This is a genomic window from Tepidicella xavieri (assembly GCF_004363315.1).
GTDB classification, from domain to species: domain Bacteria; phylum Pseudomonadota; class Gammaproteobacteria; order Burkholderiales; family Burkholderiaceae_C; genus Tepidicella; species Tepidicella xavieri.
Map to the genome: position 1 here is coordinate 56,645 of NZ_SNYL01000005.1, position 55,045 is coordinate 111,689.

Sequence of the window (55,045 nt, forward strand, 5' to 3'; positions counted from 1 at the left end):
GCTGCGCAGGCGGCAGGGCATCGGTTTTGTTGAACACCAGAATCTGCGGGATCTCGTCGGCACCGATTTCGCGCAGCACCTGCTGCACATCGTCCATCTGCTCCGGATAGGCCGGGTTGGACACATCGACCACGTGAAGCAGGAGGTCGGCATCGCGCGCCTCCTGCAAGGTGGCGGCAAAGGCATCGACCAGGGTGTGCGGCAAATCGCGGATGAAGCCCACGGTGTCAGACAGCGAGACGCTGCGGCCGACCTCGCCGAGATACATCTGGCGGGTGGTCGTGTCCAGCGTGGCAAAGAGCTGGTCGGCCGCATAGGCGCGCGCCTTGACCAAGGCGTTGAACAGCGAGGATTTGCCGGCGTTGGTATAGCCCACCAGCGAGATGTTGAAAGCCCCGCGCCGCTCGCGCTGGCGCCGTTGGGTGCCGCGCTGACGCTTGACCTTGTCGAGCCGCTCGCGGGTTCGCTTGATGGCGTCCCCAATCATGCGCCGGTCGAGTTCGATCTGCGTCTCGCCCGGACCGCCGCGCAAGCCGATGCCGCCCGTCTGGCGCTCCAAGTGCGACCAACGCCGCACCAGCCGGGTGGAGAGGTATTGCAGCCGGGCCAGCTCGACCTGCAGCTTGCCTTCGTGGCTGCGTGCGCGCTGGGCAAAGATTTCCAGGATCAGCAGGATGCGGTCGTTGACCGGCATGCCCATGTGCCGCTCGAGGTTGCGCTGCTGCGCCGGGCTGAGCGCCTGGTCGAACAGGATTTCGGTCGCCCCATGCGCCAGCGCCAACGCCTTGATCTCATCGGCTTTGCCACTGCCCACGTAAAGCGCAGCATCGGGCGCTTTACGCTTGCAGGTCACGCGGTCGAGCACGCGATAGCCGGCGGTTTCGGCAAGCTGCGCCAGCTCCTCGAGCGTGGCATCGAAATGGGGCAGACCCAAGTCCACCCCGACCAGCACCACGCCGGGGGGCTGGAGGGGTTTGTTGTCGGAACCCAATCTGCGGTCAGGCCACTTCGGCGGGCGGAGCGACCGAGAACTGCACCGGACGGCCCGGCACGATGGTGGAAATGGCGTGCTTGTACACCATCTGCGTGACGGTGTTGCGCAGCAGCACGACGTATTGGTCGAACGATTCGATCTGCCCCTGAAGCTTGATGCCGTTGACGAGGTAGATGGACACCGGCACGTGCTCGCGGCGGAGCTGGTTCAGAAACGGGTCCTGCAGAAGTTGGCCTTTATTGTTGCTCACGATATCTTCCGTGTTCAATTGAAGTTGGGGGACCAAGACCATACCACAAGCCGGGCAGGGTTTGTGCGGATGGCGGATCTAGTCCTTGTCATCGTAAGGGTTCGAGGAGGTCTTGAACTCGATGCGCAGGGGGGTACCCACGAGGTCGAACGCCTTGCGAAAGCGCCCTTCGAGGAAACGCCGGTAGGCGTCGGAGACGCCTTCGAGCGAATTGCCATGAATGACGATGACCGGCGGATTCATGCCCCCCTGGTGGGCGTAGCGCATTTTCGGGCGATACATGCCGCTGCGCTTGGGCGCCTGGAAAGCCACCGCCTCTTGCAACAACCGGGTCAGTACCGGGGTGGGCATTTTCTTGGTGGCCGAGGCATAAGCCTGGGCAATCGATTTCCACAACGGTCCGATGCCCTGGCGCTTTTTGGCCGAGATGGTGTGCATGGGGGCGAATTTGAGAAACGCCAGCCGGCTCTCGATCGAACGCTGAAGCTGCTCGCGCTGATAGGCGTCGATCGCGTCCCATTTGTTGATGGCCACCACGACGGCCCGCCCGCTGTCGAGGATGAAGCCGGCGATGTGGGCGTCCTGATCGGTCACCCCTTGGGTGGCGTCGATGAGCAGCAGCACCACATGGGCATTCTCGATGGCCTGCAGGGTCTTGACGACCGAAAACTTTTCGATGGCCTCGAACACCTTGCCCTTGCGCCTCAAGCCAGCCGTGTCGATGAGCTCGAATTTCTGGCCATTGCGCTCGAACGGCACGGCAATCGCATCCCGGGTGGTGCCTGGCAGATCGAAAGCGACCAGGCGCTCCTCCCCCAACCAGGCATTGATCAAGGTGGATTTGCCCACGTTGGGGCGCCCGGCCACGGCCAAGCGGATGACGGTTTCGTCGCCCGGTTCGGGCTCGGGGGCTTCCTCTGGCCACTGGAGGCGGTCCAGCGCGGCCTCGATCATCGAGCGCACACCCTGACCATGCGCGGCGGACACCGGAATCACCTCGCCCAGCCCGAGTTCATAAAACTCGGCCCACTGCGCGCCGGCTTTCATGCCCTCGGCCTTGTTGGCCACGAGCAGGCAGGGCTTGGCCAGCTTGCGCAGGTAGTTGGCGATGTCGTGGTCCTGGGCGCTGAGCCCGGCGCGCGCATCGAGCACGAACAGCACCACATCGGCTTCGGCGACGGCCTGCCGCGTCTGCTTGGCCATTTCCTTGTAGATGCCGCTGCCGGCATCGGGCTCGAAGCCGCCCGTGTCGATGACGATGAACTCGCGCTTGCCCAGCCGGGCGCTGCCGTAATGCCGGTCGCGCGTCAGGCCGGGAAAGTCCGCGACGATCGCGTCGCGGGTCTTGGTCAGGCGGTTGTAGAGGGTGGATTTGCCCACATTGGGGCGCCCGACCAGGGCAATGACCGGTTTCATTCGGGCCGCCAGCCAAACACCCCGCCATTGCGCGTGACGGCCACCAGCGTGTTGCCGGCAAGGAACGGCCCGCCGACGATGGCAGAGCCGTCGGTGTTGAGCCGGTTGAGCATGGCGCCGTTGTCGCGCGAGAGCAGATGCACGAAGCCCTGGGCATCGCCCACGATGATGGAGCGCCCGGCAGCCAGCGGGGCCGTGACGCCCCGGTGCAGCAGCGCATCGCTGGACCAGGCGCGTTCGCCGTTGCTGCGGCGCCAGGCGATCACGCGGCCGTTGCGCTCGGCCCCGTAGACCTGGTCGGCGTCGGCCGCCACGCCCACCGCACCGTCGGCGGGCTGGGTCCACAGAACCGTGCCCCGGTTGGCGTCCACGCAGCCCACGGCGGCCTGAAACGCCCGCACGCAGAGTTGATCATTCACGCGCCCCACTCGGCCCACCAGATCAACCAGGCGCTCGATTTCGTTGACGCCACGCGGCGTGGCAATGGGGGCCTCCCAGCGGACGCGACCGTTGAGGGGATCGAAGGCCACCAGTCGGCCGGAAACGCCTGCCAGCAGCGTGTCGCCCACCGCCGTGAGCACGCCGGCTTGCTGGAGCACCAGGGGGTCGGCGCCGCGAGCGGCCTGGGTCCACAGCCGGGCGCCGGTGCGGGCATCGAAGGCGGTGACGCTGCGGTCGCCACTGAGGACGAAGACGCGCTGCCCGGCCACCAGAGGCGCGGTGAAGGTGCGGGCCGGCAGCCGCGCCCGCCAACGCTCGCCGCTGGACTCCACGGCGACGAGCTCATTGTTGCGCGTCACGACCGCGGCCGTCTGCCCATCGGCACCGACGCCGGCAGACAGCGGCGTGCCCAGATCGACCCGCCATTGCACTTGGCCGCTGGCGCCGTCGAGCGCGAACACCGAGCCGGCCGCGTTCGCCAGAAAGACCTGCTGCCCGCGCACGGCAGGTGTCATCAGGGGATCGACCGGGCCGATCGCCGCCGTCCAGGCCCGCGAAGCCGGCACCAAGGCCGTGACAGGGGCCAACGGGGTGGGCTCGGGGCGCTTGCTGCCCGAAGAACACGCCGACAGCGCCGCGGCAGCCAGCAACACGAAGAACCACCGTGACGAGGTGCAGGCGCGGGCAAAAAGGTTCAGACTCACGGCAAACGCTCCCTTCATTCAGACGTTTTCGTCGGATCCACGCCCAGGGCGTTGAGTTTCGCTTCGATGATGCGGCGGTAATCCACTTCGGGGCCCATGCCACGCCAAGCCGTTTGATAAGCCTGCCGGGCGGCATCCGTCTGCCCTTGGGCCAGCAGCACGTCGCCGCGCCGGTCGGCCACCAGGGCGGCAAATTCCGGCGGCAGGCTGGCGTCGAGCCATTTCAGGGCGGCGGCGTGGTCGCCGGCCTGCAATTCGAGCGCAGACAAGCGCAGCCGGGCGGCCGCAGCCACGCCGGCGTCTTTGGATCGCTCCACCACGGCTTGCAGGGCTGCGCGGGCCTCCTGGACTTCACCGGCATCCTGCAGCACGCGGGCCACCAGCAGCCCCCCGTGCTGGGCCTGCGCGGAGCGGCCTGCCTGCTTCTGCAAGTCGGCCCAGACGCGACGCACCCGATCTACGTCATTGGCGCGAGCGGCACGATCCAGCTCGTCGTAGAGCGCGGCGGCCTCCAGCGCGGTCTTGCGCTGCCAGTACTGCCAGCCATTCCACACCGCAAACGCGCCCAGCACCGCAATGAGCAGCCAAGTGATGAGGTTGCCGTAGCGGGCCCAGAAGTGCTTGAGCTGAGCCAGTTGTTCCTGTTCTTGCAGGTCGTAGGGAGAAGCCATGAATGTGCTGTCGATGCGTGATGGGCTTGGATTGTAGGGGGTGCGCGTCTGGTGCGGCCGCCTCAACGCAAGCGCGCTGCCCACGCCTCGGCACCATCGAGGGGCAGCAGGCTCTGCTCGGTCAGGCCGCCCTGCGCATCGGCACGCAGCGGCTTGACCGCCACCTGGCCCGCGGCCAGTTCGCTTTCCCCAAAGATGAGGGCGTAGCGTGCGCCACTGGCGTCTGCTTTCTTGAACTGGGACTTCATGCTGCCCTGCCCGTCTGGCCCACCGGCATGCATCTGGACCGAAAGACCCGCGCGGCGCAAGGCACGCAGGGTTTGCATCACCCGCTCCTGGCCTTCGGTCTGCGGCACGATGGCGTAGCAATCGGGCACCGGCGGTTGAGGGAGCAACCCTTGGGCCTTGAGCAACTCCAGAATCCGCTCCACACCCAACGCCCACCCCACGGCAGGGGCCGGCTTGCCGCCGATCTGGGCGATGAGCCCGTCATAGCGGCCGCCCGCGCACACCGTGCCTTGGGCACCCAGCGACGTGGTGACGAACTCGAACACGGTGAGGTTGTAATAGTCCATCCCCCGCACCAGGCGCGGGTTGATGCGGTAGGCGATGCCTTGGGCATCCAGCAGGCGGCGCAAGCCCTCGAAATGCGCCAGCGACTCAGGCCCCAGATAGTCCATCAGCTTGGGAGCGGCCTCCACCAGCGCCTGCATCGCAGGGTTTTTGGTGTCCAGAATGCGCAGCGGGTTGCTGTAGAGGCGGCGTTTGGCGTCTTCATCGAGCTGGTCGGCGTGCTGCTCCAGGTAAGCGATCAGCGCCTGCCGATGCGCCAGCCGCTCCGCAGGCTGGCCCAGGCTGTTGATTTCCAGCGTCACGTCGCTCAAGCCCAGTTCGGCCCACAGGTCGGCCGCCATGACGATGAGTTCGGCATCCACGTCGGGCCCGGCAAAACCCAGTGCCTCGGCCCCCACCTGGTGAAACTGGCGATAGCGGCCCCGCTGCGGGCGCTCATGGCGAAACATGGGGCCCATGTAGTACAGGCGCTTGGGGCCATCGTAGAGTTGGTTGTGCTCGATGACCGCGCGCACCACGCCGGCCGTGGCCTCGGGGCGCAGGGTGAGTTGCTCGCCATTGAGGCGGTCTTCGAAGGAGTACATCTCCTTCTCGACGATGTCCGTCACCTCGCCCAGGCCGCGCACGAACAGGCCGGTGGGCTCCACGATGGGCGTGCGCACATTGCGATAGGCATAGCGCATCATCAGGTCGCGCACCTTGGCTTCGAGCCATTCCCAGTGCGCCGATTCCGGCGCGAAAATGTCATTCATGCCTTTGACGGCACAGAGTTTTTCAGCCATGTGTCAGTGGATGTAGGCAGCGCCCTCAGGCGGAGGCGCCGTATTTTTGGTGGATGTAGTTTTCGACGATCTGCTGGAACTCGGTGGCGATGGACTCGCCGCGCAGCGTCATGCGCTTTTCGCCATCGATGAACACGGGGGCGGCCGGCGCCTCGCCGGTGCCCGGCAGGCTGATGCCAATGTCGGCATGCTTGCTCTCGCCCGGCCCGTTGACGATGCAGCCCATCACCGCGACCTTGAGGTTTTCGACGCCGGGGTACCGCTCGCGCCACTGCGGCATGGAAGCACGCAGAAAATCGTCGATCTGCTTGGCCAGCTCCTGGAAGGTGGTGCTGGTGGTGCGCCCGCAACCCGGGCAGGCCGTGACGCTGGGCACGAAGCTGCGCAGCCCGAGCGCCTGCAAAATCTCCATGGCCACCACCACTTCCTGGGTGCGCGGCTCACCCGGCTGGGGCGTGAGCGAGACCCGAATCGTGTCGCCGATGCCCTGCTGCAGCAGGACGGACAGCGCGGCCGTCGATGCCACCGTGCCCTTGGTGCCCATGCCGGCTTCGGTCAGGCCCAGGTGCAGCGGGTAATCGCAACGGCGGTGCAGTTCCTGGTACACCGCAATCAGGTCCTGCACGCCACTGACCTTGCACGACAGCACGATGTCCTCGGGCTTCATGCCCATCTTCTCGGCTTGGGCAGCGGACTGCAGGGCGGACGTGATCAGGGCCTCATACATGACCTGCTTGGCGTCCCAGGGCTGGGCGCGCCGGGCGTTGTCGTCCATCATCGACGCGAGCAGATCCTGATCCAAACTGCCCCAGTTCACCCCGATGCGGATGTGCTTGTTCCAGCGCAGCGCGGCTTCGACCATCTGGGCAAACTGGCGGTCTTTCTTCTCGCCCCGCCCCACGTTGCCGGGGTTGATGCGGTACTTGGACAGGGCCTGCGCCATGTCGGGGTAGTCGGTGAGCAGGCGGTGGCCGTTGTAGTGGAAGTCGCCGATCAGGGGCACCGCAATGCCCATGCGGTCGAGTTGCTCGCGGATGTAGGGCACGGCCTTGGCCGCGTCGTCGTTGTTGACGGTGATGCGCACCAGTTCCGAACCGGCCTGCGCCAGCTCCTTGACCTGGATCGCGGTGGCCACCGCGTCGGCGGTATCGGTGTTGGTCATGGACTGGACGCGCACCGGCGCGCTGCCACCGAGCGTGACGCGATGGTCGCCCCAGACGACCACCCCCATGCGCGATTTGCGCCGGGGAAACGGACTGGCGACGGGGGCGCCAGGCTCCATGGAAGATGCGACCGTATTCATGGCACTCACTCAACGAACCTCGAAACGGGCCACGTTGTTGCGGGCATGAGGGGCCAGGGCAAAAGGCTGGCCACGCAGGGTGGCCTCGACCTCATCGGCGCGGCCGACGACCACGGCCAGCGGGAAGTCGCTGGAAAACGCCACCACCTCGCCCGGCTGCAAGCTGCGCTGCACCAACACCCGCCCAGAGGCCCCGGTGATCTGTACCCAAGCCGTCTCCCGTGCCCGCAAGCGGAACAGCCCTTCAGGCTCTGCGGCAGGGCTGGCCGCCGGTTCGGCGGAAGCCGCAGGCGTGGATGCCGCGGACGCAGTGGGCGGGACCATGGGGGCGGCTGCTGGCGGCTCGATGCGCCCGGCATCCGGCACGGCCGGCTCAACCGGCTCGGCGCCGGCCTGCGCGCCAGCCCCCAGGGCATCGCCTTCGGCCGTGACAGGCTCAGAAATCGCCGCTGCAGGCACCGGCGTGCTGACCACCCGCGCCGTGGGGGCCGATGGCGCCGCTGGCAACAAAAACCACAGCACCACGGCCACCACCAGCACCAGCAAGGCAAATGCCATCGGCCAGGACAACCGCCGCCCCACCAGCGGCGTGGCCACCGCAGCCGCTTTGGGCAAAGCGCCATGCCGGGCGGGCATCGGGGCGTTGAGGGAGCGATCGATATCGCCCAATCGCACTTCGGACGAAGCCGGCAGGTTGGCCAAGATGGGGGCGGGATCCACCTTGAGCACCCGGCACACGCTCTGCGCGAGGGCACGGGCAAACGTCATGTCGGGCAGTTCGTCGTAGCGGCCTGCCTCCAGCGCCTCCAGGCGCTTGACCGGCACCTTCAGCATGGCCGCCAGCGCCGCCAAATGCAGGCCCGAGCGCTCCCGGGCCTGCCGCAAGGTCAATGGGGGGGAGGCTTCTGTCTGCGGGCTTGACACATCGCGCTCGTTCACTGGCTCACTCATTGAAAGCCCCCCGTTCGTAGGCGTTGGCCTCGCGTGAATCCGGGAAGCGGCGCAACAACTGGGTGGCCAACTGCTGGGCGGCTTCGCGATTCTGCAGCCGGTTCTCGATCTTCACCCCCAGCCACAGCGATTCGGCATTGGCAAATTCAGAATTGTTCAGCCGCCGCAGATAGAAACGGGCCCGCTCGCTTTCGCCGCGCTTGTGCAGCAGCAAGGCCAGGTTGTAAATCGTGATGGGGTTGCCCGAATCGAGCTCGAAAGCGCGCAACAAACTTTGCTCGGCATCGGCCCGTTGATCGGCGCGTGCCTGACAAATGCCCTGAACCATCCAGGTGCGCGCGGCCGACCGATAGCCCGGCGCTTGCAGGGCTCTGGCAAAGGCTTGCCACGCGTCGGCATAGCGGTCGCTCTGGCAATAGAACCAGCCCAGGTTGTGCCAGGTGTCGCCGTCGCGCGGCGCCAGGCGTAGCGCCTGCTGGAAGCTGTCCTCGGCCAGGCGAGGCTCCTCCAGTTGCATGAAAATCAGCCCGCGCAAGTTGTAGGCTGCGGCGAAGCTGGGGTCCGTCTGGATGGCCTGCTTGACCTCGTCCAGCGCCACCGTGGTCTGCCCTTGCTCGAAATAGCCGGCCGCCAGTTCCAGCCGGATGCGGGCACGCCGCCGCGCTTCCGGCTCGTCGGACTCCGTGACCCAGACGCGCTGGTCGCCCTCCAGCCGTGGGGCCGCAGGGGCCGCGCAACCGAGGTGGAGCGTCAGCCACAGCAGGGCCAGCCCCAGCAGAGTCCATCGTCGCCAGCTCAGGGTCATGCAGAAGTCTCCTGTTTTTTGGGGGTCCAGATGACGGGCTGCCCTTCCTGTCGGCGGCGCTGCGCCAGACGCTGGGCCGCGTTGGTGCGGTCCAGCACGTCGCCGGCCAGCTGGCCGCAGGCGGCATCGATGTCGTCGCCCCGGGTCTTGCGCACCGTGGTGACGATGCCTGCCGCATGGAGCCGGTCGGCAAAGGCCTTGACCGTGGCCCGGGAAGAACAGCGCAGCCCAGAATCGGGGAAGGGATTGAAGGGGATCAGGTTGAGCTTGCAGGGCACGCCGGTACCGGCATGCCCCTGCAGCAAACCGATGAGCTGTTCGGCATGGTCGAGGCTGTCATTGACGCCATCGAGCATGCAGTATTCGAACGTGATGAAGTCGCGTGGCGCCGCCGGCAGATAGCGCAAGCAGGCATCCAGCAATTCGGCAATCGGGTATTTGCGGTTCAAGGGGACCAGATCGTCGCGCAACGCATCGGCGGGCGCGTGCAGCGACACCGCCAGCGCCACCGGGCAATCCTGCGCCAGGCGATCCATCATCGGCACCACGCCGGAGGTGGACACGGTCACGCGGCGGCGCGACAGGCCATAGCCATGGTCATCGAGCATGACGCGCAGCGCCGGCACCAGGGCATGGTAATTCTGCAGCGGCTCGCCCATGCCCATCATCACCACGTTGGAGATCACGCGTTCCGTGGTGTTGAAGCGCCGCCGGAGATGGTGTTCCGCATGCCAAAGCTGGGCCAGAATCTCGCCCGTGGTGAGGTTGCGGCTGAAGCCTTGGTGGCCGGTCGAGCAGAAACGGCAACCCACCGCGCAACCGGCTTGGGAAGACACGCACAGCGTGCCCCGATCATCTTCGGGGATGAACACCGACTCGACGGCGTTGCCATCGCCCACGTCGAACAGCCACTTGATCGTGCCGTCGGCCGAAGCCTGCTCGGCGAGCACCGGCAAGCCACGGACTTCACAGACGCCAGGGAGCTTTTCGCGCAGCGAGCGCGCCAGATCGGTCATGTCCTCGAAACGGGCCACGCCTTTCTGGTGGATCCAGCGGAACAGCTGGACGGCTCGGAAGCGCTTTTCTCCGAGCCGCTGGCAGAAAGCGGCCAACCCGTCGAGGTCGAAATCGAGCAAATTGGCCGTCATCGCATGATCAGCGTGCGTAAATGTTCATGCCGGGGAAGAAGAAGGCCACTTCCACGGCAGCGGTTTCGGGGGCGTCGGAGCCGTGCACGGCGTTGGCGTCGATGCTGTCGGCAAAGTCGGCGCGGATGGTGCCGGGGGCGGCCTTCTTCGGATCGGTGGCACCCATGAGCTCGCGGTTCTTGGCGATGGCGTTCTCGCCTTCGAGCACCTGCACCATGACCGGGCCGGAAATCATGAAGTCCACCAGATCCTTGAAGAAGGGGCGCTCTTTGTGCACGGCATAGAACTGCTCGGCTTCAGCGCGCGAGAGGTGCACCATCTTGGCCGCCGCGATCTTCAGGCCAGCGGCCTCGAAGCGGCTGTAAATCTGGCCGATGACGTTTTTGGCGACGGCGTCGGGCTTGATGATGGAAAGGGTGCGTTCGATGGCCATGAAATGATCCTGGTTTGTTGGAAAGTCAAAGGTTTAGCAAAGTTTTTGATTTTAACCCGTGAAACGGCGCCACGCCACGCCGTGCGGCTTGAGGGCTCAGCGACGCGGCCGTTTGCCACCACGCCCGGGTGCGGCCCGGCTGGGCGTGCGCGCGTCGGCGGCGATGTCGCCGTAGCGGGTGCGCATCGGATCGGGCGCGCCAACCCCCTTGCCGCCGCCTGCGCGGCCTCGCCCTGGCCGGGCACCGTCCACCTGAGCCATGCGGCGCGGCTTGGCCGGACCGTCCACCAGCTTGGGCGCGCTCGGCCGCGGTCCTTTGCCTTTGCCGCGCGACGGATCGCGCTTGGCCTGGGGTCGGCGGAATTCCCGCGCCCGGGATTCGAAGGAACGATCCATCCCCGCCGCCTCGGTGAGGCGAGCCACGTCGCGGCTGTCGAGTTCGACCCAGGCCCCGCGCCGCAAGCCACGCGGCAGCACCACCGCCCCGTAGCGAATGCGAATGAGGCGGCTGACGGCATGGCCGACCGCCTCGAACATGCGGCGCACCTCGCGGTTGCGTCCCTCGGCGATGGTGACGCGGTACCAGCAATTGGCTCCATCGCCGCCGCCGTCCTCCAGGCTGATGAACTGAGCCAAGCCATCGTCGAGCTGCACGCCGTCGAGCAGACGCTGCTTTTCTTCCTGGCTCAGCGCCCCGAGCACGCGCACCGCATATTCGCGCTGCAAGCCGAAGCGCGGATGCATGAGCTTGTTGGCCAATTCGCCGGAATTGGTGAACAGGAGCAACCCTTCGGTGTTCAGGTCGAGCCGGCCGACGGACTGCCACTTGCCCGTGTGCAACCGGGGCAGCCGCCGGAACACCGTGGGGCGGTTCTGGGGATCGTCGTGCGTCACCACCTCGCCCACCGGCTTGTGATAGGCCAGCACACGCGGCGGGGGGGGCGCGATGCGCACCTTCACCGGCTTGCCGTTGATCCGAATCGCATCCCCATACTGGATGCGCTGCCCCACATGCGCCGGTTCGCCATTGACGGTGATGCGCCCCTGCAGAATCATCTGCTCCATCTCCAGCCTGGACCCCAGGCCGGCCTGGGCCAGCACCTTGTGCAACTTGGGGGCATCGACCTGCGGGCGCAACACCCGCTTGCCCGTGGGCGCGGGCTCGGGCGCGCTTTGCGCCTCGTCAAAGCCCCCGGAGACGACATTTTCGAAATGCACATCGCCCTGGGCATCGGCGGATGCGGCGGCAGGGCGAGCGGAAGGCAAAGGCGCGGAAGTCATGAGGCGGAGGCGGAAGGTTCAGTGGGGGGCGCAGGCAACTCCTGGCCGTCGGCGGCGGCCCAGTCCAGACCGGGCAGCACATCGTCGCGCAGGGCGGCCTCTTCCAAGGGCGGCAAGGCATCCAGCGAGTCCAGGCCCAGGTCATCGAGAAACTGGCGCGTGGTGGCATACAGCGCCGGCCGGCCGACCGTCTCGCGGTGGCCAATGACTTCGATCCACCCCCGATCCTCCAACTGCTTGAGGATGCCAGAGTGGATGGTCACGCCGCGGATGTCTTCCATGTCGCCACGGGTCACGGGCTGCCGATAGGCAATGATGGCCAACGTCTCCAGCACGGCACGGCTGTATTTGGGCGGCTTTTCAGGGTGCAGGCGGTCGAGAAACGGGCGCATTTCGGGCCGACTCTGGAAACGCCAGCCGCTGGCCAGGCAGACGAGCTCCACGCCCCTGCCCGACCAGGCCAGTTGCAGGTCGGCCAGCAAGCGGCGCAGCGTATCGGCCGACAGCGCCCCTTCGAACAGGGCAGCCATGTCACGCAGCGACAAGGGCTCCGATGCGCAGATGAGGGCCGTCTCCAGGATGCGCCGAGCATCCGCCGTGTTCATGTTCTGAAGGTCCGTGCGTGAAAACGAGGGAAACCTGTGGCCCGCAGGGCTCACTGCGCCGGCCGTTGCGCCAGCGCCAGGGGTGATCAGATGGGCAATGCCGGCTCGTCCACGTCGAGCCGCCACAACTGCTCCAGATTGTACCGCAGGCCGGCGGCGTGGACCGCCTCGGCCATGTCGGCGGGCACAGGGCTGTGCAGATCCAATACGGCCTGAGTGACCGGATGACGGAAAGCCAGCCGATGGGCATGCAAGGCCTGCCGGGCCATGCCCCACTGCGGCCGGCCGCCGTAGAGCGCATCCCCCACCAAGGGATGCCCCAACCATGCCATGTGCACCCGAATCTGGTGGGTGCGCCCGGTGTGCAACTTGCAGCCAACCCAGCATGACTGGGGCTGCGCATCGAGCAAACGGATGCGCGTGAGCGCCGGCTTGGCGCCGGCCGCGTCTTCGGGCAGCACCGCCATGCGCAAACGCTGACGCGGATCGCGGCCGATGGCCTGGCGCACCGCCACCTCCGGCGCCTCGCGCCGCCAGCCGCCATGCGCCAAAGCCACGTACACCCGATGCACCTGCCGCGCGGCAATCAGGCGCGTCAACGCCTCGCAGCACGCCAGCGTCTTGCCCACCACCATCAGGCCGCTGGTGTCTTTGTCCAGCCGATGCACGATGCCCGCACGCGGCAGCCGCGCAGCGCCTTCGTGATGGGCCAGCAGCCCATTGAGCAGCGTACCCTGCCAGTTGCCGGCCGCCGGATGCACCACCAGCCCCGCCGGCTTGTCCACGACCAGCAGATGCTCGTCTTCATACACCACAGCCAGCGCCATGGGCTCGGCCACGAACGCACTGGCCTGCGCCGTGGGACGCAGTTCCACCCCAAGCTCGTCGCCCACGCGCACCTTGGCCGCCGCCTTGCCGGCCACCTGGCCGTTGATGCGCACCGCGCCCTGGGCCAGCAATTGCTGCAGCCAAGAACGGGAAAACGCCGGCAGCAGGGCCGACAGCACCTTGTCCACGCGCACGCCATGGTGCGCGGCATCCACCTGCAAGCGGCGCGTCTCGACAGATTCGGCCGCCTCGACCTCACTGGCCGTCTCGTCGTCGAGTGGCCAGTCGCCCGGCCAGCCGGCGGCATCGGCCTCATGCCCAGGGGCGGCCGAGGGCAACAAGGGCGTCGATATAATGGGTTTCGTCAATTTCCGTCCTGCTGTCGCAAAGGTGTGCATTCGATGTTTCTGAGCCGATTATCCGTTGTCACTCCTGCGCCACGCTGGTGGGCGGCGGTCAGCCTGGCCGTGCTGCTGAGCGCTTGCGCCAGCAAGTCGAGCGAGGATCCAACGGTCAACTGGAGCCCAAACCGCATCTACGCCGAAGCGATCGACGAACGCAACAGCGGCAACTTCGAGCGGGCCATCACCCTGTTCGAGCGGCTCGAAGGCCGCGCCGCCGGCACCCCGCTGGCCCAGCAGGCCCAACTCGAAAAAGCCTACGCCCACTACAAGGCCGGCGAGCAGGCCCAGGCCATCGCCACGCTGGACCGTTTCATGCGCCTGCACCCGGCCAGCCCGGCGCTGGACTATGCGCTGTACCTCAAGGGCCTGGTCAACTTCAACGACAACCTGGGGCTGTTCGGGTTCATCTCGCGACAAGATCTTTCCGAGCGCGACCAGAAAGCGGCCAAAGTGTCCTTCGAGGCTTTCCGCGAACTGGTGGAGCGCTTCCCGGATTCCCGTTATGCACCCGATGCCCGGCTGCGCATGACGTACATCGTCAACTCGCTGGCACAGTCTGAAGTGCATGTGGCGCGCTACTACTTCAACCGGGGCGCCTATGTCGCGGCCCTGAACCGGGCGCAGACCGCAGTCACCGACTATCAAGGCGTTCCCGCTGCCGAAGAGGCGCTCTACATCATGCTGCGCTCTTACGAAGCCCTGGGCATGACGGACCTGGCCGCCGATACGCGGCGCATTCTGGAAACCAACTTCCCCGACAGCGGCTTTCTGACGCGCGGCTTCCAGCGCGATCGCGGCCCGTGGTGGAAGCTGTGGTGATGCTGCGCTGAGAGCGCTGGCTCCAATGCCGGCCTCGCCCCAGCTTCAGCCTGCCCCTTCCCCAAAACCAGGCCGACCCACATAGGGTCGGCCCAGACGTGGGCAGAACCGATCTGCCCTTGACGCAACCCTTTTAGCGCATGCGGGCCAGACGGTCGCGGGCCGTCGCGCCAGCTTCCGTCTCGGGGTGCAGCTTCACCAATTCCTGCAACACGCTACGGGCGGCGCGCGCATCTTTCAGCTCCAGGTGGCAGTTGGCAATCGCGAGCATGGCCTCGGGCGTGCGCGGGTGCTGCGGCGCCTTGGCGATCAACCGTTGATAGCTGGCAATGGCCGCCTGGTAATTGCGGGCGGCGTAGTGGGCATTCCCCTGCCAATACAGGGCCACGGGCACGTAGCCGCTGTTGGGGAAACGGGCGATGAGGGTTTCGTAGAGCTGGGCAGCGCGAGCAAAGTCCGAGGCCCGCAGCGCGCTCATGGCGGCTTCGAACGCCTGGGTTTCTTCAGGCCGCGCCGTGAATTCCACGCCATCGACCTTCACCGTCACCGGCTCCAGCGGGCGCAGTCGCTCATCGACAGCGGCCAGCACGTCGCGCTGCTGGCGCTGCAATTCGGCCAGGTCGCGAGCCAGCCGCTCATTCTGCCCCCGGACTTCGGCCAGCTCGCGGCGCAAAGCCTCCATCTGGTTGATGAGGTCGAGCAAGCCGCGGCGAGCGGGGGTCAGCTCATTGTCCACGAGCTCTTTAATCTCACGGGCCAGCCGCTCGTTGGCTTGCTCTGCGGCCTGGCGGTTGTTCTCCACCCGGGCGCGCAGATCGATGATGGCGCGGCGTGCCTCGTCATCACCGCCAAACAACTGGGCCTGGGCGGGCTGCATCCAGGCCGCCAAGATCAAGGCCACCGCCGTCAACGGCGGGGCCACGAAAGTCGAACGGGGTCGCTGTTTCATCAGCGGTAGCTTAACTCAACGCGACGGTTCTGGCGGTGGGCCTCCTCGTCAGAGCCGGGGTTGGCTGGCTTTTCCTTGCCAAAGCTCACCGACTCCATTTGCTGCTCGGAGACGCCCAGCAATGCCAGCGAACGGCGCACGGCGTCGGCGCGGCGCTGGCCCAGCGCCAAGTTGTATTCACGCCCCCCACGCTCGTCGGTGTGGCCTTCGAGCACCACGCGGCGTTGGCGGTCGGCGTTGAGGAAACGGGCGTGCCCTTCGAGCAGGGGCATGAACTCCGGCTTGACGGTGTAGTCGTCGAAATCGAAATAGATCAGCCGCGACAGCCCCGCGGGTGCCTGGCCCACCTGCTCCGACTCGGCCTGCACGCTGGGGACGGCACGCTGATCGGCTCCAGAGCCGCTATCAGCCAAACCACCACCGGGCTGCACGGCCACGCCCGTGCGGTCCGACACGGGGGCTTCATCGAGCTTGACACTGGAGCCACAGCCCGCCAGGGCCAGGGCCGCGACGCAGGCGGCGGCCGCATGGCGCCAGTTGGGGGCACCGCCCAGCCAAGACCCGAACGGGAACCGGGAGGAAACCTGAGTGGAGGTGTCGAGGTGCTTCATGTTGTGCCTCTGTGGAAGTGTGGTTGAGTGTGAAAAGCTTGATGAGGAAAGACACAGGGGAAAAATCAACGCAAGAAGGGGCCCCAATCCGGCTCGCGCACGCTGCCGGGCACGCTGCCGAGGCGGGTCTTGATGCGGCCGTCCAGTGTGGTGGTCATCAGGGATTCACGCCCCTGCACCTTGGTGGCGTACATGATGAGGCGGCTGTTGGGCGCAAAGCTGGGACTCTCGTCGGCGGTGGTGTCGGTCAGCGTGGTCACGGTGCCGCTGGCCAGTTCCATGAGGCGCAGCTTGAAAGCGCCCGAGAGCCGCGACACGAAAGCCATCCACCGCCCGTCAGGGCTAATGGTCGGGGAGATGTTGTAGTTGCCGTCGAAGGTCACGCGGGTGACTTCGGCGCCGGTCGGGGTCATGCGGTAGATCTGTGGCGAGCCGCCACGGTCGCTGACGAAATAGACATGCCGACCATCGGGGGTGAAAGCCGGCTCGGTGTCGATGCCGCTGGTCTGGGTGATGCGTTGGGGTTGTCCGCCGTTGGCGTCGATCGCGTAAATCTGGGAAGAACCGCCCATGGTGAGCGTGGCCAGGAGCTGCCGGCCATCGGGTGACCAGGCCGGCGCGCTGTTGGAACCGCGGAAGCTGGCAAGCAGCCGGCGCCGCCCGGTGGCCACTTCGTGGGTGTAGATGACGGGCTTGCGCGACTCGAACGACACATAGGCCAGGAACTGGCCATTGGGCGACCAGGCCGGCGAAATGATGGGCTCCTGGCTGACCAGGGCGGCCTGGGCGTTTTCGCCGTCGGCATCGGCCACCCAAAGGTTGTGGCGCTCGGCATGCTTGGAGACGTAGGCAATCCGGGTGGAAAACACGCCGGGATGCCCGAGCAGTTTTTCGTACACGTAATCGGCCACGCGGTGCGCAGCCAGCCGCAAGTCGGCTTCGGAGACGGGAAAGCTCATGCCGCCCAGGTCCTGCGCGCGCACCACGTCCCACAGGCGAAAGCGCACGTCGTAGCGACCATCGGCCAGCCGCGTGACGCTGCCGGTGATCAGAGCATCGGCATTGCGCTCGCGCCAGGGCGCCAGGTCGGGGCGGGCCATTTCATCGATGACGGTGGTGCCGGCAGGCACGGACCGCAACTGGCCGCTGCGCTCCAGATCGGCGCGCACGATGGCGGGCACGTCTTGCGGCACGCCGGGAGCCACCCGAAACGGCGCGATGGCAAATGGAATTTGCTGCATGCCAATGCCCGTGACCTCGACGCGAAATTGCGCCAGGGCCTGTGCCGGCCAACCCAAGCCAGCGGCCACGCCACCGAGGCCGGCCAGCGCGGAGAATTGGCGACGACTGAGAAAAGAGGTGTGCAACATGGGGGGCATGACAGAGATGGATCGGTGAACGAACGATGACTTCAGCCCGAGGGCTGGGCATCGTCCGATAATACCGAACACGCTCCCTGCCACTGGGGCAGGATTTTGTAAAAAGTTCCTGGGCGACTTGTAACCACTTTTTTCATTCCTCGACGGCTTGCGCACCTTGACCGAAAACGCCTCCTCATCGCCTTTGGCCCGCCAACCCCTGCTTTTCCGCCTGCGCCGCCTGTGGCCCTATTTCCGGGGCGCCCAGGGCGGCATTGGGTTGGCATTCCTGGGGGCTTTGGTGGCTGCCGCCACCGAGCCGGCCATCCCCGCCTTGCTCAAGTTGCTGCTCGATGAAGGCTTCGTGGCCGATGCGTTTCCCATCTGGCTGGTGCCGGTGGCCTTGATGGGGCTGTTCGTGATCCGGGGGGTGGCCACTTTCGTGGCCAAGTACGCGCTGAACTACACCGCCGCCGGCGGCATGGTGGCGCTGCGACAGGCGATGTTTGCCCGGCTCAATGACGCGGACATGCGCTTGTTCGCCGACCAAAGCGCGAGCAAGCTGTCCAACACACTCGTCTATGAGGTGCAGACCGGCTCCACCCTGCTCGTCAACAGCCTGCTGACCCTGGTGCGCGACGTGCTGACCATCGTGGCGCTGTTGGGCTATCTGCTGTACCTGAACTGGCAGCTCACCCTGATCGTGCTGGCGCTGTTTCCGGCGCTGGCCTGGGTCATTCGGGAGCTGTCGCGGCGGCTGCACCGCATCACGCGCAGCAGCCAGCAGGCCACGGACGAGTTGGCCTATGTGGTGGAAGAAAACGTCCTGGCCCATCGCATGGTGCGGCTGCACGGCGCGCAAAGCCAGCAGGCGCGCCGTTTCGAGGGCCTCAGCCAGATGCTGCGGCGGCTGTCGCTCAAATCCACCATCGCCGCCGCCGCGATGACGCCGCTGACCCAATTGCTCGCCGCCGGTGCTCTGTCGGCCGTCATCAGCGTGGCGCTGTGGCAAAGCAGCACGAGCGGGGTGACGGTGGGCAGCTTTGTCGGCTTCGTCACCGCCATGCTGATGCTCATAACCCCGCTGCGGCAGCTTGCCGATCTGGCCGGCCCCATCACCCGCGGCGTGGCCGCGCTGGAGCGGGCCTTGGAACTGATCGAGCACACCCCTACCCAGACCGGCGGGAGCCATCGGGCCGAAGCCCGCGGCCATCTGCAGTGGCACAACGTCTGGGTGCGCTACGACGGGCAGGAGCAAGCGGCGCTGCGCGGCGTGACACTGGACATTGCGCCGGGCGAAGTGGTGGCGCTGGTGGGGCCGTCGGGGTCGGGGAAAACCACGCTGGCCAACCTGCTGCCGCGGTTCGTCGAGGCCAGCGACGGCGTGGTCTGCCTCGATGGCGTGCCCCTGCCCGAATGGGATCTGGCCTGCCTGCGGCGCCAGTTTGCCATGGTCAGCCAGGATGTGGTGATGTTCAACGACTCGCTGGCGGCCAACGTGGCCTTGGGCGCCGAACTCGACGCAGCCCGCGTGATGGCGGCCCTGCGTTCAGCGAATCTGGGCGAGCTGGTGGACAGTCTGCCCGATGGCATCCACACGCCGGTGGGGCACAACGCGGCGCAGCTCTCCGGCGGCCAACGGCAACGCCTGGCGATTGCCCGCGCGATCTACAAGGACGCGCCCATTCTCATCCTCGATGAAGCCACCTCGGCGCTGGACAACGAATCCGAGCGGCTGGTGCAAGACGCGCTGAACCGGCTCATGCGCGGCCGCACGACGCTGGTGATTGCGCACCGGCTGTCCACCATCGAACACGCCGACCGGGTGGTGGTGCTGGTGCAGGGGCAAATTGCCGAACAAGGCACCCATGCCGAACTGCTGGCCGCCCAAGGCGTGTATGCCCGCCTGCATGCCCAGAGTCAGGGGGGCGTGCTGGCCGAGTGATCACAGCAGCACGATGTCGTATTGCTCCTGCGTCATGGAGCTTTCGCTTTGCAGTGAAATCGGCTTGCCGATGAAGTCGCTCAACCCAGCCAGGTGGGCGCTTTCTTCGTCCAGGAACAGCTCGATGACTTGCGGGGCGGCCACCACGCGAAATTCGCGCGGATTGAAGGCCCGCGCCTCGCGCAAGATTTCGCGCAGGATGTCGTAACACACGCTGCGGGCCGTCTTCACATGCCCCTTGCCCCCACAGGACGGGCAAGGCTCGCTGAGCATCTGCATGAGCGACTCCCGCGTGCGCTTGCGCGTCATCTCCACCAGCCCCAGCTGCGAAAACCCGCCTACCATGGTCTTGACCCGGTCCCGGGCGAGTTGTTTGCGGAATTCGGCCAAGACCGCTTCGCGGTGGTCTTCGCGCACCATGTCGATGAAGTCCACGATGACGATGCCGCCCAGGTTGCGCAGCCGCAGTTGCCGGGCAATGGCCTGCGCCGCCTCCAGGTTGGTGCGAAAGACGGTGTCGTCGAAATTGCGCGCCCCCACATAGCCGCCGGTATTGACGTCGATGGTGGTCAAGGCCTCGGTCTGGTCGATCACCAGATAGCCGCCCGACTTCAAATCCACCCGCCGCCCCAAGGCGCGGGCAATGTCCTCGTCGATGTGGTAGAGGTCGAAAATCGGTCGCTCACCTTTGTAGTGGGCAATGCGATCGACCGTGCTGGGCATGTATTCACGCGCAAAACTTTGCAGCAAGGCAAATTGCTCGCGCGAATCGACCTGGATGGACTGGGTCTCGGCGCTGACCAGGTCCCGCAGCACGCGCTGCATGAGCGTGAGGTCCTGGTACAGCAGGGTGGCAGGCGGTTGGCGGGTGGCCGCCGCCTTGATATGGGCCCAGGTCTTGCGCAAGTAGGCGATGTCTTCGGCCAGTTCCTCGTCGCTGGCGTCTTCGGCGTTGGTGCGCAAAATGAAGCCGCCCCCGCCCTCGGCCGTCAGGGCCAGCAGGCGCTGGCGCAGCGCCTCGCGCTGGGCATGGGGAATTTTTTGCGACACGCCGATGTGCTTGTCCTGCGGCAAAAAGACCAACAGCCGCCCTGCGATGCTGATCTGCGCCGTCAGCCGCGCCCCCTTGGTGCCGATCGGGTCCTTGAGCACTTGGACCATCAGGGCCTGCCCCTCGAAGATTTGCCGCTCGATGGGCTGCACAGCCGCCGGAGCGCTGACGGCAGGCGCCCCATCGGCGGCAGGCTGGCCACTGGCCACCAACGGCGCTTTGTCTTTGCCGGCATGGCGGGCCGTGATGTTGGGCAACAAGTCGGCCACGTGCAAGAACGCGGCACGATCCAACCCAATGTCGATGAACGCTGACTGCATCCCGGGCAGCACCCGCGAAACTTTGCCCAGATAGATGTTGCCCACCAGCCCGCGCTCCAGCGTGCGCTCGATGTGGACTTCCTGAACCGCGCCCTGCTCGACCACCGCCACGCGGGTTTCCTGGGGGGCCCAGTTGATGAGGATGTCTTGTGCCATGGCTTGCATTACAACAGACCTAAAGCAGCCGCAGCCCCGCCGCGCGCAGCAGCTGCGCCGTCTCGTAGGCGGGCAGCCCGACGATGCCGCTGTGGCTGCCCCGGATGCGCTTGACGAACAGCCCCGCTGCGCCCTGGATGGCATAGGCGCCGGCCTTGCCCATGGGCTCGCCACTGTCCACATAGCGCCGGATGTCGGCGGCAGACCATGGGCCGAATTCGACTTCGGAGCGGCTCAATGCCTGCCACACCTGCCCCCGATGGGCCAGCGCCACCGCCGTCAGCACCTGATGCCGCTGGCCCGAGAGCGCTTGCAACATGCGCCGTGCATCGGCTTTGGAGGCGGGCTTGCCCAGAATCTGGCGCCCCAGCGCCACCGTGGTGTCGGCGCACAGCACCGGCCCGTCAGGCCAGCCCCGGCGCTGCAAACGGGCCAGGGCCGCGTCGAGCTTGTGGCGCGTGACGCGCTGCACATACCGCGATGGCCATTCCCGTGGCCGGACCGCCTCCAACGCTTCGGCGTCCTCGTCGGCGTCAGGCAACAGCAATTCGGCACGGATGCCCCATTGGGCCAAGAGCTCGCGCCGACGTGGGCTTTGCGAGGCGAGATACACCCAAGGCGAATCGGCGGACAGCGCAAGCATGCGTATTCATTCCCGGTGATAGGGGTGGTTGGCATTGATGGACCAAGCGCGATAGAGCTGCTCGATCAGCAGCACGCGGGCCAGCGCATGGGGCAAGGTCATGTCCGAGAGGCGAATGCGCTGGTGCGCCGCGGCCTTGAATCCCGCATCCAGCCCGTCCGGCCCCCCGATGACCAATGCCACATCATCACCGCCCTGTTGCCATTGCCGCAGGTGCTGCGCCAAAGCCATGGTGGTCAGCGCCGTGCCCCGCTCGTCCAAGGCCACGATCCTCGCCCCCTTCGGCACGGCGGCTTCGATGCGACCGCGCTCTGCCGCGAGCAAGGCATCCAGCGCCTTGCTGCCACGGGGCTCGGTTTTGACGGTGCGGGTCTCGACCCGGCAGTCGGGGGGAAAGCGCTTGGCGTAGTCGTCGTAAGCGGTTTGGGCCCAGTCAGGCATGCGCTGCCCGACTGCGACGATCACGAGCTTCATGCCTTGGGCTTGCGGGCGGGCGCCTTCTTGGCTGCGGCTTGGGAAGCGGCGGGCTTCTTGGCCGCCACCCCCACCTTGACCACCTTGACTGGCGCGCTGCGTGCCGCCCCAGTGGTTTTGCCCGCGGCCCGGCTCGCGGTCTGGCGGGCCGGTGCCTTGCGGGCCTCTGGCTTGGCGGCTTTGGCCGGCTTGGCTGAAGACGGTGGCGCCGCCTGCGACGCGGCGGCCGTCTTGCGGGCTTTTTTCGTCGCAACGGCCACCGCTTCGGTTTCGGCCTTGACGGCGCGGGGCTGGCGAGCCGGCTTGGCCACCGCCTCAGACGGCTGGGCCACCTTGGCCTTGCCCGCCTGCTTGATGCGCACGGGTTTCTCGCCCCAGATGTCCTCCAGCCGGTAGTACTGGCGGATGTTGGGCTGCATCACATGCACCACCGCCTGGCCGCAATCGACGATGATCCATTCGCCATTTTCCTCGCCTTCGGTGCGGGGCTTGTCGAAGCCGGCTTCACGCACGGCGTCACGCACGCTGGCGGCCAGCGCCTTGGTCTGCCGGTTGGAGGTGCCGCTGGCAATGATGACCCGCTCGAACAGTGGCGACAGCGCCTCGGTGTTGAACACCTGGATGTCCTGGGCCTTGACGTCTTCCAGGCCATCGACGATGGCGCGTTGGAGTTTCTGGATCTGCTTTTTGGCGGCGGTTTCGCTCATGTAGGCGTTTCGTAAAGGTGGTGTTCGGAAATATAACGCGCAACGCCCGCAGGCACCAGCACGTCCAGATCGGGGTGCCGGCGGCTGCGACCGTGCACATGGGCCCGGATGGCGGTCGAGCTGGTGGGATGCAAAGGCATGTGCAAGCGCTCGAAAGGAATGTCCACGGCGCTGAGGTCGAGTTCGACCGCTTGCGACGGGTCGGCATCGGCAGCCAGATGCATGGGCCGATTGGCCACGGCCAGGGTGGCGTGGCGCAGCACCTCCTCCCAGCGGCTCCAGGTCTTGAACGCCAGCAACTGATCGGCCCCCAGCACCAGATAGAGATGGGCGCCGGGATACTCGGCGGCGAGTTCCTTCAAGGTATCGGCCGTGTAGGAAGGACCGGCACGCTGAATTTCGCGTGGATCGATACACACCCGCGGCAAGTCACCAAAGGCGGCCTCGCACATGGCCAGCCGGTGCGCCGCCGGCGAAAGCACGCGCGATTTGTGCCACGCATGCCCGGTGGGCATGACATGCAGCGCGTGCAGATCGAGCTGCGCCAGGGCGGCCTCGGCCAGCGCCCGGTGCGCCCAGTGGGGCGGATCGAAAGCCCCGCCAAACATGCCCACGCGCGTGGTCATCGCACCGTTCACAGCCAGTCCCGACGGACCAGGAATTCGTGCACCAGCCGGTACTCGGGCGTGCCGGGTTGTGGACGCTCGTTGTAGGCCCAACGCACCAGCGGCGGCATGGACAGCAGAATGGACTCGGTGCGCCCGCCCGACTGCAGCCCGAAGTGCGTGCCCCGGTCCCACACCAGATTGAACTCCACATAGCGGCCGCGGCGGTACAGCTGGAACTGCCGTTCGCGCTCGCCATAGGGCATGTCCACACGGCGGCGCACGATGGGCAAATAGGCATGCAAGAAGGCATCGCCGACCGCCTGCGTCATGGCAAAGCCGCCGTCGAAGCCGAGTTCGGAAAAATCGTCGTAAAACACGCCGCCGATGCCCCGCTGCTCTTGCCGGTGGCGGTTGCAGAAGTAGTCGTCGCACCAGGCCTTGAAACGGGGGTATTTGTCGCTACCGAAGGGGGCCAGGGCTTCGGCGCAAGTGCGGTGGAAGTGGACCGCGTCCTCCTCGAAGCCGTAGTAAGGCGTCAGATCCATGCCACCGCCAAACCAGCTCACCGGGTCGCCACCACCGACGGGCGTGGCGGTGATCATGCGCACGTTCATGTGAACGGTGGGCACATAAGGGTTGCGCGGGTGAAACACCAGCGACACCCCCAGCGCCTCGAACGGCGCGCCGGCCAGTTCGGGGCGGTGCTGGGTGGCTGAAGGGGGCAGCTTCGGCCCGCTGACGTGCGAAAACCCGCAGCCTGCGCGCTCGAACACGGCGCCATCCTCCAGGATCTGGGTGATGCCGTTGCCTTGCAGCGCCTCCCCTGGGGCTTTTTCCCAGGCGTCAGACAGAAAAGCCTGACCGTCGATCTCGGAAATGGCCGACGTGATGCGCTGCTGCAAACCCAGCAGGTATTCACGCATGGCCAGAACGTGGGTGTGGATCATGGCTGGAGGGCCCGAAAGCCGATGTCGGTACGGTACTGCATGCCATCGAAAGCCACCTGGGCCACGGCGGCATACGCTTTGCGCCGGGCTTCGACCACGTCTGCCCCCAAGGCCGTGACACACAGCACCCGGCCACCGGCAGTGACGAGTTGCCCGCCCTGCATCGCGGTGCCGGCGTGGAACGTGATGACGTCGGCGCCGTCGGGCGGCAAGGCGGTGATGGCGTCGCCCTTGCGCGGCGTCAGCGGATAGCCCGGGGCGGCCACCACCACGCCCAGGGCGACACGTTCGTCCCACTGGAGCGTGATTTCATGCAGCCGCTGCTCGGTGGCGGCCAGCAGCACCTCGGCCAAATCGCTTTGCAGACGCATCAGGATGGGCTGGGTCTCCGGGTCGCCCATGCGGCAATTGAACTCCAGCGTCTTGACCGATCCGCCGGGCTCGATCATCAAGCCGGCGTACAGGAAACCGGTGTAGGGAACGCCGTCGGCCGCCATGCCGCGCACAGTGGGCAAAATGACTTCTTCCATCGCCCGGCGATGCACCTCAGCCGTGACCACGGGCGCCGGCGAATAAGCGCCCATGCCCCCGGTGTTGGGGCCACGGTCGCCGTCGAGCAGGCGTTTGTGGTCCTGGCTGGTGGCCAGGGCGGTCACGGTCTGGCCATCGCACAACACAATGAAGCTGGCTTCCTCGCCTTGCAGGAAAGACTCGATCACCACACGGGCGCCGCCTTCGTTGTGCGCCACGCCCAAGGTGTTGTCCACCAGCATGAAGTCGATGGCTTCGTGGGCTTCGGCCAGCGTCATGGCCACCACCACGCCTTTGCCCGCGGCCAGCCCGTCGGCCTTGACGACGATGGGCGCCCCGACCCGGTCCACGTAGGCATGCGCCTGGGCCGGATCGGAAAACGTCTCGTAGGCCGCGGTGGGAATGCCGTGGCGCTGCATGAAGGCCTTGGAGAAGGCCTTGGAGCTTTCCAGCTGAGCCGCCGCCTTCGTCGGGCCAAAAATGCGCAGCCCGTGGGCGCGGAACTCGTCCACCACGCCCGCGGCCAGCGGGGCTTCGGGGCCCACCACCGTCAGGCCAATGCCCTGGGCCTGGGCCCATTCGCGCAGCGCCCGCACGTCGGTGATGTCCACATTGGTCAGTTGCGGGTCGCGGGCCGTGCCGCCGTTGCCGGGCGCCACGAACACCTGCGCCACCCGGGGGGACTGCTTGAGCTTCCAGGCCAGCGCATGCTCGCGCCCGCCGCCGCCCACCACCAGCACCTTGATTGTGTCGGTCATTCGTTGATTTCCGCGTTATGGAAGACGTTTTGCACGTCGTCCAGGTCTTCCAGCACGTCCAGCAGCTTCTGCATGCGGGCCGCGTCTTCGCCGCTGAGGGCGATGGTGTTGTCGGCACGCATCGTCACCTCGGCCACTTCGGGCTTCAGGCCGGCGGCCTCCAGCGCGTTTTTCACGGCCTCGAAGTCGCCCGGGGCGGTGATGACTTCGATGGCGCCATCGTCATCGGTGATCACGTCTTGCGCGCCGGCCTCCAGGGCCACTTCCATGACGCGGTCTTCCGACGTGCCGGGGGCGAAAATCATCTGCCCGCAATGCTTGAATTGGAAAGCCACAGAGCCCTCGGTGCCCAGGTTGCCGCCGTGCTTGCTGAAGGCATGGCGCACTTCGGCCACGGTGCGCACGCGGTTGTCGGTCATGCAATCGACGATCACGGCCGCCCCGCCGATCCCATAGCCTTCGTAGCGCACTTCCTCGTAGTTCGCGCCTTCCAGGTTGCCCGTGGCCTTGTCGATGTTGCGCTTGATGGTGTCGGCCGGCATGTTGGCCGCCTTGGCCTTTTCAATGGCCAGGCGCAGCCGGGGGTTGGCGGCGGGTTCGCCACCGCCTTGACGCGCGGCCACCATGATTTCGCGCACCACGCGCGTCCAGATGCGCTGACGCTTTTCGTCCTGCCGCCCCTTGCGGTGCTGGATGTTGGCCCACTTGGAATGCCCTGCCATGTCTGCCCTCGAATTGTCCGGATGCGTTTCAAACGGTTGTCACAAAGCCGGAATTGTACGTTTTGGCCTTGCGAACCCGGCTTTCCGCCCACGCCGCGCCCTTTGCCGGGGTCCAGCCGTGCGTGTTCTAGGGAGTTTCCCCAGCCAGGGCCTGGGCAAGCCTTGGCTTCGTATACTGATGACCATATTACCGAAGCCAACACGGGACAGGAGACACGAATGTTCGACCCGCTGAGCGCCGCCGGGCTGCTGTTGGCCGTGATCGCCACGGGAGGCTGGTGGCACGAGCGGCGGCAGCGGCGGCGTGCCGAGGCGCGGATGCTGCCGGAGCGGCAACGTTTCTCCGAATTGCTGGAGCGCCTGGGTATCGGGCATTGGATCCGCGACCTGGAAACACAGGAAATGTGGTGGTCCAGCAGTTTCCGGCGCCAGCACGGCATGGCAGAGGACCTTCCGGCCCATCGGCGCCACATGCTCGATATCCTCCACCCCGATGACCGCGCCACCTTTGCCGAGCGGCTGGGCGCGGCCTACGCGCAGGGCGAAGGGGAAACCACCTACCGCTCCATCGCCGACGATGGTGCCGTGCGTCACCATGTGGTGCGGATTGCGGTGGCCACCGACCCGGAAACCGGCCATCGCCTGGCCTACGGTTTCAACCTGGACATCACCGAGCATGTACAGTTGCAGCGCACCCTGCAGGAGCGCACCGCCTATCTGGAGGCCATCGTCGGCCATCTGCCGATGGGGCTGAGCGTTTTCGACGATCAGCTGCGCCTGAAGGTATGGAACGCCGAATTCACCAAAGTGCTGGACTTGCCCGCCGATCTGGTGCGCGAAGGCGTGGACTTCAGCGAACTCATCCGCGTGCCCGCGCAACGCGGCGAATATGGCGAAGGCGATATCGAAGCCATGGTGCGCCAGCGCCGGGAACTGGCCTTGCGCTTTCAGGCCCACCGCTTCGAACGCACACGGCCCAACGGGCGCACCCACCTGGTGATTGGCGAACCCATTTTGCACGAGGGCCAGGTCACCGGCTTCGTCACCACCTACACCGACATCACTGAGCAGAAGCTCGAGCGCGAGCGACTGGAACAGACCTCCGACCGGCTGCGGACCCTCATCGAGCACATCCCGGCCGGGGTGACGATGGTGGATCGCCAGCTCCAAATCGTGGCCTGGAACGACCGGCTGCGCGAGTTGCTCGACATCCCGGAGGAACTGTTCCGCCAGCCCGTGGTGTCGCTGGAATCCATGTTCCGCTTCAACGTCATGCGTGGGGAATACGGCCCGTGCGAAGACCCCGAAGCGATGGTGCAGGCCTTGCTGGATCGCGCACGCGATTTTCAGCCCCACGCCTTCGAGCGCACCCGCCCCAACGGCCGCGTGCTCTACATCCAAGGACAACCACTGGCCACAGGCGGATTCGTCACGGTCTATACCGACGTCACCGAGCAAAAACACCACGAAGCCGAAGTGGAGCGCCTCGCCCGCACCGACCCGCTCACCGGCCTGGATCACCGGGGCGCTTTCACCATCGGCCTGCGCCAGGCGCTGGCCCAGGCCGAGCGGCATGGCGGCCAGATGGCGGTCCTGTTCATCGACATGGACCGTTTCAAGGCGATCAACGACTCACTCGGTCACGAAGTGGGCGACGTGGTGCTGATCGAGATGGCGCGTCGGCTGCGCGAACGGCTGCGGCAAAGCGACATCGTGGCCCGCATCGGTGGTGACGAATTCGTCGTTGCCCTCACCGGCATCGAAGCCGGCCTGGATGCGGCCCAAGTGGCCACGCAGTTGCTGCAAGCCCTCAGCGCGCCCTACGACACCCCACGCGGGCCCGTGCACCTGTCGCCCTCCATTGGCATTGCGCTCTATCCACAAGACGGCCTGGAGGAAAACGAATTGTTGCGTCTGGCCGATCTGGCCATGTACCACGTCAAAAATGAAGGGGGCGCGGGCTACCGCTTCTACGCCCCCGACATGAACGAGGCGGTCATCCGGCGCATCGAGTTCGAGCACCGGCTGCGCGCCGCGCTTCAAGCCCATCAGCTCGAACTGCACTACCAGCCCATTCACCGCCTCAGCGACGGCCTCCCTCTGCTGGGCTTCGAGGCGTTGCTGCGTTGGCCACAGGGCGATGGTCGTTACATCCCACCCGACCAGTTCATCCCCATCGCGGAAGAGTCGGACCTGATCGAACATCTGGGCCTTTGGGTCTGCCAGCAAGTGGCCCGGCAAAGCCGGCTCTGGCGCGAACAGGGGCTGCAGCCCACCACAGAGGCGTGGCGCATCGGCATCAACCTCTCGGCGCGGCAATTCGACCGCGCCGACCTGGTGGACCGACTGGCAAGCTGCTTTGCCCAGGAAGGGCTGGGGCTCGATGGCGTGACCTTCGAGATCACCGAAGGCGCGATGATGCGCGACCCGCAGCGCGCCGAACAGCAACTCCAGACCTTGCGCAGCCACGGCGCGCAATGCGCGGTCGATGACTTCGGCACCGGCTATTCCTCGCTGAGCTATCTGCGGCACTTCGCCATCGACCACCTGAAAATCGACAAATCGTTCGTGCATGCGCTCAGCCCCCATCCGGACGATCTGGCCATCATCAGCGCGGCCATCGGGCTGGCCCATCAACTGGGGCACCAGACCGTGGCCGAAGGGGTGGAAACCGTGGAACAACTCGCCTGTCTGCAGCGCTTGGGCTGCGACGCGGTTCAGGGCTACCTGCTCAGCCGGCCCATGCAGGCCGCCGAGGTGCCTGGCTACCTGGAGCGGGTCGCCCGCGGCGATCACCAGCCTTCGGTCAGGCTCTCGGCATAGTCGTACAGCGCCGACAGGATGGCCTCGGCGCGCTCATCGCCCCGGGCGGCGGCGTCTTCGGCCAAGGCATCGATGCGCTCGAACAAGCGCTGCACGGTCAACGCCCCGCCCTGCCCGCGCAGCAAACGGTCCTGGCAATGCGCCAACCACTGCTGGCGCTGCGCATCGCTGAGCGTTTCGGGGAAGTGGCGTGCGCGGTAGCGAAACACCAGAGTGGGCAGGCGGGGGTCGTCGAAGGTGGCCTTGTCCCATGCCGGATCGGCCGGCGCGGCGGCCCGCAGATGGTCCAGGCGACGACGATCCGCCTCCTGGAGGAAGCCGCCGTAGAGGTCCTGCTCCGGGTCATCGGCCTCGCGCGGAGACGAGCGCTCGAACACCTCCGCCCAGATGGCGCTCATGTCCGGCAGTGCCGCGGCATGGGCGGCGTGGCTGAGGCACTGCGCCATGTCGATGCCCCACCGCTCGGCCAGGGCGGGCCGCAAGGTGCGCAATTGACTCACCACCATGGGCGACTTGTTCAAGTGCACGCTCTTGATCGGCAAGCGTTGCACCCCGGCGGGCAAATCCTCCTGCCGGGTGAACAGGCGTTGCCGGATGGCGGCCGCGTCCAGATCGGCCAGTTCCCGGGGGTCGAAAGACAAATCCCAAGCCAGCAACTCGTTGCGGTTCATGGGATGGGTGGCCAGCGGCCACATCACGGCCAGGCAGCCGCGCTCGGGCGCGAACATGCCCGACACATGCAAAAACGGCCGGGCATCGCCCACGGTTACCGGCAACCCGAGTTCGGCAGCCACCCGCTCCTTGCGATGCAAGCTCAGCGCGAACTCGAACAGCCGGGGATGGTGCTGACGAATCAGCCGAGCCACCGCGATGGTGGCGCGAACGTCTGACAAGGCATCGTGCGCGGCTTCGTGCGCCAGCCCATTGGCGCGCGCCAGGTCTTCGAGGCGAAAGCTGGGGCGGCCATCGGCCTTTTTCGGCCACTCGATGCCCTCCGGCCGCAAGGCATAGGACAGCCGCACCACATCCAGCAAGTCCCAGCGCCCACAGCCGTTCTGCCACTCGCGGGCATACGGGTCCATCAGGTTGCGCCAGAAGAGAAAGCGGGTGAACTCGTCGTCGAAACGGATGGTGTTGTAACCGACGCCGATGGTGCCCGGACGGGCCAACTCGGCCTCGATCCGGGCGGCAAACGCCCGCTCAGGCACGCCATGCGCCATGCACCACTGGGGCGTGATGCCGGTGATCAGGCAGCTCTGCGGATCGGGTAAATAGTCGGCCGATGGTTGGCAATAGAGCATCACCGGCTCGCCCACCTCGTTGAGATCGGCATCGGTGCGGATGGCGGCGAACTGGGCCGGGCGGTCGAGCCGGGGATGGGCACCAAAGGTTTCGTAGTCGTGCCAAAGAAAGGTATGGGCGCTCATGCCCTCCATTACACCCCAATCGGCAGGGAAACCCATGCCGAGGGGCAGCCCGCAATGCTATGCTTTGACCATGAAAACCGCCCTGCCACTGACCTCCGCCCTGTTGCTGGCCGCCTGCCAGACCGCCACGCTGGAACCACTGCCCCCGCCGCCGCCCGGCATGCAGCCGGTACCGATGACGCGCGCCCTCTACAGCTGCGCCGACGGCCAGACCATCGAAATGCGTTTTTTCCCAGAACAAGGCGTCGGCGTGCTGATCCGGCACGGACAAAACCACGAGCTGCAACAACAACCCGCCGCTTCGGGCTTCCATTACACCAATGGCCCGATCGGCGTGCGCGGCCAAGGCGATGCGCTGACGCTCGAAATCGGGCGGATGGCGCCCATCGCCTGTCAGGTCAGGGTCAGGGGCTGACCCTCATCCGCCCCGCCACGTCGGCGCGGTGCTGCATCCATCGGGCATCAATCGGCCGTGGCTTCCTCGGGCTCGGCCGGCTCCGCCTTGGAGGGACGCTCCTTCTTGGCCAATGGCTGGATGTCCAGTTTGACTTCGGGCTTGTCTTCCACGGCGGTGTCGATGTCCACCGTCAAACGCCCACCTTCGGTCAGGCGGCCAAAGAGCAACTCGTCGGCCAGCGCGCGGCGGATCGTGTCCTGAATGAGCCGCTGCATGGGCCGCGCTCCCATGAGGGGATCGAAACCCTTCTTGGCCAGATAGCGCCGCAGCGCGTCGGTGAAGGTGACTTCCACCTTCTTCTCGGCGAGCTGCTGCTCCAGTTGCAGCAGGAATTTGTCCACCACGCGCAGGATGATCTGCTCATCCAGCGCCTTGAAGCTGACGATCGCATCGAGCCGGTTGCGGAACTCCGGCGTGAACAGGCGCTTGATGTCGGCCATCTCGTCGCCGGCCTGGCGTTCGGTGGTAAAGCCGATCGTGGCCTTGTTCATGGTCTCGGCGCCAGCGTTCGTCGTCATGATGATGATGACATTGCGGAAGTCGGCCTTGCGCCCGTTGTTGTCGGTCAGCGTGCCGTGGTCCATCACCTGCAGCAGCACGTTGAAGATGTCCGGGTGGGCCTTTTCGATCTCGTCGAGCAACAGCACGCAATGCGGCTTCTTGGTGACGGCCTCGGTCAGCAGGCCGCCCTGGTCGAAGCCGACATAGCCCGGCGGCGCGCCGATGAGGCGGCTGACGGCGTGGCGCTCCATGTACTCGGACATGTCGAAGCGGATCAGCTCGATGCCCAGGATGTAGGCCAACTGCCGTGCCGCCTCCGTCTTGCCCACGCCGGTGGGGCCGCTGAAGAGGAAGGCGCCGATCGGCTTGTCGGGCTTGCCCAGACCGGAGCGCGACATCTTCACCGCCGAGGCCAACACCTCCAGCGCTTTGTCCTGCCCAAACACCACGGCCTTCAAGTCGCGCTCCAGGGTTTGCAGCTTGCTGCGATCATCGCTGGAGACGCTGGCCGGCGGGATGCGGGCGATCTTGGCCACGATTTCTTCGATCTCGGCCTTGCCGATGGTCTTCTTGCGCTTGGACGGTACCTGGATGCGCTGGGCAGCGCCGGCTTCGTCGATCACGTCGATGGCCTTGTCGGGCAGGTGGCGGTCGTTGATGTACTTGGCACTCAACTCGGCGGCCGCCTGCAGGGCCGCGTGGGCGTATTTCACGCTGTGGTGCTCCTCGAAACGGCTCTTGAGCCCTTTGAGGATGTCCACCGTCTGTTCCACCGTGGGTTCGAGCACATCCACCTTCTGGAAGCGGCGGCTCAGCGCAGCATCTTTCTCGAAAATGCCGCGGTACTCGGTGAAGGTGGTGGCGCCAATGCACTTGAGCTGGCCGCTGGACAGCGCGGGCTTGAGCAGGTTGGAAGCGTCCAAGGTGCCACCGGAGGCCGCGCCTGCGCCGATGAGGGTGTGGATCTCGTCGATGAACAGGATGGCGTTGGGCTTGTCCTTGAGCGTCTTGAGCACCCCTTTCAAGCGTTGCTCGAAATCGCCCCGGTACTTGGTGCCGGCCAGCAAGGCACCCATGTCCAGCGAATACACCGTGGCATCGGCCAGGATCTCGGGCACGTCTTTCTGGACGATGCGCCAAGCCAGCCCTTCGGCAATCGCCGTCTTGCCGACGCCAGCCTCGCCCACCAGCAGCGGGTTGTTCTTGCGGCGGCGGCACAGGATCTGGATGACGCGCTCCACCTCATACTCGCGGCCGATGAGCGGATCGATCTTGCCGTCCTTGGCGGCCTGGTTCAGATTCAGGGTGAACTGCTCCAGCGGCGAAGCCTTCTCATGGCTGCCACGGGTTTCAGGCGCCTCCTCCTGGTCAGCGGCCCCGCCCTCGCTGGGCTTGGACGGCTCGGGCGGATCGCTCTTGCGGATGCCGTGCGCGATGTAGTTGACCACGTCCAAGCGCGTCACGCCCTGCTGGTGCAGGTAGTACACGGCGTGGGAGTCCTTTTCGCCGAAGATAGCCACCAGCACATTGGCGCCCGTGACTTCTTTCTTGCCATTGCCCGTGCTCTGCACGTGCATGATGGCGCGCTGGATGACGCGCTGAAAACCCAAGGTGGGCTGGGTGTCCACCTCCTCGGTGCCGGCGACCTGCGGCGTGTTGTCTTTGATGAAATTGGTCAACGATTTGCGCAAATCGTCGATGTTGGCGGAGCAGGCACGCAGCACCTCGGCGGCGCTGGGGTTGTCCAGCAAGGCGAGCAGCAGGTGCTCGACGGTGATGAATTCGTGCCGTTGTTGCCGGGCCTCCACAAAGGCCATGTGCAAGCTGACTTCAAGTTCCTGGGCAATCATGGGGCACTTCCTTAAAACGAGTCTCTAATTTACCGCGATTCCAGCCGCTGGTCTGTTGCAAATGGGGCAATTCCGGCCTTATTCAACGGGTTCACTGAGACATTGCAGCGGATGCCCGTGATGCCGCGCCGCCTGCAGCACCTGCTCCACCTTGGTGGTGGCCAGGTCGCGGGTGAACACGCCGCACACCCCTCGCCCTTCGATATGGATCTTGAGCATGATCTGGGTGGCGGTCTCGCGGTCCTTGTTGAAGTACTCCTGCAGCACCAGCACCACGAACTCCATGGGGGTGAAGTCGTCGTTGAGCAGGACGACCTGGTACATCTTGGGCGGCTCGACGCGCTGGCTTTGGCGTTCGAGCACGACCGCATCGTCCCCGGCGGGGACTTGGGGGGTCAGATCGGGTTGTCGAGGGGTCGTTGCCATGGTATTTCGATTCTAGCGATTGCGCCCTGTTCCTGCAGCAGCCCTTGCCCCGCGCCCACCATGAAAATGGCCACCTCGCCCCTCAGGGCGGGTGGCCAAACGTGGCTGAAGGGCCGGCACGATGTCGGCGCCTGACGCAGCCGCCCTGCCGGAGCGCAGACGGCGGCCTGGCGCGTCAGGCCGTCAGCGCCTCCAGCGCCTGGTTGAAGGTGGCGCTGGGCCGCATCACCTGGGCGAGCTTCTGCGGGTCGGGCATGTAGTAGCCGCCGATGTCCACCGGCCGCCCCTGCACGGCGTTGAGCTCCTCGACGATGCGCTGCTCGTTGGCCGCCAGCGTCTGTGCCAGGGGCGCAAACTTGGCGGCCAGCTCGGCGTCTTCGGTCTGGGCGGCCAGCGCCTCGGCCCAGTACAGGGCAAGGTAGAACTGGCTGCCGCGGTTGTCGAGCTGCCCGGTTTTGGGGCTGGGCGACTTGTTGTTGTCCAGCAGCTTGCCGGTGGCCGCATCGAGCGTCTTGGCCAGCAGCTTGGCGCGGGGATTGTTGTTCTTGATGCCCAGATCCTCCAGCGAGACGGCCAACGCCAGAAACTCGCCCAGCGAATCCCAGCGCAGATGGTTTTCCTCCACCAACTGCTGCACGTGCTTCGGCGCCGAGCCGCCGGCGCCCGTCTCGTACATGCCGCCGCCAGCCATCAGCGGCACGATGGACAGCATCTTGGCGCTGGTGCCCAGTTCCATGATGGGGAACAGGTCGGTCAGGTAGTCGCGCAGGATGTTGCCGGTGGCGCTGATGGTGTCCAGCCCGCGGATGACGCGCTCCAGCGTGTAGCGCATGGCACGCACCTGGCTCATGATCTGGATGTCCAGGCCGGTGGTGTCGTGCTCGTGCAGGTACATCTTGACCTTGGTGATGAGCTGGGCTTCGTGCGGGCGATAGGGGTCGAGCCAGAACACGACCGGCATGCCCGAGTGCCGCGCCCGGTTGACCGCCAGCTTGACCCAGTCGCGAATGGCGGCGTCCTTGACCTGGCACATGCGCCAGATGTCGCCTTGCTCCACGTTCTGGCTCATCAGCACTTCGCCGGTGTCCAGGTCGGTGATGTTGGCCACGCCGTCTTCCGGGATCTCGAAGGTTTTGTCGTGGCTGCCGTACTCCTCGGCCTGCTGGGCCATGAGGCCGACGTTGGGCACGGTGCCCATGGTGCGGGGATCGAACGCGCCGTGCCACTTGCAGAAGTTGATCATCTCCTGGTAGATGCGGGCGAAGGTGGATTCGGGCATGACGGCCTTGACGTCTTTCAGGCGCCCGTCGGCCCCGTACATCTTGCCGCCGTTGCGGATCATGGCTGGCATGGACGCGTCCACGATGATGTCGTTGGGCGAATGGAAGTTGGTGATGCCTTTGGCCGAATCCACCATCGCCAGCTCGGGGCGATGCTCGTGGCAGGCGTGCAGATCGCGCTTGATTTCTTCCTGCAAGCTCTGCGGCAAGGTGGCGATTTTGTTGTAGAGGTCCACCATGCCGTTGTTGACGTTGACGCCCAGCTCATCAAACAGCTTGCCGTGCTTGGCGAAGGCGTCTTTGTAGAAGATCTTGACGCAGTGGCCGAACACGATGGGGTGAGAGACCTTCATCATGGTGGCCTTGACGTGCAGCGAGAACATCACGCCGGTCTTGTAGGCGTCTTCGATCTGCTTTTCATAGAACTCCAGCAGCGCCTTCTTGCTCATGAACATGCTGTCGATGACCTCGCGGTCCTGCAGCTGCACCTCGGGCTTGAGCACGATGGCCTGGCCACTGCGGGTGATCAGCTCCATCTTGACGCGCCGCGGACGATCCAGCGTCATGGATTTTTCGCCGTGATAGAAGTCGCCATGGTGCATGTGCGAGACGTGCGTGCGCGACGCCTGACTCCATTCGCCCATGTGGTGGGGGTGCTTGCGGGCGTATTCCTTGACGGCCTTGGGCGCGCGGCGGTCGGAGTTGCCCTCGCGCAGCACCGGGTTGACGGCCGAGCCCAGGCACTTGCCGTAGCGGCGCTTGATCTCGCGCTCCTCGTCCGTCTTGGGGTTTTCCGGGTAATCGGGCACGGCATAGCCCTTGGCTTGCAGCTCTTTGATGGCCGCCACCAGTTGCGCCACGGATGCGCTGATGTTGGGCAGCTTGATGATGTTGGCATCGGGCTGCAGGGTCTTTTTGCCCAGCTCGGCCAAGGTGTTGGGCACGCGCTGGTCCTCGCGCAGGAAGTCGGGGAATTCGCCCAGGATTCGGGCGGCCACCGAGATGTCGGCTTCGCTGACGGCGATGCCGGCCGGCTCGGTGAAAGCGCGGACGATGGGCAGGAAAGACGCGGTGGCCAGACGGGGGGCTTCGTCGGTCAGCGTGTAGATGATGTTCGCTGGATGGGCAGACATGGGCCTTCCTTGTGAGAGGGGTTGCAACGATGAGTCGGCCTGCAGATGCGTCACGACGGCCATCGGACCCCTGAAAACGGGAAAGCGCCTTGCAGACTTTCACATAGCAAAAAATACTTTTGCACTGTGCTCGGCCGTTATTATGGGTCATATATAAGATATAGGAGCAGATACCCGACCAACGGACAAGAAAAAAGCCGAGGGCGCAGGCCGCTCGGCTGTTGGGAAAAGGCCCTGGGGCGAGGCCCGTCGGGTCACATGTGGTCGATCATCACCTGGCCAAAGCCCGAGCACGAGACCTGCTCCGCGCCCTCCATCAGGCGGGCAAAGTCGTAGGTCACCTTCTTCGACTGGATGGCGCGCTCCATCGACACGATGATGAGGTCGGCGGCCTCCTTCCAGCCCATGTGGCGCAGCATCATTTCGGCCGACAGGATTTCGGACCCGGGGTTGACGTAGTCCTTGCCGGCGTACTTGGGCGCGGTGCCGTGCGTGGCTTCGAAGCACGCCACCGAGTCGGACAGGTTGGCCCCGGGCGCGATGCCAATGCCGCCCACCTGCGCCGCCAACGCGTCGGAGATGTAGTCGCCGTTGAGGTTGAGCGTGGCGATCACCGAGTACTCGGCCGGACGCAGCAGGATCTGCTGCAGGAACGCGTCGGCGATCGAGTCTTTGATGATGATGTCTTTGCCCGTTTTGGGGTTGGTGAACTTGCACCACGGGCCGCCGTCGATCTCCACCGCGCCGAACTCACGCTTGGCCAGCGCGTAGCCCCAGTCACGGAAGGCGCCTTCGGTGTACTTCATGATGTTGCCCTTGTGCACAAGCGTCACGCTGGGCTTGTCGTTGTCGATCGCGTACTGGATGGCTTTGCGCACCAGGCGCTCGGTGCCTTCCTGGCTGACCGGCTTGATGCCGATGCCCGACGTCTCGGGGAAGCGGATCTTCGTCACGCCCAGCTCCTCTTGCAGGAACTTGATCAGCTTTTTGGCCTTGTCGCTCTGGGCGGGGTATTCGATGCCAGCGTAGATATCTTCGGAGTTTTCGCGGAAGATGACCATGTCGGTCTTTTCCGGCTCCTTCAGCGGGCTGGGCACGCCCTTGAAATACTGCACCGGGCGCAGACAGACGTAGAGGTCCAGTTCCTGGCGCAGCGCCACGTTGAGCGAGCGGATGCCGCCGCCGACCGGCGTGGTCAGCGGGCCTTTGATGGAGACGACATACTCCTTCAAGGCGGCGAGGGTTTCCTCGGGCAGCCAGACGTCGGGGCCATAGACGCGGGTGGATTTCTCGCCCGCGTACACCTCCATCCAGTGGATCTTGCGCTTGCCGCCGTAGGCTTTGGCCACGGCGGCATCGACCACCTTCAGCATCACGGGGGTGATGTCCACGCCGGTGCCATCGCCTTCGATATAGGGGATGATGGGCTCGTCCGGCACGTTGAGCGACATGTCGGGGTTGACGGTGATTTTTTGGCCTTGGGCAGGCACGCGGATGTGCTGGTACATAGGGAACCGGTCTCCTGGTGATGGCATGAAATCGGAAACTAGGCGGGGTGGTTTAGCATCTGCCTGTCAAGGCATCCCCGTTCGGAAAATTCTAGCCACAAAACATGCACCGACCTGACACGCACATGGCGCCACGGCGCCGCCTTTGGCTCGCACGGCTCGGCGCCGCCCTGGGTCTGGCGCTGACCCTGGGATGGCTGACGCCCGCGCTGTCCCAGCAGCCACAGCTCCATCTGCCGCGGGTGCAATTGCAAGCCGGCATGCATCTGATCAACGCGCAAGTGGCCAGCACGCACCAGCAGCGGGCCATCGGCTTGATGTGGCGGCGGGACATGGCTCCCAACGAAGGCATGCTGTTCATCTTCGAAGAGCCGCAGCGGCAGTGCTTCTGGATGATGAACACCTATCTACCCCTGACGGCAGCCTTCATCGAGGATGACGGCACCATCGTGAACCTGGCCGACATGCAGCCGCTGACGACCGATTCGCATTGCTCGGCCAAGCCCGTGCGTTTCGTGCTGGAAATGCATCAGGGCTGGTTTGCCCGGCGCGGCATTCAGCCAGGGGACCGCTTGCGCGGCGAGGTGTTCAGGCCGCGATGAGGGGCCGGGGCCACGGGGCAGGGCTCAAGCCACCACCACGATCGGGAAGCGGGCCCGCACGTCCGGCCCGTCGGCCACGAAAGGTACGGTCAGGGCGCGCCGGCCCTCGGGGCTGAGACGGCGCCAGAGCAAGTCGCGCTCATTGCCGGGGTCGCCCTCGACGTAGAGCTGGGTGGTCAGCAGTTCGTGGGGCCCGCGGCGAACCTTGAAGTGGATGTGCGGCGTGCGGCCACTGTAGCGCGCCGGGCGGATGGTGCGAAAGCGGTAAGCGCCATCGCGCCCCACCTGCATGCGGCCAAAGCCCTGAAACGCCGGGTCTGCCCGAGCGCCATCGCCCGGGTGGTGGTAGCGCCCGTCCTCGTCGCATTGCCAGATTTCCACCACGGCACCGGAGATGGGTTGCCCATCGACGTCCACCACCGTGCCTTCCACCCAGGCGGGTTGGCCACGGCGATACACCAGGGAACCGTTGCGCAGCAGGTCGGCGTCGTGGTCATCGGGCAAGCGCACGGGATAGAACGGCCCTTCGGTCTGGCTGGGGGTGGGGACAAGCGGCCGGGCGGCACGGACGGGTCGCACGCCCAACGGCGTGGCCAGCGCCACAGCCGCCGCCGCGGCACCCGTGATCAGGAGATGTCGGCGAGCAGGCTGGATCATGAGAACTCCTTCATTCGTGACGCAGCGCTTCGATCGGGTCCAGCCGGGCGGCGCGGCGGGCCGGAAAATACCCGAACACCACGCCAATGCCGGCCGAGAACGCAAAAGCCAGCGCGTTCACGCCGGGGTTGAACACGAAAGGCACGTTCATGAGCGCCGCCAGCCCGATGCTGGCCCCCACGGCCAGCAGCATGCCAATCACGCCGCCCAACGTCGCCAGCACCACCGCCTCGATCAGGAACTGCAGTAACACCTCGCGCTCCAGCGCGCCGATGGCCAGCCGCAAGCCGATCTCTCGGGTGCGCTCGGTCACGCTCACGAGCATGATGTTCATGATGCCGATGCCGCCGACGATCAGGCTGACGGCGGCGACGGCGCCGAGCAACATCGTCATGACGCGGGTGGTGCCCGACAACGTTTCGCCGAGTTGCCGGGTATCGAGCACGTTGAAGTTGTCTTCATCGGTATCGGCCAGCTTGCGGCGCTCACGCATGAGTTCGACGATGCCTTCGCGCACGAGTTCCGCATCCACGCCGTCGAGCATGGACACCTGCAGCGTGCCGACCCGGGTATGGCCCACGATGCGACGCTGGAAGGTATTCAGCGGCATGTAGACGAGGTCGTCCTGGTCGTTGCCGAAGGCCCCCTGCCCTTTGGCGCCGAGCACGCCCACCACCTCGCAAGGCACCTGCCGCACGCGCAGCATCGCCCCGATGGCGGGCGTGGGACCGAACAATTCGCGCCGTACCGTCTCGCCGATGATGCACACCGCCGCGCCGGCGCGCTGTTCGTCCTCGGTGAAAGGCCGCCCGTCGGACAGGCTCCAGTTGCCGGTGACGAGCCAGTCATTGGTGCTGCCCACGATGCTGCTGGACCAGTTGCGACCGTTGGCCACCACCACCGAGCCGGTGCGGGCTTCCGGGGCGGCGGTGAGCACGCCGGGCACCTGTTGGGCGATGGCGGTGGCGTCTGCGGCCACGAAAGCCTGCGCCCCGCCGGAGCCCCCGCCCGGGCCGATCCGCTGCCCCGGGCGCACCAGCAGCAGGTTGGTGCCCAGCCCGGCGATCTGGGTCTGGATGGCCAGCGTCGCGCCATTGCCCACGGTGACCATGGTGATGACGGCAGCCACCCCGATGACGATGCCCAGCACGGTGAGGAAAGAGCGCAGCAGGTTGCGCCGGATGGAGCGCAGCGCCAGCACCAGCGTGTTGAACCACATCAGGCGGCCTCCTGCGCGGGGGCTTGCGCGGGATGGGGGTTGGGCTCGTCGCTGGCCACGGTGCCATCGACGAAACGGACGATGCGCGACGCATAGGCGGCGATGTCGGCCTCGTGCGTGACCATGAGCACCGTGATGCCCTGCTCCCGGTTCAGACGCTGGATGAGTGCCATGATCTCGTGACTGCGCTGGGTGTCCAGGTTACCGGTGGGCTCGTCGGCCAGCAGCACTTGCGGCCCGGTTACGATGGCGCGCGCAATCGCCACGCGCTGCTGCTGGCCGCCAGACAGTTCGGCCGGCGTGTGATGCGCCCATCCCGCCAGCCCCACGTCGGCCAGCGCCTGTAGGGCTGCCTCGCGCCGACGCTGCCGCTTCATCCCCCGGTAGATCAAGGGCAGCTCGACGTTTTCCAGCGCGGTGGTGCGGGGCAGCAGGTGAAAGCCCTGGAACACGAAGCCAAAGAATTGGCGCCGCAGACGGGCCAGGCCGTCCCGGTCCAGCCCCTGCAGGGGCACGCCGTGAAACCGGTATTCGCCGCCAGTGGGCCGGTCCAGACAGCCCAGGGTATTCATGGCGGTGGACTTGCCGGAGCCGCTGGGCCCCATGATGGCCACGAACTCCCCGGGATGGATGTCCAGATCCACGCCCTTGAGCGCCAGAAAGGCGGTGGCGCCCTGGCCGTACACCTTGGTGACGCCACGCAGCGAGATGAGCGCTTCAGCGCGGTCTGCGGTCATCGCCCGGCTCCCGCGCGTCGCTGCTCGATGATGACGGCCATGCCCTCGGCCAGCCCCTCCCCCGAGACTTCGGTGAATCGCCCATCGCTGATGCCGGTGACGACGCTGACGGCCACGGGCTGGCCGTCTTGCAACACCCAGATCTGGCGTGGACCGCCTCGGCGATCGACCCGCACCGACTTGGGCGCGGCCGCTGGCGGGCGCGGCATCATGCGCGCCAGCACGCTGGTGGGTTGGGCCGAGGCGTCGTCCACCTGGGGCATGAAGCGCAGCGCCGTGTTGGGCACCAGCAGCACGCCCGTGCGCTCCACTGCCACGATGCTGGCCGTTGCCGTCATGCCGGGGCGCAGGCTCAGGTCGCTGTTGTCCACGTCCAGCGTGGTGGTGTAGGTCACGACGTTGTCGGTTTTCGTGGAGCCGAAAGCCACGCGCTGGACCTGCCCGGGGTAGCGCCGGGCGGGATGGCTGCTCACCGTGAAGGTGGCTTTCTGCCCTTCCTTGACCACGCCGATATCGGCCTCGTCCACGTTGACATCGAGCTTGAGCTCTCGCAAATCCTGGGCGATGGTAAAGAGCGTGACCGCCTGCAAGGAGGCCGCCACGGCATTGCCCGGATCCACCGCGCGCGACAGCACCACGCCATCGATGGGGGAACGGATGGAGGCTTTGGACAGATTGGTCTCGTGGGTGGCGAGGTTGGCGCGCGCTTGCTCCACCGCGGCCTCGGCGCTGACCACGCTGGCGCGGGCGCGCTGCAAGGCGGCGTCGGCCCGGTCGGCGCTGGCTTGGGCGGCATCGAGCTCAGCGCCTGAGGGCACTTGGCCGCCAGAGAGGCGATGCACCTCTTGCAGCCGCGCCAGTTGGGCGGTGGCCTCCCGGGCCGCGGCTTCGCTCTCGCGCACGTTGGCTTCGGCCTGGGCGACCTGGGCGCGCGCGGCGGCCAGCGCGGCCCGGGCATTGAGGACCTGGTCTTCCAGCTTGGCGGTGTCCAGCACCACCAGCACCTGGCCGCGACGGACCCGGTCGTTCACATCCACCAGCACCTCTCTCACCGTTCCCGACAGCTCGCTGCCGATATTGACGGCACGCACGGGCTGCAAGGTGCCGCTGGCGGTGACGGTGAGGGTGAGGTTGCCGCGGGTCAGCGGCTCGGTGACGAACACAGGCGCGGCCTGGCGGGCCTGGGTCTGCTGCCAGGCCCACCAGCCTGCGCCCAGCCCGATCAGCAGCAGCGCGAGCCACCCCAGCCAAGCACGCCGGTACCAGGGGGGCCGGCGTTCGCTGCCCAGCAGGCGGTCGAGCGCGGCAGAGGAGGAAGATTCAACGTGGGTCATGGGCAATCGCTTCCAGATCGGTGGTCAGGGTGTCGAGGCGCCAGCCGCCGCCCAGCGCTTTGTACAAGCGCACGTGATCGGTGCTCCAGGCGGCCAGCGCGGTGACGCGCTCGCTTTCGGCGCTGAGCCGGGTGCGCTGGGCATCGAGCAGGGCGCGGTAGTCGATGAGGCCGCTGGCGTAACGGTGCCGGGCCAGCGCCTCGGCGCTCGCGGCGGCCTCGGCGGCTTGCTGCAAATGGGTCAACCGTTGCCGGCTGGCGTGCAAAGACAGCAATGCGCTTTCCACCTCTTGCAGGGCCTGCAACCATGCCGCTTCCAGCGCGATACGGGCCTGCTCGGCGGCGGCCTGCTGCGCCCGCACCTGGGCTTGGTTGGCGCCTCCGTCGAACACACTGGCGCTGATGCTGGCCAGCAGCGCACGGCTCAGGGAGGCGGGATCGAACAGGTCGCTCAGGCGCGGCGATCTCCAGTCCAGCGACCCGCCCACGCTCAAGCTGGGCCAGCCGGCCGCCCGGGCCTGCCCCACACGCGCCACAGCCGCCTGAAGGCGGGCTTCGGCGGCCTGCACGTCAGGGCGCTGGCGCAAGGTATCGGCAGGAATGGCCACCGCCAGCGTATCGGCCGCCACCGGCACCGCGCCCTCTGGGGGCAGCGCCAAATCGGCCTGGGGCGGCAGGCCGGCCAGCACCGCCAGGGCTTGGCGCGACTGGGCCACGGCGGCCTCCAGCGGCGCCACGCTGGAGCGGGTCTGCGCCACGGCGGCACGGGCCTGGTCCCGGTCCAGTTGCGAGGCCAGGCCCGCCTGGGCGCGCCACTCGGTCAGTTGCAAGGCCGCTTCCTGGGCCGCCAGGTTATCACGGGCCACCTGCAAACGGTGCTGTTGGGCCCGCCATTCCAGATAGGTCAGCGCCACCTCGGCCGCCAGGGTCACGCGCGTCTGACCGAGCTGGGCAGCGCTGGCTCGCGCATCGGCCTCGCTGGCCTCCAGGGCGTGGCCTCGCGCGCCAAACACATCCACCTCCCAACTCGCATCCAGCCCGGCGCGGAAGCTGCTGCTGGTGGTCTGCGCCGTGGCGCCTCGCTGCGCGCTGGCCGCAGCCCGCAGCCCCGGCAAAGTGGCCGCCGCCGTCAGATCGCGTTGGGCGCGCGCTTGTACCAAAGCGGCCTGGGCGGCGCGCACGCTGGTGTGCGCCTGCAAGGCACGCTCGATGATCTGGCTCAGCCCCTCATCCCCAAACACCCGCCACCAGGCGGCCAGATCGGATGCCTGCGATGGCGGCGCAACGGCAGCCGGTGGCAAGGGTGCCTGCCAAGCCACGACGGCCGCCACCGAAGCAGGTGGCTGCGCATCGGGCACGGCCGGTGGCGCAGACGCGCATCCGAGCAAGCCCAGCACGGTGGCCGGCGCGGCCCAGCGCCCCCAGCGGCGCACGATTGACTCGATCGACAAAGACATGATGCAGTGGCGTGTTGACCCGCATAGTGTGCGACAGGCCCATGCCAGTTCCGCAAGCCTTGTGTGAAGCCTGGGTAAAGCTACGGGTTAAGCGCGCCGGCCTCAGACGCCGGACTGACGCGCCCGGCCCAAGCGCTGGCCAGGCCGCCCGCCCGGCCACTCAAAGGCGGGGCTGGGCCTCGGCGGCCAGGCAGACGCGTTCGACCACCCTGTCGTCGCCCAGCACGATGAGCGCGAACAGCGCTTCCTCCAGGGAATCGGCCTGGGCCCATTTGCGGGCCAGCAGCGGCTTGGCCTGCGGGTTGAGCACGACGAAGTCGGCCTCGCAGCCGGGGGCCAGATTGCCCACCACGCCCGCCAGCCCCATGGCCTCGGCCGCGCCGGCGGTGTGCTGCCACCACAGGTGGCTGGGCGGCAGGCTGACCCCCTGCTTGGGCAGGCCCCCACCCGTGACGCCGGCACGGCCCACGCAATACGCGGCCAGCATGGTGTGGAACGGGCAGAAGCTGGTGCCCCCGCCCACATCGCTGGCCAGGCCGTAGCGAAAGCCGATGCGCTCGGCGCTGGCGTAATCGAAAAAGCCGCTGCCCAGAAACAGATTGCTGGTCGGGCTGACGGCGGCAGCCGCGCCGGTTTCACGCATCAGTGCGCGGTCGGCATCGTCGATATGAATGCAGTGGGCGTAAACCGCACGCTCGCGCAGCAAGCCGAAGTCGCCGTACACCGCTAGATAGCTGCGTGCGCCCGGGTACAGTTGCGCGGCCCAGCGCACCTCGTCCACGTTCTCGGCCACGTGCGACTGTATCCACACATCCGGGTAGCGGGCCGCCAACTCTGCCGCGCCCCGCATCTGGGCGTCGGAACAGCTCGGCGCAAACCGCGGGGTGATGGCATACCCCAGCCGGCCCCGGCCATGCCATCGCTGGATAAGCGCTTCGGTGTCGAGGAGGCTGCGCTGCGTCTCGTCGCGCACGCCATCGGGCGAATGCCTATCCTGCAACACCTTGCCGGCGATGAGCTTGAGGCCCCGTTGGCTGGCCGCCGTCATCAGCGCATCCACCGATGCGGGGTGAGAGGTGGCAAAGGTCAGCGCCGTGGTCACGCCGTGGCGCAGCAATTCATCCAGAAACACCTCAGCCACGCTGGCGGCATAGGCCGGTTCGTGAAACCGGGCCTCGTGCGGAAAGGTGTAACGCTCCAGCCAAGGCAGCAACCCGTCGGCAGGCGAGCCGATCACATCCGTCTGCGGGTAATGGATGTGCATGTCCACGAAACCCGGCGCGATGAGCCGCTGCGGCCAATGGGTGAGCGGCACGGCGGCATAGCGCGGCGCCAACGTGGCCCAGGGGCCCACGTCCACCACCCGCCGTGGCGCATCCGGGCCGTCCCCCGGCCCCGTCACCAGCAGCCCATCGGGCTCGTAACGAACAGACGGCCCCGGCACATGAGGATCGAACCACAGCAGCGCTGCGCGAAAAGCTTGCATCATGCCCCTGAGCTTACCGCGACGGGCGCACGCTTTCATAAGCCAGCTCGCATAACTGTCATCGGTCTGAACGCCGTTATGATGGCGGAACTTTCGCAACTGAGTTGCATCAAGCGGTCATGACCCACCTCGATGAAACCCTGCCCGGGGATTGGGCCGAGCGCCTGCACCGCGCCGGCCTGCGCATCACCCCCGCCACCCGCGCGGTGCTGCGCCTGTTTGCCCAGGACCCGGGCTGGGGCCCTTCGCACGCCGAAGTGCTGAGCCGGCTGCATGCCGAAGGCGTGCGCATCAACCGCGTCACGCTCTACCGCATGCTGGACCGGCTGGCCGCCTGCGGCTTGCTGGAACGCCACGCCGACCCGGCCGAGCGTCTGTGGCGCTTTGCCTGGGCACCGGCGCTCCAGGCCGGGGAACTGCTGCCCCGCTTCGAATGCGACGCCTGCCACCGCCTCGTGCCGCTGCCGCCCGCCCAGGCCGACGCCGCCCACATCGCCCAGACGCTGCGCGACGCCCTGGCCGCCATGGGCCACCGCGCCCAGCGGCTGGACCTGACCGTTCACGGCACCTGCGCCGGCTGCGCCACCGCCACCCCATGATCGAAAGCCGCGGACTGCTCATCACCTGGCCGGGCGGCGTCACGCTGCGCTATCCGGACCTGCAACTCGGCCCAGGCCAAACCCTGCTGCTGCGTGGCCCGTCTGGCAGCGGCAAATCGACCTGGCTGGCCTTGATGGCCGGCTTGCTCACACCCACCCAGGGCATGTTGGTCGTCAATGGGGCACAGCCGGGTCAATTGACCCAGGCCGCCCGCGATGCCTGGCGCAGTCGCACCATCGGCTTTTTGCCCCAAGGCGCCCGGCTCAGCCCGGCCCTGAGCGTGGCCGACAATCTGCGCTTGGCCGCGTTTGCCAGCGGCCATGCACCCGAGCCCGCCCACCAGCAAGCCCTGATCAAGCGGCTGGGCCTTCTGCCCCTGCTGCGGCACCGCACACACCAATTGTCGGGCGGACAAGCGCTGCGCGTGGCACTGGCACGCGCGCTGCTGCTGCGACCGGCCATTTTGCTGGCCGACGAACCCACCGCGAGCCTGGACGACGACCATGCCCAGGCCGCCATGCAACTCCTGCGCGAACAGGCCGAGCGCCACGGCACCACCCTGATCGTGGCCACCCATGACCAACGCGCCGTTGCCGCCCTGCCCGACGCCCGCCACCTGCATCTGGGGGCGGCGGCATGAATACCCTGACCCTGGCCTGGCGCTACCTCTGGTCGCGGCCGCTGACCACCGCGCTCAATGCCCTCATGCTCGTGCTGGGCTTGACCGCCATGGCCTTCGTGTTCAGCGCACGCGATCAGCTCGACCGGGCTTTCGAGCGAGACTTGGCTGGCATCGACGCCGTCATCGGCGCCAAAGGCAGTCCGCTGCAACTCATCCTAGCCGGCGTGTTTCATCTCGACGTTCCCCCGGGCAACATCCCCCTCGACGAGGTGGAGCGACTGCGGCAGCACCCGCACGTGGCGCAGCTCATCCCCCTGAGCCTGGGCGACAACCTCGCTGGCTACCGGATCGTCGGCACCAGCCCCGATTACATCACCCACTACGGCGCGCGCACCGCGCAAGGGCGGCTGTGGGAAGCCCCGATGGAAGCCGTGCTGGGCGCTCAGGTGGCCCACGCCACGCGCCTGGGTGTCGGTCAGACCTTTGTCGGCGTCCACGGCCTGGGGGCTGGCGGCGAAGCGCACGACGACACCCCCTACACCGTCAGCGGCATTCTGGCCCCTTGCGGGTGCGTGCTGGACCGCCTGGTGCTCACCGCCACCGAGTCGGTCTGGCAGGTCCATGACGAGTTGCACGGCTACGAGGACATGACCCCGCAAGAGCGAGCCGCCTTGCAAGACGATCGAGAAATCACACTGGCCCTGGTGCGCTACCGCACGCCGCTGGCGGCCGTCACCTTCCCGCGCTTCGTCAATGGCAGCACCTCCATGCAGGCGGCGGCCCCGGCCAGCGAAATCACTCGGCTGCTGGCCATGCTCGGCGCAGGCACCCAAGTGCTGCAAGGCTTTGGCCTGACCCTGTTGCTGATGGCCGGGCTGTCGGTGTTCGTGGCCCTGTGGTCTGCGGTGCGTGAACGCGAGGCCGACCTGGCCATGCTGCGCATGCTGGGCGCCCGGCCCGCGCGCGTGGTCGGTCTGCTGTTTGCCGAAGCCTGGTGCCTGGCCCTGCCAGCCGCGCTGGCTGGCCTGGCCCTTTCCCAATGGCTGCTGTGGGCACTCGGGGCATGGCTGCCCCCGGGGGCCGACAGCCTGCTGCAACCCTGGCGCTGGACGCCCGCCCTCGGGTGGGTGCCCGCCAGCGCGATGGTACTGGCCACCCTCGCCGCCCTGCTGCCGGCCTGGCGAGCCTGGAGGCTGGATGTCTTGACCCTACTCAACCGGAGCTGACCCATGAAAAAACCCTTCCTCACCCTGCTTGCTGCCGGCTTTCTCGGCTTGCCCGCCTGGGCCCAGCACACGCAAAAACAGATCGAAGAAGACATCAAGCGCCACCGTGCCATGGCCGCCGCGCACGAGGCCGCCGCGCAGTGCCTGGAATCCGGCCGCGGCGAAAAGGTCTGCCTGCAAGAGCTTCAAGCGGCCTGCCGTGGCCTGGCCATCGGCAAGTACTGCGGCATGCGCCATGTCCACTGAGCGCACGCCGCCCACGCGCCGCCGATGCCTGCGCTGGGCCTCGGCGCTAGGCGTGTCGCCCCTGCTGGCGGCTGCCGGCCTGCCGGGTTGGGCCTGGGCACAGGCCAGCCCGGCCTCCGGCGCTGGCACCGGCGCCAATGACGGGGCCAACCCCCTGGCGGGCGGCCACGGCGAGGGCTACCACAGCCCGCTGAGTCCATTTGCGCCGCTGCCGCGGCGCGACGATGTGGTGCCCTGGTCCACGCTGGCCCAGGTGGAGCAGCGAGTGGAAAAATCCCGCATGGTGCAGGTGTACGCCCCGGCCATCCTGGCATTGAACCAGAAAACCGTGCGGCTGCAAGGGTTCATGGCGCCGCTCGACCCGGGCGAGCGCCAAACCCACTTTCTGCTGACCTCCGTGCCGCTGACCTGTGCGTTCTGCACGCCGGGTGGCGCGGAAAGCATCGTCCAGGTGCGCACACGCGCCCCCATCCGCTACACGATGGAAGGGCTCGTCGTGGAGGGGCGTTTCCACGTCCTACAGAACGACCCCTTCGGCTTTTACTACCGGCTCACCGACGCGGTGGCCGTCCGCTGAGGGGCCGCGGCCTGGCGGGCGTTCAGCGTTCAAGCGCCCCGGATGGTCTCGCGGCGCTTGGCGTCGCGCTCGCGGCCGATGGCCGTATCCAGCGCGCTGAGCAGTTTGTCGCAGGCCCCGGTCAGGGCATCGGCCACCTTGCTGGCCACGTGCGTCACCGCCATCGGCTGCCGCCCAGCCAGCCGCACCTCCAGCACGCAACGCTTGTCCATCTCGCCGCCCTTGGCGCCGTTGATGTCGCTCAGATGCACCTCGACACGGGTGATGTGATCGCGAAACCGCGCCAGGCGATCGGTCAATTCACGCTGCGCCCACTCGGCCATGGAGTCGGAGCCTTGCACGCTGGTGTCGGTGTTGAGTTGAATCTGCATGGATGTTTCCCTTCAATGAAAGCCTGCCGGTGTGAGCCGAGGCAGACGAAACCGCTCATGGAAACAGTCTAGCGCCGAAAAGCCATGCGCTCAGGAAAAACCGCGCCTCGAAAAAACAAAAGCCCCGGCATTCGGGGCTTGGGGCTGGGCTTGACGCGCTCGGCGCGCCAGCCCATGCAAGGCGGAACGGGGGGTCAGGCGGTTTCGCCGAGCACCGAGACGTTCACGTCCACCACCACATCGGTGTGCAGGCCGACCTGGACGGTGTAGTCGCCCACGTTCTTGAGCAGGCCGTTGGGCATGCGCACCTGGGCCTTGGTGACGGGAAAGCCCTGCTTGGCCAGTTCTTCGGCAATGTCGTGGTTGGTCACGGAACCGAACAGGCGCCCGTCCACACCGGCTTTCTGGGAAATCTTGATGGTGTGGCCGTTGAGCTTCTCGCCCAGGGCTTTGGCTTCGGCCAGCTTGGCGGCAGCGGCTTTTTCCAGTTCGGCGCGGCGGGCCTCGAACTCGGCCACGGCGGCTTGCGTGGCGCGACGGGCACGACCGGTCGGGATCAGGAAGTTGCGGGCATAGCCATCCTTGACCTTGACGATATCGCCCAGGTTACCGAGGTTGACAACTTTGTCGAGCAGAATGATTTGCATGGTATGTGCTCCTTCCGATCAGACGCGGTGCTGGTCGGTGTACGGCAACAGGGCCAGGAAGCGGGCGCGCTTGATGGCGGTGGTCACCTGGCGCTGGTAGATGGCGCGGGTGCCGGTCAGGCGGGCCGGGATGATCTTGCCGTTCTCGGCGATGAAGTCGCGCAGAGTGTCCACGTCTTTGTAGTCCACCTCTTCCACACCGGCGACGGTGAAGCGGCAGAACTTCTTGCGCTTGAACAGCAGGGACTGGGTGTTGCGCTTGGGGCGCTTGTCTTTGTTGGTGCGCTTGGGGGCAGCCATGATGGTGCTTCCTTAAATCGGCTTGAAATCTTGAACGTGAAGGACGACGCCTTTGCCGTTGCGGGTGTTGGTGAGAAAGCCCTGGATATCGAGGTCGACGCCCAGGGGCTGGCGACCGAGTGACTCTGCGACCGTGCCAAAAGCCACGGCTTTGAGCTGCAGGGCGACTTGGCGGACCTGGCCGGCTTCGACCTGCGCGGACCGATGGCTCAACAGCACATCGATGGCAGGGACACCGGCCGGGGTGAACCGCAGCGCCCCAACTTCGAGCAGCGCGGCGGTGATGGCCAGCCGGTTGGCCGCAGCAGACTCCACACCCACGAACGGTGGATTTAGGCGGCGGCCTCCTGCTGCTGGGCCTTGCGGGTTTCTTCGCGCTCGACGGCCTTCATCATGGCAGAGGGCGCGGTTTCGGCCTTCTTCTTCTGGATGACCAGATGACGCAGCACCGCGTCATTGAAGCGGAAGGCGTGCTCCAGCTCAGACATCACGGCCTGATCGGCCTCGATGTTCAGGCACAGGTAATGCGCCTTGGAGAGCTTGTTGATCTGGTAAGCCAGCTGGCGGCGGCCCCAGTCTTCGACACGGTGGATTTGACCACCGCCAGCGGTGATCATGCCCTTGTAGCGCTCCAGCATGGCTGGAACCTGTTCGCTCTGATCCGGATGGATCAGCATCACGATTTCGTAGTGACGCATGCAGACTCCTTGTGGATGAAAGCCGCCCCCGGCGTCAACTGGGGTACGGCAAGGTGAGCCCGACATTCTATCATGTTTGGCGCACGCCTGCCCGCACCCGCTCCACCAGCGCTTGCACCTGATCCGGCGGGCGCGGCGTCACGAGGCTGACGAGCACCATCACGGCAAAGCCCACCGGCACGCCAAACACCCCGGCCGAGACTGGCTGTATGCCCCACCACAGGTCCACGGGACTGGTGATGCCGAAGGCCGATCGCAACCACGGCTGATTCATGACCATGTAGTAAAACGTGACCCCCAGGCCGCTGAGCATGCCCATGACGGCGGCCATGCCGGTGGTCCTCTTCCAGAAGATGCCCAACACCAGCGCCGGGAAAAAAGCGGCTGCCGCGATGGAGAAGGCCGAGGACACCAGAAACAGGATATCGGCCGGCTTCTGGGCCGCCACATAGGCCGCCGCCAGCGCCACGACGAGCAGCAGCACCTTGGAGATCGTCACCCGCCGGGCTGTCGCCGCATGGGGGTCAATCATCTTGTAGTACAGGTCGTGGCTGAGGGCATTGGCAATGGTCAGCAACAACCCGTCGGCCGTAGACAGGGCAGCCGCCAGCCCGCCGGCGGCCACCAGCGCGGCGATCACGTAGGGCAGACCGGCAATCTCGGCCGTGGCCAGCACGATGATGTCGGCGCCGATGGAGATTTCGTTGAGCTGCAAGATGCCGTCGCGGTTGACGTCCTGCACCCGCAGCAGGTCGGCATCCACCCGGCTCCAGGCGGCCACCCAGGCGGGCAGTTGGTCGAACGGCGTGCCCACGAGCACGTGGAACACCTCGTACTTGACCAGCACCGCCAGCGCCGGTGCCGTGAAATACAGCAGGCTGATGAACAGCAAGGACCAGGTCACCGACTGCCGGGCCTGACGCACGTCGGGCACGGTGTAGTAGCGCATCAGGATGTGCGGCAGCGCGGCGGTGCCCAGCATCAGGCAGAACACCAGCGCCAGAAAGTTGCGCCGCGACTCGGTGAAAGCCTGCCGTTCCTCGGGCGTGCCCTGCGGGTCGCCGGCAAAGGGCTGCGCGTGGGGCGGCATGCCGTTGAGGGGCTTGGATTTGGTTTGAGCTTCGGCCAGTTGGCGGCTCCAGAGCTCGCGTGCGCTGCCTTCATCCCGCGGCAGGCGCGACAGGGCTTTTTCCGCTTCGGCGATTTCGGCCGCCGGGGCGTTCATGTCGCGCAGATTGTCCAGGTGCTTCTCGGCGAGGAAGCGGTCATGCAGCAGGGCCGCGCCCGGGTCTTGGAGCTTGTCTTCCAGAATGCCAGCCTGATGCCGGTAGATCATGCGCACCTGGATTTCGGCCGCGTCCTCGCTCAGTTCGCGCTCACGCTCGGTGATTTTTTGTAGCTGCTGGCCATAGATGAGCTGCGGAATGGGGAAATCGGTCTGCTTGATCGACAACCACACCACCGGCAGCATGTAGGCGATGATGAGGACGATGTACTGGGCCACCTGCGTCCAGGTCACGGCCCGCATCCCGCCCAGGAAAGAGCACACCAGGATGCCACCCAGCCCGAGGAACACCCCCACCTCGAAGGCCACGCCGGTCAGGCGCGAGGTGATCAGCCCCACGCCGTAAATCTGCGCCACCACATAGATGAACGAGCACAAAATGGCCGCGGCGATGCCGATCAGGCGCGGCCAGTGTCCGCCGTAGCGTTCGCCCAGAAAGTCGGGGATGGTGAACTGTCCGAAGCGGCGCAAGTAAGGGGCCAGCAACAGGGCGACGAGGCAGTAGCCCCCTGTCCAGCCGAGCACGAAGGCCAGGCCACTGTAACCGTGTACGTACAGGGTGCCGGCCAGCCCGATGAAGGAAGCCGCCGACATCCAGTCGGCCGCCGTGGCCATGCCGTTGTAAACCGCCGGCACGCGGCGGCCGGCCACGTAGTACTCCACCGGATCGATGGTGCGGCTCATGATGCCAATGGCGGCATACACACCGATGGTGGCCAGCAGGAACACCATGCCAATCCATTCCCGCGGCAACCCGATCTGCTCCAGCACGGCCAAGGCGCCGACGAACAGGAAAAAGGCGCCCGTGAACCAGAGGTACACCCGATCGAGCTGGCGGCGGAAGACGCGCTGCGCCTGGGGCGTCCAGTCACGGGCCATGCGCGTCCTCCGCATCGGGCGGGTCCGCCACGCCATAGCGGTCATCCAGCCGGTTCACGCTCCAGGCATATACCGCGATGATGAGCCCATACACGATCAGCGCCCCCTGGGCCGCCATCCAGTAGCTGAACGGCCAGCCCAGGAGCGTGAAGTCCAGTTCGCGGGCGAAATAAGTGAACCCGAAAGACACCACCGACCACACCAGCAGGAGCGCGGCCGTGACCAGCTTGACGCGCCGCCAATACCCCTGCACACCGCCCTTCATGCCACGGCCTCCCGGCCCGCCGCCGTCTCGCCGAGGCATGCGGCCTCGATCCGTGCGGCCGCGCGCGGGTCGAAGCCTTCGAGGCGGCGCACCAGCGCCACCGCGGCATCCTTCCGCCCGGCTTCGGCATGGATGCGGGCCATCGCCTCGTATGCCGCAGGGCTCCACGGCTGCAAGGTCGCGCAACGCTCCAAGGCTTGCAGGGCTTCATCGGCACGCCCCAGCCGCCACAGCACGCGCCCCAAGCCATACCAGGCCCTGTCCAACCCAGGCCGCAACGCCACCGCGGCGCCAAACGCTTCCGCCGCGGCCAAGGGTTGCTGCAACTCGGCCAGGATGAAACCCAGATTGAACTGGGCGTCGGCACAAGCGGGCGTCAGGCGCACGCGGCGGCGTTGCCACGCCAGCGCGCCCCGATAGCGTCCGGCCTGGCCCCGCAAAAAGGCCAGCGTGGCTAGGGCCACAGGATCCTGCGGGCTCAGCCGCCACACCCGCAGCCAGGCCGCCAGGGCCAGGCGCTGGCCTGCGGTCAGGGTCGCCGCATGGGCCAACCAGCGCCAGAGAAGCGCACGCCAGCGCTGTCTCATCGGCACTGCTCCATGCCCAGCTCGACACACAACCCGATCTTGCCCAGCAGCGCCGCCAGCCACACCACTGCCAGCAAGCCAAACGCCACCAGAGGCAGATGCGCGCGGGGAATCCAGCGCGGCGTCACCCAGCCAGCGACCACCACGAAGGGGCGCGTCAGCGTGTCCAGCACCCACAGGAACACATTCTCCTGCCCTGCCCCGGCCGGGCCGAGCCGCCGCAGCCAGGCACCCAACACCCAGCGCCCCAGCAGCGACAGCAGCGCAATTTCGGCAATCAGTTTGACGGCGATGACGAAAAACCACATGACTATGACCTATATCAATAGCTTACCTTGTCAAAGTGCGGTATCGCGCGCCGAGCGTGTACCATGCCTGCATACCGGGAACTTTGCACGACCATGCCTGAGCAGCCGCAACCCCGCAGTGCCGACAACTACGTCAACCTGATCACCACGCCGGTCAAGGCGCTGATCAAGCGGCCAGCCGTGACGCTGCCGCCGCACACCCCGATCATGGAAGCCGCGCAAATCATGCGCGACCAGCGGGTGTCGTCGGTGCTGATCGTGCAAGACGGTGTGCTGTTTGGCCTCATCACCGACCGCGATCTGCGCAACCGGGTGGTGGCCGCCGGCCTGGAGACGAGCCGGCCGATCGTGGAAATTGCCACGCTGGCCCCGATGACCATCGACATCCACCGGCATGCCTTCGACGCGCTGCTCATGATGGCGCGGCACAACATCCACCATGTGCCGGTGATGGACGGCGCCCAGGTCGCCGGCATGATCACCAGCACCGACCTGACCGAGCAGCAGAGCAATTCGGCGGTGTACTTGGCCGGCGCCATTTACAAGCAGACCTCGGTGGCAGGTCTGGTGGAAGTCAGCGCCCGCATCAAGCGGCTGCAACAGAACCTGGCCGCCGCAGAGGCCAGCGCCTACAGCACGGGGCACATCGTGTCGGCCATCACCGACGCGCTGACTTCGCGGCTGCTGCAGCTCGGCGAACTTCAGTTCGGTCCCCCGCCGGTGGACTATGCCTGGGTGGCCGCCGGCTCGCAGGGGCGCAACGAACAAACGGCCAAGTCCGATCAGGACAACTGCATGGTCCTGGACGACGCCTATGACGAGGCAACCCACGGCGAGTATTTCCGGCAGTTGGCGCGCTTCGTGTGCGATGGCCTCAATGAATGCGGCTATGTGTATTGCCCGGGCGAAATGATGGCGATGACCGACCAGTGGCGCCAGCCGCTGCGTCGGTGGCGGCAGTATTTCCATCGCTGGATCGATCAGCCCGAGCCCAAGTCGCTGATGCTGACTTGCGTCTTCTTCGACCAACGGTTCGTGTACGGCAAGCAGGAGTTGGTGGACCGTCTGCGTTCGGAGGTGTTGCAGCGCACCCGCACACAACGCCTGTTTTTGGCCTTCATGGTGGGCAACGCGCTGACGCACCAGCCCCCGCTGAACTGGTGGGGCAACCTGTCGCTCATCAAAAACGGCGAGCACGCCGGCACGATCGACCTGAAGCACACCGGCATCGTGCCCATCATCGACTTGGCCCGGGTGTATGCGCTGGCGGGCGGCTGCGCGGCGGTCAACACCCGCGAACGGCTGGAAAACGCGGCGGCCAGCGGCGAAATCACGGAACAGCGCGTGCGC

55 protein-coding genes and 1 pseudogene (2 of these 56 cut by a window edge) are annotated in these 55,045 nt (G+C 66.5%); 11 read left to right on the forward strand and 45 right to left on the reverse strand.

Annotated features, from left to right (window positions below; translation table 11 throughout):
- The 14 genes and pseudogenes from hflX to DFR43_RS05605 form a co-directional block, all read right to left on the reverse strand.
- Positions 1-991: the 5' portion of a GTPase HflX gene (gene hflX, locus DFR43_RS05540; RefSeq protein WP_133596478.1), read on the reverse strand. 170 nt of this gene lie to the left of the window's left edge; only the first 991 of its 1,161 coding nucleotides appear in the window; its start codon is at positions 989-991; its stop codon lies beyond the left edge, outside the window.
- A gap of 7 nt (positions 992-998) precedes the next feature.
- Positions 999-1,286, reverse strand: coding sequence for an RNA chaperone Hfq (gene hfq / locus DFR43_RS05545; RefSeq protein WP_133596480.1), 288 nt, complete (start codon positions 1,284-1,286; stop codon positions 999-1,001).
- Positions 1,287-1,322: 36 nt separating this feature from the next.
- Positions 1,323-2,660 carry a ribosome biogenesis GTPase Der gene (gene der, locus DFR43_RS05550; protein ID WP_133596482.1) on the reverse strand — a complete coding sequence of 446 codons (1,338 nt, stop codon included), beginning with the start codon at positions 2,658-2,660 and terminating at the stop codon, positions 1,323-1,325.
- Positions 2,657-3,799: an outer membrane protein assembly factor BamB gene (gene bamB, locus DFR43_RS05555; protein ID WP_484421920.1), complete on the reverse strand. Its 1,143-nt coding sequence runs from the start codon at positions 3,797-3,799 to the stop codon at positions 2,657-2,659. The genes der and bamB overlap by 4 nt, the downstream gene beginning before the upstream one ends.
- A gap of 20 nt (positions 3,800-3,819) precedes the next feature.
- The gene (locus DFR43_RS05560) at positions 3,820-4,476 is read right to left on the reverse strand and encodes a YfgM family protein (protein ID WP_133596486.1); all 657 of its coding nucleotides are present in this window, start codon (positions 4,474-4,476) and stop codon (positions 3,820-3,822) included.
- A gap of 62 nt (positions 4,477-4,538) precedes the next feature.
- A complete protein-coding gene (gene hisS / locus DFR43_RS05565) occupies positions 4,539-5,831 on the reverse strand; it encodes a histidine--tRNA ligase (RefSeq protein ID WP_133596488.1) in 1,293 nt (430 codons plus the stop codon).
- A 25-nt stretch (positions 5,832-5,856) separates the two neighbouring features.
- Positions 5,857-7,113 (reverse strand): flavodoxin-dependent (E)-4-hydroxy-3-methylbut-2-enyl-diphosphate synthase, encoded by a 1,257-nt coding sequence (gene ispG, locus DFR43_RS05570; protein ID WP_425471076.1) that lies wholly within the window; start codon positions 7,111-7,113, stop codon positions 5,857-5,859.
- Between the two features lie 30 nt (positions 7,114-7,143).
- On the reverse strand, positions 7,144-8,085 hold the full coding sequence (locus tag DFR43_RS05575) for a helix-turn-helix domain-containing protein (protein WP_133596493.1): 942 nt from the start codon (positions 8,083-8,085) through the stop codon (positions 7,144-7,146).
- A complete protein-coding gene (gene pilW / locus DFR43_RS05580; protein ID WP_133596495.1) occupies positions 8,078-8,890 on the reverse strand; it encodes a type IV pilus biogenesis/stability protein PilW in 813 nt (270 codons plus the stop codon). The genes DFR43_RS05575 and pilW overlap by 8 nt, the downstream gene beginning before the upstream one ends.
- Positions 8,887-10,038: a dual-specificity RNA methyltransferase RlmN gene (rlmN, locus tag DFR43_RS05585; protein WP_133596497.1), complete on the reverse strand. Its 1,152-nt coding sequence runs from the start codon at positions 10,036-10,038 to the stop codon at positions 8,887-8,889. Before rlmN ends, pilW begins: the two co-directional genes overlap by 4 nt.
- A 7-nt stretch (positions 10,039-10,045) precedes the next feature.
- Positions 10,046-10,471: a nucleoside-diphosphate kinase gene (ndk, locus tag DFR43_RS05590; protein ID WP_133596500.1), complete on the reverse strand. Its 426-nt coding sequence runs from the start codon at positions 10,469-10,471 to the stop codon at positions 10,046-10,048.
- A 96-nt stretch (positions 10,472-10,567) separates the two neighbouring features.
- The gene (locus DFR43_RS05595) at positions 10,568-11,752 is read right to left on the reverse strand and encodes a pseudouridine synthase (protein ID WP_133596503.1); all 1,185 of its coding nucleotides are present in this window, start codon (positions 11,750-11,752) and stop codon (positions 10,568-10,570) included.
- A pseudogene (scpB, locus tag DFR43_RS05600) lies at positions 11,752-12,357 on the reverse strand (SMC-Scp complex subunit ScpB); the annotation flags it as partial. The gene DFR43_RS05595 and the pseudogene scpB, both read right to left, overlap by 1 nt.
- Before the next feature lie 86 nt (positions 12,358-12,443).
- Positions 12,444-13,583: an RluA family pseudouridine synthase gene (locus DFR43_RS05605; protein WP_133596507.1), complete on the reverse strand. Its 1,140-nt coding sequence runs from the start codon at positions 13,581-13,583 to the stop codon at positions 12,444-12,446.
- A gap of 3 nt (positions 13,584-13,586) precedes the next feature.
- Here DFR43_RS05605 and DFR43_RS05610 point away from each other — a divergent pair, with 3 nt between their 5' ends.
- Positions 13,587-14,408, forward strand: a complete 822-nt coding sequence (locus DFR43_RS05610) for an outer membrane protein assembly factor BamD (protein WP_133596509.1) — start codon at positions 13,587-13,589, stop codon at positions 14,406-14,408.
- Between the two features lie 133 nt (positions 14,409-14,541).
- Here DFR43_RS05610 and ybgF read toward each other — a convergent pair whose 3' ends face one another.
- From ybgF to tolB, 3 genes are all read right to left on the reverse strand, one after another.
- Positions 14,542-15,357 carry a tol-pal system protein YbgF gene (gene ybgF / locus DFR43_RS05615; protein WP_133596511.1) on the reverse strand — a complete coding sequence of 272 codons (816 nt, stop codon included), beginning with the start codon at positions 15,355-15,357 and terminating at the stop codon, positions 14,542-14,544.
- Positions 15,357-15,968 carry a peptidoglycan-associated lipoprotein Pal gene (gene pal / locus DFR43_RS05620; protein WP_133596513.1) on the reverse strand — a complete coding sequence of 204 codons (612 nt, stop codon included), beginning with the start codon at positions 15,966-15,968 and terminating at the stop codon, positions 15,357-15,359. The genes ybgF and pal overlap by 1 nt, the downstream gene beginning before the upstream one ends.
- A gap of 65 nt (positions 15,969-16,033) precedes the next feature.
- Positions 16,034-17,338 (reverse strand): Tol-Pal system beta propeller repeat protein TolB, encoded by a 1,305-nt coding sequence (gene tolB, locus DFR43_RS05625; protein WP_133596515.1) that lies wholly within the window; start codon positions 17,336-17,338, stop codon positions 16,034-16,036.
- Between the two features lie 157 nt (positions 17,339-17,495).
- Between tolB and msbA the strand changes: the two genes are divergently transcribed.
- Positions 17,496-19,271, forward strand: coding sequence for a lipid A export permease/ATP-binding protein MsbA (gene msbA, locus DFR43_RS05630; RefSeq protein WP_133596517.1), 1,776 nt, complete (start codon positions 17,496-17,498; stop codon positions 19,269-19,271).
- On the opposite strand, the gene rng is transcribed toward msbA, so the two are convergent.
- Genes rng through DFR43_RS05670 form a run of 8 tightly spaced genes read right to left on the reverse strand, consistent with a single transcriptional unit; the run spans position 19,272 to position 26,188 of the window.
- A complete protein-coding gene (gene rng, locus DFR43_RS05635) occupies positions 19,272-20,798 on the reverse strand; it encodes a ribonuclease G (RefSeq protein ID WP_133596519.1) in 1,527 nt (508 codons plus the stop codon).
- A 19-nt stretch (positions 20,799-20,817) separates the two neighbouring features.
- Positions 20,818-21,441 carry a Maf family protein gene (locus DFR43_RS05640; protein WP_133596521.1) on the reverse strand — a complete coding sequence of 208 codons (624 nt, stop codon included), beginning with the start codon at positions 21,439-21,441 and terminating at the stop codon, positions 20,818-20,820.
- Positions 21,442-21,447: 6 nt separating this feature from the next.
- Positions 21,448-21,915 carry a 23S rRNA (pseudouridine(1915)-N(3))-methyltransferase RlmH gene (gene rlmH / locus DFR43_RS05645; RefSeq protein WP_133596523.1) on the reverse strand — a complete coding sequence of 156 codons (468 nt, stop codon included), beginning with the start codon at positions 21,913-21,915 and terminating at the stop codon, positions 21,448-21,450.
- A complete protein-coding gene (gene rsfS / locus DFR43_RS05650; protein WP_133596525.1) occupies positions 21,912-22,622 on the reverse strand; it encodes a ribosome silencing factor in 711 nt (236 codons plus the stop codon). The genes rlmH and rsfS overlap by 4 nt, the downstream gene beginning before the upstream one ends.
- Complete coding sequence (gene nadD / locus DFR43_RS05655) at positions 22,619-23,248, reverse strand: nicotinate (nicotinamide) nucleotide adenylyltransferase (RefSeq protein ID WP_133596528.1); 630 nt, start codon at positions 23,246-23,248, stop codon at positions 22,619-22,621. The genes rsfS and nadD overlap by 4 nt, the downstream gene beginning before the upstream one ends.
- Positions 23,249-23,256: 8 nt before the next feature.
- Positions 23,257-24,177 (reverse strand): oxygen-dependent coproporphyrinogen oxidase, encoded by a 921-nt coding sequence (hemF, locus tag DFR43_RS05660; RefSeq protein ID WP_133596530.1) that lies wholly within the window; start codon positions 24,175-24,177, stop codon positions 23,257-23,259.
- Positions 24,174-25,454 carry a phosphoribosylamine--glycine ligase gene (gene purD, locus DFR43_RS05665; RefSeq protein ID WP_133596726.1) on the reverse strand — a complete coding sequence of 427 codons (1,281 nt, stop codon included), beginning with the start codon at positions 25,452-25,454 and terminating at the stop codon, positions 24,174-24,176. Before purD ends, hemF begins: the two co-directional genes overlap by 4 nt.
- 8 nt (positions 25,455-25,462) lie before the next feature.
- Positions 25,463-26,188, reverse strand: coding sequence for a YebC/PmpR family DNA-binding transcriptional regulator (locus tag DFR43_RS05670; RefSeq protein ID WP_133596532.1), 726 nt, complete (start codon positions 26,186-26,188; stop codon positions 25,463-25,465).
- Between the two features lie 219 nt (positions 26,189-26,407).
- Between DFR43_RS05670 and DFR43_RS05675 the strand changes: the two genes are divergently transcribed.
- Entirely contained in the window at positions 26,408-29,011 is a 2,604-nt protein-coding gene (locus DFR43_RS05675) for a sensor domain-containing protein (RefSeq protein ID WP_164499707.1), read from the forward strand.
- Here DFR43_RS05675 and sbcB read toward each other — a convergent pair.
- Positions 28,981-30,438, reverse strand: a complete 1,458-nt coding sequence (gene sbcB, locus DFR43_RS05680) for an exodeoxyribonuclease I (RefSeq protein ID WP_133596536.1) — start codon at positions 30,436-30,438, stop codon at positions 28,981-28,983. The two genes, DFR43_RS05675 and sbcB, sit on opposite strands and share 31 nt — an antisense overlap.
- Before the next feature lie 70 nt (positions 30,439-30,508).
- Here sbcB and DFR43_RS05685 point away from each other — a divergent pair, with 70 nt between their 5' ends.
- A complete protein-coding gene (locus DFR43_RS05685) occupies positions 30,509-30,853 on the forward strand; it encodes an MliC family protein (protein WP_211338607.1) in 345 nt (114 codons plus the stop codon).
- A gap of 47 nt (positions 30,854-30,900) precedes the next feature.
- Here the strand turns inward: DFR43_RS05685 and clpA are convergent, their stop codons facing one another.
- The 4 genes from clpA to icd form a co-directional block, all read right to left on the reverse strand.
- Positions 30,901-33,246 (reverse strand): ATP-dependent Clp protease ATP-binding subunit ClpA, encoded by a 2,346-nt coding sequence (gene clpA, locus DFR43_RS05690; protein ID WP_133596538.1) that lies wholly within the window; start codon positions 33,244-33,246, stop codon positions 30,901-30,903.
- A gap of 78 nt (positions 33,247-33,324) precedes the next feature.
- Positions 33,325-33,672 carry an ATP-dependent Clp protease adapter ClpS gene (gene clpS, locus DFR43_RS05695; protein WP_133596540.1) on the reverse strand — a complete coding sequence of 116 codons (348 nt, stop codon included), beginning with the start codon at positions 33,670-33,672 and terminating at the stop codon, positions 33,325-33,327.
- A gap of 175 nt (positions 33,673-33,847) precedes the next feature.
- A complete protein-coding gene (locus DFR43_RS05700; protein WP_133596542.1) occupies positions 33,848-36,085 on the reverse strand; it encodes an NADP-dependent isocitrate dehydrogenase in 2,238 nt (745 codons plus the stop codon).
- Positions 36,086-36,339: 254 nt separating this feature from the next.
- Positions 36,340-37,593: an NADP-dependent isocitrate dehydrogenase gene (gene icd, locus DFR43_RS05705; protein WP_133596544.1), complete on the reverse strand. Its 1,254-nt coding sequence runs from the start codon at positions 37,591-37,593 to the stop codon at positions 36,340-36,342.
- A 104-nt stretch (positions 37,594-37,697) separates the two neighbouring features.
- Here icd and DFR43_RS05710 point away from each other — a divergent pair, with 104 nt between their 5' ends.
- Positions 37,698-38,195 (forward strand): DUF192 domain-containing protein, encoded by a 498-nt coding sequence (locus DFR43_RS05710; protein ID WP_245988846.1) that lies wholly within the window; start codon positions 37,698-37,700, stop codon positions 38,193-38,195.
- Positions 38,196-38,219: 24 nt separating this feature from the next.
- Here the strand turns inward: DFR43_RS05710 and DFR43_RS05715 are convergent, their stop codons facing one another.
- From DFR43_RS05715 to guaD, 6 genes are all read right to left on the reverse strand, one after another.
- A complete protein-coding gene (locus DFR43_RS05715) occupies positions 38,220-38,852 on the reverse strand; it encodes a dioxygenase family protein (protein ID WP_133596548.1) in 633 nt (210 codons plus the stop codon).
- Positions 38,853-38,862: 10 nt separating this feature from the next.
- Positions 38,863-40,071 (reverse strand): ABC transporter permease, encoded by a 1,209-nt coding sequence (locus DFR43_RS05720; RefSeq protein ID WP_133596550.1) that lies wholly within the window; start codon positions 40,069-40,071, stop codon positions 38,863-38,865.
- A complete protein-coding gene (locus tag DFR43_RS05725) occupies positions 40,071-40,808 on the reverse strand; it encodes an ABC transporter ATP-binding protein (protein WP_133596552.1) in 738 nt (245 codons plus the stop codon). Before DFR43_RS05725 ends, DFR43_RS05720 begins: the two co-directional genes overlap by 1 nt.
- Positions 40,805-42,142, reverse strand: a complete 1,338-nt coding sequence (locus tag DFR43_RS05730; RefSeq protein ID WP_133596554.1) for an efflux RND transporter periplasmic adaptor subunit — start codon at positions 42,140-42,142, stop codon at positions 40,805-40,807. Before DFR43_RS05730 ends, DFR43_RS05725 begins: the two co-directional genes overlap by 4 nt.
- The gene (locus DFR43_RS05735; protein WP_245988847.1) at positions 42,129-43,598 is read right to left on the reverse strand and encodes an efflux transporter outer membrane subunit; all 1,470 of its coding nucleotides are present in this window, start codon (positions 43,596-43,598) and stop codon (positions 42,129-42,131) included. The genes DFR43_RS05730 and DFR43_RS05735 overlap by 14 nt, the downstream gene beginning before the upstream one ends.
- Positions 43,599-43,758: 160 nt before the next feature.
- A complete protein-coding gene (guaD, locus tag DFR43_RS05740; protein ID WP_133596730.1) occupies positions 43,759-45,084 on the reverse strand; it encodes a guanine deaminase in 1,326 nt (441 codons plus the stop codon).
- A 119-nt stretch (positions 45,085-45,203) separates the two neighbouring features.
- Between guaD and DFR43_RS05745 the strand changes: the two genes are divergently transcribed.
- Genes DFR43_RS05745 through DFR43_RS05765 form a run of 5 tightly spaced genes read left to right on the forward strand, consistent with a single transcriptional unit; the run spans position 45,204 to position 48,355 of the window.
- Positions 45,204-45,683 (forward strand): Fur family transcriptional regulator, encoded by a 480-nt coding sequence (locus DFR43_RS05745; RefSeq protein WP_133596558.1) that lies wholly within the window; start codon positions 45,204-45,206, stop codon positions 45,681-45,683.
- Complete coding sequence (locus DFR43_RS05750; protein ID WP_133596560.1) at positions 45,680-46,324, forward strand: ABC transporter ATP-binding protein; 645 nt, start codon at positions 45,680-45,682, stop codon at positions 46,322-46,324. The genes DFR43_RS05745 and DFR43_RS05750 overlap by 4 nt, the downstream gene beginning before the upstream one ends.
- Positions 46,321-47,532, forward strand: a complete 1,212-nt coding sequence (locus DFR43_RS05755) for an ABC transporter permease (protein ID WP_133596562.1) — start codon at positions 46,321-46,323, stop codon at positions 47,530-47,532. Before DFR43_RS05750 ends, DFR43_RS05755 begins: the two co-directional genes overlap by 4 nt.
- A gap of 3 nt (positions 47,533-47,535) precedes the next feature.
- Complete coding sequence (locus tag DFR43_RS05760) at positions 47,536-47,778, forward strand: hypothetical protein (protein ID WP_133596565.1); 243 nt, start codon at positions 47,536-47,538, stop codon at positions 47,776-47,778.
- Positions 47,768-48,355 (forward strand): DUF3299 domain-containing protein, encoded by a 588-nt coding sequence (locus DFR43_RS05765; protein WP_133596567.1) that lies wholly within the window; start codon positions 47,768-47,770, stop codon positions 48,353-48,355. Before DFR43_RS05760 ends, DFR43_RS05765 begins: the two co-directional genes overlap by 11 nt.
- Before the next feature lie 29 nt (positions 48,356-48,384).
- Here DFR43_RS05765 and DFR43_RS05770 read toward each other — a convergent pair whose 3' ends face one another.
- From DFR43_RS05770 to DFR43_RS05810, 9 genes are all read right to left on the reverse strand, one after another.
- On the reverse strand, positions 48,385-48,726 hold the full coding sequence (locus tag DFR43_RS05770; RefSeq protein ID WP_133596569.1) for an HPF/RaiA family ribosome-associated protein: 342 nt from the start codon (positions 48,724-48,726) through the stop codon (positions 48,385-48,387).
- Positions 48,727-48,920: 194 nt separating this feature from the next.
- Complete coding sequence (gene rplI / locus DFR43_RS05775) at positions 48,921-49,373, reverse strand: 50S ribosomal protein L9 (protein WP_133596571.1); 453 nt, start codon at positions 49,371-49,373, stop codon at positions 48,921-48,923.
- A gap of 18 nt (positions 49,374-49,391) precedes the next feature.
- Complete coding sequence (rpsR, locus tag DFR43_RS05780) at positions 49,392-49,673, reverse strand: 30S ribosomal protein S18 (RefSeq protein ID WP_133596573.1); 282 nt, start codon at positions 49,671-49,673, stop codon at positions 49,392-49,394.
- Positions 49,674-49,685: 12 nt separating this feature from the next.
- Positions 49,686-49,994, reverse strand: coding sequence for a primosomal replication protein N (priB, locus tag DFR43_RS05785; RefSeq protein ID WP_425471074.1), 309 nt, complete (start codon positions 49,992-49,994; stop codon positions 49,686-49,688).
- 11 nt (positions 49,995-50,005) lie between these two features.
- The gene (rpsF, locus tag DFR43_RS05790; RefSeq protein ID WP_133596575.1) at positions 50,006-50,371 is read right to left on the reverse strand and encodes a 30S ribosomal protein S6; all 366 of its coding nucleotides are present in this window, start codon (positions 50,369-50,371) and stop codon (positions 50,006-50,008) included.
- Positions 50,372-50,441: 70 nt separating this feature from the next.
- Positions 50,442-52,535: a sodium:solute symporter family protein gene (locus DFR43_RS05795; RefSeq protein WP_245988848.1), complete on the reverse strand. Its 2,094-nt coding sequence runs from the start codon at positions 52,533-52,535 to the stop codon at positions 50,442-50,444.
- On the reverse strand, positions 52,525-52,800 hold the full coding sequence (locus DFR43_RS05800) for a DUF4212 domain-containing protein (RefSeq protein WP_133596734.1): 276 nt from the start codon (positions 52,798-52,800) through the stop codon (positions 52,525-52,527). Before DFR43_RS05800 ends, DFR43_RS05795 begins: the two co-directional genes overlap by 11 nt.
- Positions 52,797-53,387, reverse strand: a complete 591-nt coding sequence (locus DFR43_RS05805) for a tetratricopeptide repeat protein (RefSeq protein ID WP_133596579.1) — start codon at positions 53,385-53,387, stop codon at positions 52,797-52,799. Before DFR43_RS05805 ends, DFR43_RS05800 begins: the two co-directional genes overlap by 4 nt.
- Positions 53,384-53,695, reverse strand: a complete 312-nt coding sequence (locus DFR43_RS05810) for a hypothetical protein (RefSeq protein WP_133596581.1) — start codon at positions 53,693-53,695, stop codon at positions 53,384-53,386. Before DFR43_RS05810 ends, DFR43_RS05805 begins: the two co-directional genes overlap by 4 nt.
- Before the next feature lie 63 nt (positions 53,696-53,758).
- Here DFR43_RS05810 and DFR43_RS05815 point away from each other — a divergent pair, with 63 nt between their 5' ends.
- On the forward strand, positions 53,759-55,045 hold the 5' portion of the coding sequence (locus DFR43_RS05815) for a putative nucleotidyltransferase substrate binding domain-containing protein (protein WP_133596583.1). Its footprint extends 201 nt past the window's final position; the window shows 1,287 of its 1,488 coding nt (coding positions 1-1,287); its start codon is at positions 53,759-53,761; its stop codon lies beyond the right edge, outside the window.

What these genes read in the sequence shown, in the direction of transcription:
- hfq (WP_133596480.1), bottom strand. Translation starts at nt 1,286, where the DNA reads ATGGTCTTGGTCCCCCAACTTCAATTGAACACGGAAGATATCGTGAGC.
- der (WP_133596482.1), bottom strand. Translation starts at nt 2,660, where the DNA reads ATGAAACCGGTCATTGCCCTGGTCGGGCGCCCCAATGTGGGCAAATCC.
- DFR43_RS05560 (WP_133596486.1), bottom strand. Translation starts at nt 4,476, where the DNA reads ATGGCTTCTCCCTACGACCTGCAAGAACAGGAACAACTGGCTCAGCTC.
- hisS (WP_133596488.1), bottom strand. Translation starts at nt 5,831, where the DNA reads ATGGCTGAAAAACTCTGTGCCGTCAAAGGCATGAATGACATTTTCGCG.
- ispG (WP_425471076.1), bottom strand. Translation starts at nt 7,113, where the DNA reads ATGGAGCCTGGCGCCCCCGTCGCCAGTCCGTTTCCCCGGCGCAAATCG.
- DFR43_RS05575 (WP_133596493.1), bottom strand. Translation starts at nt 8,085, where the DNA reads ATGAGTGAGCCAGTGAACGAGCGCGATGTGTCAAGCCCGCAGACAGAA.
- pilW (WP_133596495.1), bottom strand. Translation starts at nt 8,890, where the DNA reads ATGACCCTGAGCTGGCGACGATGGACTCTGCTGGGGCTGGCCCTGCTG.
- rlmN (WP_133596497.1), bottom strand. Translation starts at nt 10,038, where the DNA reads ATGACGGCCAATTTGCTCGATTTCGACCTCGACGGGTTGGCCGCTTTC.
- ndk (WP_133596500.1), bottom strand. Translation starts at nt 10,471, where the DNA reads ATGGCCATCGAACGCACCCTTTCCATCATCAAGCCCGACGCCGTCGCC.
- DFR43_RS05595 (WP_133596503.1), bottom strand. Translation starts at nt 11,752, where the DNA reads ATGACTTCCGCGCCTTTGCCTTCCGCTCGCCCTGCCGCCGCATCCGCC.
- DFR43_RS05605 (WP_133596507.1), bottom strand. Translation starts at nt 13,583, where the DNA reads ATGCACACCTTTGCGACAGCAGGACGGAAATTGACGAAACCCATTATA.
- DFR43_RS05610 (WP_133596509.1), top strand. Translation starts at nt 13,587, where the DNA reads ATGTTTCTGAGCCGATTATCCGTTGTCACTCCTGCGCCACGCTGGTGG.
- ybgF (WP_133596511.1), bottom strand. Translation starts at nt 15,357, where the DNA reads ATGAAACAGCGACCCCGTTCGACTTTCGTGGCCCCGCCGTTGACGGCG.
- pal (WP_133596513.1), bottom strand. Translation starts at nt 15,968, where the DNA reads ATGAAGCACCTCGACACCTCCACTCAGGTTTCCTCCCGGTTCCCGTTC.
- tolB (WP_133596515.1), bottom strand. Translation starts at nt 17,338, where the DNA reads ATGTTGCACACCTCTTTTCTCAGTCGTCGCCAATTCTCCGCGCTGGCC.
- rng (WP_133596519.1), bottom strand. Translation starts at nt 20,798, where the DNA reads ATGGCACAAGACATCCTCATCAACTGGGCCCCCCAGGAAACCCGCGTG.
- DFR43_RS05640 (WP_133596521.1), bottom strand. Translation starts at nt 21,441, where the DNA reads ATGCTTGCGCTGTCCGCCGATTCGCCTTGGGTGTATCTCGCCTCGCAA.
- rlmH (WP_133596523.1), bottom strand. Translation starts at nt 21,915, where the DNA reads ATGAAGCTCGTGATCGTCGCAGTCGGGCAGCGCATGCCTGACTGGGCC.
- rsfS (WP_133596525.1), bottom strand. Translation starts at nt 22,622, where the DNA reads ATGAGCGAAACCGCCGCCAAAAAGCAGATCCAGAAACTCCAACGCGCC.
- nadD (WP_133596528.1), bottom strand. Translation starts at nt 23,248, where the DNA reads ATGACCACGCGCGTGGGCATGTTTGGCGGGGCTTTCGATCCGCCCCAC.
- hemF (WP_133596530.1), bottom strand. Translation starts at nt 24,177, where the DNA reads ATGATCCACACCCACGTTCTGGCCATGCGTGAATACCTGCTGGGTTTG.
- DFR43_RS05670 (WP_133596532.1), bottom strand. Translation starts at nt 26,188, where the DNA reads ATGGCAGGGCATTCCAAGTGGGCCAACATCCAGCACCGCAAGGGGCGG.
- DFR43_RS05675 (WP_164499707.1), top strand. Translation starts at nt 26,408, where the DNA reads ATGTTCGACCCGCTGAGCGCCGCCGGGCTGCTGTTGGCCGTGATCGCC.
- sbcB (WP_133596536.1), bottom strand. Translation starts at nt 30,438, where the DNA reads ATGAGCGCCCATACCTTTCTTTGGCACGACTACGAAACCTTTGGTGCC.
- DFR43_RS05685 (WP_211338607.1), top strand. Translation starts at nt 30,509, where the DNA reads ATGAAAACCGCCCTGCCACTGACCTCCGCCCTGTTGCTGGCCGCCTGC.
- clpA (WP_133596538.1), bottom strand. Translation starts at nt 33,246, where the DNA reads ATGATTGCCCAGGAACTTGAAGTCAGCTTGCACATGGCCTTTGTGGAG.
- clpS (WP_133596540.1), bottom strand. Translation starts at nt 33,672, where the DNA reads ATGGCAACGACCCCTCGACAACCCGATCTGACCCCCCAAGTCCCCGCC.
- DFR43_RS05700 (WP_133596542.1), bottom strand. Translation starts at nt 36,085, where the DNA reads ATGTCTGCCCATCCAGCGAACATCATCTACACGCTGACCGACGAAGCC.
- icd (WP_133596544.1), bottom strand. Translation starts at nt 37,593, where the DNA reads ATGTACCAGCACATCCGCGTGCCTGCCCAAGGCCAAAAAATCACCGTC.
- DFR43_RS05710 (WP_245988846.1), top strand. Translation starts at nt 37,698, where the DNA reads ATGCACCGACCTGACACGCACATGGCGCCACGGCGCCGCCTTTGGCTC.
- DFR43_RS05715 (WP_133596548.1), bottom strand. Translation starts at nt 38,852, where the DNA reads ATGATCCAGCCTGCTCGCCGACATCTCCTGATCACGGGTGCCGCGGCG.
- DFR43_RS05720 (WP_133596550.1), bottom strand. Translation starts at nt 40,071, where the DNA reads ATGTGGTTCAACACGCTGGTGCTGGCGCTGCGCTCCATCCGGCGCAAC.
- DFR43_RS05725 (WP_133596552.1), bottom strand. Translation starts at nt 40,808, where the DNA reads ATGACCGCAGACCGCGCTGAAGCGCTCATCTCGCTGCGTGGCGTCACC.
- DFR43_RS05730 (WP_133596554.1), bottom strand. Translation starts at nt 42,142, where the DNA reads ATGACCCACGTTGAATCTTCCTCCTCTGCCGCGCTCGACCGCCTGCTG.
- DFR43_RS05735 (WP_245988847.1), bottom strand. Translation starts at nt 43,598, where the DNA reads ATGTCTTTGTCGATCGAGTCAATCGTGCGCCGCTGGGGGCGCTGGGCC.
- guaD (WP_133596730.1), bottom strand. Translation starts at nt 45,084, where the DNA reads ATGCAAGCTTTTCGCGCAGCGCTGCTGTGGTTCGATCCTCATGTGCCG.
- DFR43_RS05745 (WP_133596558.1), top strand. Translation starts at nt 45,204, where the DNA reads ATGACCCACCTCGATGAAACCCTGCCCGGGGATTGGGCCGAGCGCCTG.
- DFR43_RS05750 (WP_133596560.1), top strand. Translation starts at nt 45,680, where the DNA reads ATGATCGAAAGCCGCGGACTGCTCATCACCTGGCCGGGCGGCGTCACG.
- DFR43_RS05755 (WP_133596562.1), top strand. Translation starts at nt 46,321, where the DNA reads ATGAATACCCTGACCCTGGCCTGGCGCTACCTCTGGTCGCGGCCGCTG.
- DFR43_RS05760 (WP_133596565.1), top strand. Translation starts at nt 47,536, where the DNA reads ATGAAAAAACCCTTCCTCACCCTGCTTGCTGCCGGCTTTCTCGGCTTG.
- DFR43_RS05765 (WP_133596567.1), top strand. Translation starts at nt 47,768, where the DNA reads ATGTCCACTGAGCGCACGCCGCCCACGCGCCGCCGATGCCTGCGCTGG.
- DFR43_RS05770 (WP_133596569.1), bottom strand. Translation starts at nt 48,726, where the DNA reads ATGCAGATTCAACTCAACACCGACACCAGCGTGCAAGGCTCCGACTCC.
- rplI (WP_133596571.1), bottom strand. Translation starts at nt 49,373, where the DNA reads ATGCAAATCATTCTGCTCGACAAAGTTGTCAACCTCGGTAACCTGGGC.
- rpsR (WP_133596573.1), bottom strand. Translation starts at nt 49,673, where the DNA reads ATGGCTGCCCCCAAGCGCACCAACAAAGACAAGCGCCCCAAGCGCAAC.
- rpsF (WP_133596575.1), bottom strand. Translation starts at nt 50,371, where the DNA reads ATGCGTCACTACGAAATCGTGATGCTGATCCATCCGGATCAGAGCGAA.
- DFR43_RS05795 (WP_245988848.1), bottom strand. Translation starts at nt 52,535, where the DNA reads ATGGCCCGTGACTGGACGCCCCAGGCGCAGCGCGTCTTCCGCCGCCAG.
- DFR43_RS05800 (WP_133596734.1), bottom strand. Translation starts at nt 52,800, where the DNA reads ATGAAGGGCGGTGTGCAGGGGTATTGGCGGCGCGTCAAGCTGGTCACG.
- DFR43_RS05805 (WP_133596579.1), bottom strand. Translation starts at nt 53,387, where the DNA reads ATGAGACAGCGCTGGCGTGCGCTTCTCTGGCGCTGGTTGGCCCATGCG.
- DFR43_RS05810 (WP_133596581.1), bottom strand. Translation starts at nt 53,695, where the DNA reads ATGTGGTTTTTCGTCATCGCCGTCAAACTGATTGCCGAAATTGCGCTG.